The organism is Helicobacter kayseriensis (genome assembly GCF_021300655.1).
GTDB classification, from domain to species: domain Bacteria; phylum Campylobacterota; class Campylobacteria; order Campylobacterales; family Helicobacteraceae; genus Helicobacter_G; species Helicobacter_G kayseriensis.
Genome location: NZ_JAJTNB010000008.1, coordinates 1 through 54,513, shown reverse-complemented (window position 1 = coordinate 54,513; position 54,513 = coordinate 1). Strand labels below are relative to the sequence as shown.

Here is a 54,513-nt window from a genome sequence, read left to right as displayed (position 1 = left end):
GGATGAGCGTGAGGTGTTTGGTCCTCTTTATTTTGTGCCAAAAAATTGTTGAGATGCTTCTTGTGAGAGCCAATCAATCTTTGCAGTGATCAAAGCAAACAAGTCGTCTTCAAAACAAAATGAAAAATATCGCCAAACTTGATAGCAAAGTCTCTAAAATAATCTTGACAAAACAATTTTGTTTCTTTATAATCGCACCTTTAATTTTGCTGTCGGGGCGTAGCGCAGTCTGGTTAGCGCACTTGGTTTGGGACCAAGGGGTCGAAGGTTCGAATCCTTTCGCCCCGACCATTTTTATCTTTTCTATGGTGGGTGTAGCTCAGTTGGTTAGAGCATCAGATTGTGGTCCTGAGGGTCGTGGGTTCGATCCCCATCACCCACCCCATAGTTTTTTGTGCGTTCGTAGCTCAATTGGATAGAGCACCAGACTTCGGATCTGGGGGTTAGGGGTTCGACTCCCTTCGGGCGTACCATAGCCCTCTTTTATGCGTCCATAGCTCAGCTGGATAGAGCAACGGCCTTCTAAGCCGTAGGTCAGAGGTTCGAATCCTCTTGGGCGTACCACTTCTTATAATATCCTCTTTCTTTTTTTAAAAACCGCTGTAAAATACTTCCTTTTTACTTTTCAAACAAAGGGTTTTTATGCATTCATGGAATCAAGGATATATCACAGATATCAATTACACAAAAGGCTATTATGGGACACTCAACCCTCTTAGAATTCAGCTTTGTTTTCTTTCTCAAAAAATTCTCCCTCCCAAGATCAATACAGCTTGCGAGCTTGGATTTGGACAAGGAATCACCCTCAACTTCAATGCTGCTAGCGCAAATGCTCAATGGTATGGGACAGATTTCAATGCATCTCAAGCCCACTTTGCTCAAAATCTAGCCAATATCTCAAAAGCTCCCCTCAAGGTCTATAACGACTCATTTGAAGAGTTTCTCAAAAGAGATGACCTTCCACAATTTGATTTCATCGCATTGCACGGAATCTACTCTTGGGTTTCAGAAGAGATTCGATCACAAATCATAGAATTCCTCCACAAAAAACTCAATATAGGAGGAGTTTGCCTCATAAGCTACAATTGCCAAGCAGGATGGTCTTCGTTTGCTCCACTTAGGGATTTCTTACGCACATATTCCCACTATCTCACACCACTAGGAAAAATCAGCTCAGAACGAGCCAAAGAAGGGCTAAACTTCATCAATGCCTTGATTGACCTACCCTGCAGTGATACATTCAAAAATCCAAAACTCACTTCTGTCATCTCAACACTTTCTAAAATGGATAGTTCCTATCTTTCTCATGAGCTTCTCAATGAAAATCATACACCCTTTAATTTCCTAGAAATTTCAGAGATGATGGGATCAGCAAAGATGGAGTTTGCCTCATATGCCAATTTTGCCGATCATCTCACAAACATCCAACTTCTCCCAGAAGAAAAAGATCTTTTGATGCAAGTCGCTCACAATCGCGCAATCTATGAAATGCTTAAAGATCTCATGTTTAGCACAAGCTTTCGTAGTGATTATTGGGCCAAAGGAGTGATTAGGCTTAACCAAGAGCAAGCCTTAGAAGAACTTCTCAAGCTTCGCATTATCTCACCTATTCCATTTTCAAAAGTTGATTATGAAATCAAGACATATCGCGGAAATTTCAAACTCAATGAAGATTTTTATCGACCCATTTTAGAATCTCTCCACCAAAATGGAATCGTCACGATTGGTAAAATCAAACAAGACTTAGAACAATCCTTGCAAAGAGAAGTGACATTTGCCGAACTCACAGAATCTCTCATTGCCCTTAGTAACAAAGACTATATCAAATTGGTCCAAGAAGAAGAATATATTCAAAAATCGCAACAATATGCCACCAATCTCAACCAATATATCCTCAAGCAATCCACTCAATCTCAAGAAGTGATCCACTATCTTCTTAGTCCCGTGACTGGGGAGGCAATTTCTTTCAATCATTTTGAACTTTTATTTTTATTTGCCTCAACTCTCTCTTCAGATCCCAAAGAATGGATCGAGCTTGTCACTCAATTCCTCAAAAAAAGCAAAGAAAAAATGATCAAAGATGGCAAAGAACTCTCTCCCTCAGAAGCCACTCAAGAACTAGAAAAACAAGCACATTCACTTCAAGAATGGATCCCACTCTTTCAAAAATTAAAGATTCTCTAAAGTAGCCCTACTTTGGAATAAATTTTGCTTCTAGAATGAAAAATTCTAGAGAAGGCAAAATTATGAGCTTTATTGAAGTTTCTCCCATTTATAAATATGCTCACCAAGCGCTAGATTTTCGCTCAATGCGACAAGATCTGATCGCAGGGAACATCGCAAATGTCGATACACCCTTTTACAAACCTCGCGATATTGATTTTGAATCTTATCTTGCTCAAGAAATCCAAAAAGAGGCAAAAGGAGCCAATCCCTTAAAACTACAATTGGCTCATACAGATTCACAACACATCAATCCAAGTGATCAAGATCAATCCTTGGCGACATTATTTTTCAGAGATGGTCATATGGCTAGAAATGATGGAAATAGCGTTGATTTGGATGTAGAAACAAGTGAAATGGGAAAAAACAGCGTAATGTATCAAGCCCTTGTCAGTGCCCTCAAAAAGCATAAAGGGATCTTTACCTACGCTTTGGAATCTTCAAAGAATATCTAAGGAGTGAAAATGGCTTTTTTATCAAGTTTTGATATTAGTGGTTATGGATTATCAGCCCAAAGAGTTCGCGTCAATACCATCTCATCCAATATTGCCAATGCCAACACAACACGAACAGACGAAGGGGGCCCCTATCGCAGGAAGGAAGTGATCTTTAAAGCGATCAATTTTGACAAGCTTCTTAATGAAAAAATCGCCAAAGAAAATGATTTTTTGGGGTATGAAGATCCTCTTGATGAGGGTTTAAAAAACGAAAAAGCCAATCCAGCATTGACAAGTGTTGTAATCGATAAGATTGTAAGGGATGATTCTAATTTTAAGCTAAAATACGATCCAAGTCATCCTGATGCAGATGCCAATGGCTATGTTGCTTATCCCAATGTCAATCCTGTCGTAGAAATGGCTGATTTGATTGAGGCAACAAGAGCCTATCAAGCCAATGTCTCAGCATTTCAAAGTGCTAAAACAATGGCAAGCAATGCAATTACGATGTTTCAAGCCTAAGGAGAATGAGATATGACAAACAAATTTGGAATCATTAATAACGATATCAAACATGTATCTCAAACCATCGACTCCAAGCCTACTCCACAAGTTGATTCCAAAAAAGCTAAAGACTTTCAAGAACTTCTCAAAGGGAGTATCCAAGAGCTCAATCAAGAACAAAAAGCTGCAGAAAAAGCTTTGGGTGATATGGCAACAGGACAGATCAAAGATCTCCATCAAGCTGCAATTGCAATTGGACGCGCAGAAACAAGTATGAAAGTTATGCTTGAAGTAAGAAATAAGGCAATCAGTGCATACAAGGAAATTCTGAGAACGCAAGTTTAGTGGATGAATTCGCCAAGTCCATATAAGATTCGGATTCTCATTGTTTATTTTCTTAGTGCAATCCTACTTATAGTTATCTTGCTTTTTGCCTTTATTTTCAAAATCACATTGGGCGATAAAAAAGCACCCAATCTCACAATAACCAAAATCGATCATTCCATCCGTGGGAAAATTTATAGCAACGATGGCTATACCCTTGCAACAAGCGAAAAACTCTACAAAGTCAGCATTAATCCCAAAAGCATCGATCCAAACAAGAAAGAATTATTTATCAATCTGTTTTCTATCTATAGCGGAATCCCTAAGCAAATCATCGCACACAAATTAGATTCTAAACGCTATGTGACTCTTTCATACAATATTCCAACAATCACTGCAGCCAATCTAAAACTTCTAAATTCCAAGCTTGATCGCTATAAAGTTTTTCAAGAATATGAAGAAAATGGACGCGTGATTCAAAAGATGGGAATTGATGTGGAAATAAGCGGATATCGTCGCAAATATCCCTATGGAAATATTATGGAACCCATTCTTGGATACACGCAAAAAATCCACAATCAAAAAATCACAAAAGTTTCTGGTGTCAAAGGAAGTGAAAAATTCAACGATCACTATCTTAAAGCAAAACAAGATGGATTGCTTTATGGGGCAAGAGATATTGGATTTAATATCATTCAAAACAAAAATTCTAACTATATTGCCAAACAAAATGGTTTAGATATCACTCTGACCATCCCTCTCAATCTTCAAAAAAAAATTGAAACCATCCTAGATGATGCCAACAGCAAACTCCAAGCAAAAGAAATCTTGGTAGGGATCATGAACTCAAAAACAGGAGAAATTCTAACACTCGCAACCTCCAAACGCTTCAATCCTGCAGAGATCAAAAAGGAAGATTATTCTTCTTTGAATATTTCAGCAACAGAACTTTCCTTTGAGCCTGGAAGCATCATCAAACCCGTCATCTATGCGACATTGCTTGAAAAAAACCTCATTCCTAGCAATGAAAAGATCTTTCTCCACAATGGAATCTATAAAGTTGGACGACACATCATCCGCGATGATCACCCACTCAAAGAAGCAACACCTGAGGAAATTCTTCTTAAATCAAGCAATATTGGGATGATCAAACTCACCCAAAATCTCAACTCAAAAGATTTTTTGGAATCTATGCGACTTTATGGCTTTGGAGAGCAAACACAAATCAATCTTCCCCAAGAAGCAAAAGGCGTCCTTCCTACGATTCAAAAGCTCAAAGGCTCCTATAAAGCAAGTGTTTCTTATGGCTATGGCTTTAGGGCGACTTTTATCCAGCTTTTAAGAGCATATGCAAGCTTTAGCAATGGGGGCTATCTCATCACTCCCCAAATCATAGCCTATGTCAGCCAAGATCACGATCGCTACAAAATCAAAACCCCCTCCTCTACACAGGTCATCTCTGCTCAAAATGCCCAAAAAGTCCAAGAAATCCTTAGAGAAATTATCAAAAATGGGACAGGTAGAAGAGCAATGGTTGAGAATGTAGATATGGGTGGAAAAACAGGAACAGCAAGAATCTTTATTGATGGACAATACACCAAGCGCTACAACAGCTCTTTCTTTGGCTTTGCCAATGATTCCAAAAATTCATACACGATTGGCGTTGTGATTTTTGATCCCAATGTTGAGGAAGGATATTATGGAAGCAAAACAGCTGCCCCAATTTTTAAGGAAATCGTTGAACTTTTATTGCGTGAGAAATATCTTTTCTACACCCCAAATTTACGCATACAACCACAAGACTCAAAGGAATCCTAATGCAAGAAGATGCAATTAAATGGAACGAAAAACACACTCAAAACCCTATGCCCCAAACACCTAGCACCCTGCTTGAACTCTTTATGCCCAAGCTCTTAGAAAAACCCTCAAAAAAAGCTCTAGATATCGCCTGTGGCAATGGCAGAAATTCAAAGTTCCTAGCACAAAATGGATTTTTATGCGATAGTGTTGATATTTCCGAAGTTGCACTCAATATGAGCAAAGCAATCAAAGGGATCACAACCATTTGCGCTGATTTGGACTTTTTCCGCCCCAAACCCAATACTTATGATGTTGTATTGAACTTCTATTTCCTCAATCGTCAATTATTTGATTCTATTATCGCATCGCTCAAACCTCAGGGAATCTTTTTGTGTGAAACCTTTATTAAAGAGCCAAATGGAGAGAACTCTTCTTGCATCATTAATGAAAAAATCCTCAATCACGGTGAGCTAGAAGAGATCTTTGATGGCTTTCATATCTTACATCATCAAACCTCCTACATTACGCGACGCGAAGGACAACAAGCTAAAATCATCTCTTTTGTGGCACAAAAACCTTGAATCCCTTTTTTCAAACCACCACTCTTCTTGAGAATTTCCACGCAGAGCTTCTTGGGTGGTATTTTAAATATGGACGTCTTGATCTGCCTTGGAGAAATCTTACAGGTCAAGTCAGCACTCCTTTGGATCGCACTCGTCATATTGAGCGATCTTATGGGGTATATATCAGTGAGATGATGTTGCAACAAACTCAAGTTAGCGTAGTGCTTCAACGCTTTTATTTCCCTTTTTTGGAGAAATTCCCCTCTCTTCAATCATTGGCAGATTCAAAAGAGGAAGAAGTGCTCAAACTCTGGCAAGGACTTGGTTACTACTCACGCGCAAGAAATCTTAGGAAAAGTGCTATTGCCTGCCAAACCCTCCATCAAGGTCATCTCCCACGATCAAGAACAGAACTCAAAAAACTCTCAGGAATCGGAGAGTATAGTTCTGGAGCGATTTTGTGCTTTGGCTTTGGAGAAAGCGTGAGTTTTGTAGATGGAAATATTGCGCGCATCCTCTCACGACTCTTTGCCCTCCCCTCAGCACCAATGAAAACTCTTGAAAAACTTGCGCAAAATATCCTAAATCCCTCAGACCCCTTTAATCACAACCAAGCATTGCTAGATCTTGGAGCAACTCTATGCACGCCAAAAAATCCACAATGCCTTATTTGTCCCATTGCATTTTTATGCCAAGGCAAAAACACACCTCATCTCTACCCTACGCCCAAACAAACCAAACTCCAATCTCTTGAACTTCATCTTGGCTTCTATCAGCAAGGAGAGAAAATCTCGCTTTGCAAAAGCCATGGCAAGCTTTATCACGGGCTTTATAATCCAATCACCCTGCAAGAAATACCCGATTCTCAACCTATTGGTAGTTTTTCCCACCACTATACAAAATATGCCATCACAGCCAAGGTATATCTCTGCAAGGACACACCACCCAAAGAGACAGAGTTTTTTTCTCACTCAGAAATCTCTTCTCTTCCTATCTCCAATCTTTGTAAAAAAGCTTTAAAATGCCTCAATACAAAATAGTCCAAATCAAACAAATCCTCAAAATAGCCCTACCCTCAGGACTAGGCTCCCTCCTTGATATACTCAATATTTCTCTTGCACTTTTATTTATCGGAAAGCTTTCCACATCGCACATTGTTGCCTTTGGTGCAAGTATGAATTTCATTATGCTTTTTTATATGATTACAGCTATTTTCTTCACAGGAACAAATGGCATTGTCGCTCGATTGTATGGACAAAAAAACCCGCAACTCAATCAAGCCGTTTCATCCCTTATTTTTAGTGCATTCTTGTGTTCCATCCCTCTTTTTGCGATCGCTTATTTCACGCACCTCCCCTATCTTCAATGGATGGGTTTGACTTCAAAATCCCTCGAACTGGGAGAAATTTATCTCAAAATCCTTATCTTTTCCATCCCTCCTCTTTTGCTCAAAACAACACTTACCTCAGCCTTTAGTGCAATCTCTTGTGCCAAGATTCCTTTTTATATCAAGATTTTTTCTACACTTTTTAATATCATCGCCAACTACGTCTTGATCTTTGGATGGTATTTTATTCCCCCTATGGACATTCTAGGATCTGGCATCGCAAACACTTTGAGCGCATTTTTGGAAGCGATCCTTCTTTGTATCTTTGGATACAGGACTTTTAAATTCCCTCTTTGCTTAAAGCTTTCTTTTATAAAAAATGCCTTTAAAATCGGAATCCCCACAGGAATTGAAAGAGGTTTGACACTTTTTTCCTTGGTTTTAATTGCTAAATTTTTGTTGAGTTATGGTGATGAAATTTTGGCAGGATTTCAAATTGGTGGAAGGATTGAAGCATTTGTCTTTATGCCAGGCTTTGGTTTTATGGTCGCCTCTATGAGCCTAATGGGACAAAACATTCATCATCTCCAAAAGGCTAAAGAATACACAACTTTATGCCTTTGGATTTCATCAATTATGATGGGAAGCTTAGGGATTTTGATGTGTTTTTTAGGACAACAATTTGCTTGGATCTTCTCACAAAATCCTCAAGTGATCCAGTATGCATGGCACTATCTAATCGCTGTAGGTCTCTCACAGATTCCGCTGATTTTCATTTTCGTCCTTGATGGGGCACTCAAGGGGGCAGGCAAAAGCCATTTTTCACTCTATATTAATGCCTCAAGCATATGGATATTACGTATTCTTCCAATGTTTCTGTGCTCATATTGTGCCCTTCCTTATTTTCTGATCTTTTTTATTATTTTTGCTGAAACCTATATTCGCGCTCTTATCTTTTGGATAATTTTCTATAAAATAAACTGGAAAGTCACAAGCTAATGCTTTTTAAAGGATTTTGCATGAAAAAAATAATCTTTTTGTGTGTCATTTTCGCTCCATTTTACGCTCAAGATACACTTGATACCCTTCTTCCTCCTGAGAGCAAACAAGAGCTTCCCTCAACACTCTCAGATCTCCCTCAAAACACCCCAAATGCTTTTCCTCAAAAAGAAAGCCGACCAGACTTAGATCTTTCTAATACTTCAAAAAAGAATTCCTTACAAGAAGAAAACCAAGAAGATGATATTTTTCAAGATCTAAATCCATCAAAAGAAAATGATTCTCTACCATCACAAGATTTAGAAACACAAGATTCCCCACAGCCACAGCCACAGCCACAGCCACAGCCACAGCCACAGCCACAGCCACAAAGCATCCCTCAAGATACACCAGATTCTGCAGAAAATCCCTATCCGCATTCATCAGAGCAAAACACAAGCCAATATCCAAACTCCAATACCAACCCTATCAATCCTGAGTTTTTCAACTACAACAAACAGCACCCAAGAGAAAAGATTCGTGCGATTGGCCCAAAAGAACTCAAAGAAAAAATCGATCAATGCGAAGAGAGAGAAGATAAAAATGTTTGCTTTGAGATTGGAATGCTTTATTATCAAGGATGGACAATCTATGGGCAAAAACTACAAAACGCTCTTTATTTCTTTGATCGATCTTGTGATGAAAAAAATGGACTAGGATGCTATGAAGCAGGCATTATCTCTGCGCACTCCAAATCTTATCAACATTCCTTTATCTTCTTAGAAAAATCCTGCAAAAGTGGGGATTTGCGAGGATGCAGGAATCTTGGAATCCTCTATTACAACGGATGGGGAACCCCTAAAAATCTCTACAAAGCAGTAGATATTTTCAAAGAAGGATGCAATAAGGGGGACCAATTGGCTTGTCAAAAGTTTTATCTTGCGATTGGAAATGCCTATCAAGAATCTTTAAATTACTCCGGTGCAAAGAAAAACTATAAAAAAGCATGTGAGCTTGGTGAGGCACAAGCTTGCCAAAACCTTCAAATGATTGAGATGCTAGAAAAACAAATGCACTATCAAAATCTCATCCAAAACAATGTCTTGAAAAAATAGCCCTAAGAAGAGATTTTTCTAGCAATCCCCAAAACGAGCCCAAGAGCGATGCAGTTTGCCATCAGTGAGCTACCCCCATAACTCAAAAAGGGGACAGCAATCCCCTTAATGGGGATGATTCCAGTCACACCAAAAGCATTGATCAAAAATGAAAAGCAAAGCAAGCAAGCCACCCCAATACAAAACAAGGAATACACTTTATTTTCTACACGATTAGCAATCTTAAAAATAGGATGCAAAATCCCCCAAATAAACAAACAACACAAAAATAAAATCCCTATAAATCCTAGCTCTTCAGAGATTCCTGCCAAGATCATATCTGTATGCACTTCACTCAAAAACCCAAGCTTCACAATCCCATCGCCAACTCCGCTCCCAAAAAATCCTCCATTCCATATCGCATTCCCCGCGTGATAGATTTGATAGGGCTCAGGAAAATCTTCAACGCGAAAGAAATCAGCAAATTTACTTGGAAAAATAGAAAGAATAAAATCTTGTGCGACAGCCCACCAAGTTTTGATACGCAAGATTCGATGAGGACTTAAGGCAATAACTGCTAGAGTCGCAACAATAGCTAGGATAAACCAAAATGAGACAGCCTTGATACTTCCTCCAGAATAAATAAACATCAAACACATCGTCAATGCCAACAAAAAGGCTTGCCCAAAGTCATTTTGAAAAACCACAACAGCACCCATACAAGCCATAAACAAAACAATATAAGGCAGAAATTTTTTGATCTCTTCGACGGTTGAAAGACTATGATCATGGGAAAATTTACGCGCAAAACTCCATGCCAAGAAAAACACAAATCCAATTTTAAAAAACTCAAGCGGAGCAAATGAGAATCCTGCCAATCTGATCCAGCGTTTCGCTCCTCCAGCGCTTGAAGCCAAACTCTCAGGCAACAAAGGCATCACCAAAATACACAAAAAAGATCCAATCAACAAAAACCAACCAAACCAACTCAAAAAATTATCAATATTAAAATGAGAAATTGCCCAAATCAAAAGAATCGAAATAATCGCTGCAATGATCTGTCTTTGCACAAAATGAGTGGGTGCATATCCATAAGACATTGCCACATAAATTGAGAGAGAATAAACCATAACGATACTAAGACTAATCAAAATAACAACAGAATAAAAAATGCGTTTTGACATACTTTCTAACCACTTCCTAAAAATAAAAACAAAATTTTAACCTATTTTCATAGATCACAACTTGGTGCGATAAAAGCACTATAATTATAAAAATATTCCCAAAAGGAGGAAACAATGAAGCTTCTTTTCACTGGCGGAAGTGGGTATATTGGCTCTCATACAGCATATGAATTTTTAAGACAAACTGATGCGCAAATCATAATTATCGATGATCTCAGCACGGGATTTATACAAAACTTTGACTATCTCAATCAGAAATTTCCCTCAAGAGTACAACTCATCCAAGCAAATCTCAATGATCTTGAGAAACTTGATCAAATCATGCAAGCCCATCACTTTGATGCTGTTATTCATTTTGCAGCCTCTATTATCGTAAGTGAATCAGTCTCAAACCCCCTCAAGTATTATCTCAACAACGCGCTCAATACGACAAACTTCATTCATCTATGTGTGCAAAATCATATTCCAAAATTTCTCTTTAGTTCTACAGCTGCAGTCTATGGCGAACCCTCTATCAATCCCGTCACAGAAGAATGTCTCCTCAACCCAATCAACCCCTATGGAAGCTCCAAACTGATGAGTGAGCAGGTTTTGAAAGATGTGAGCAAGGTGCATGACTTCACCTATATCGCTCTAAGATATTTCAATGTCGCTGGGGCCAACATCCACAATACAGAAGAGGAACTAAAGCATTCTAGCGGTTTGGGACAAAGAAGTCTTAATGCCACACACCTGATCAAGGTCGCTAGCGAATGCGCGATTGGCAAGCGTGCAAAAATGTCAATTTATGGAGATTGCTATCCAACACAAGATGGGACTTGCATCAGAGATTATATTCATATCAATGACTTAGCAACTGCTCATCTTAGTGCTTTTAAATATCTCCAAACTCACAAGCAATCTGACATCTTCAATGTCGGATACAATCGTGGCTATAGCGTCAAAGAAGTAATTGAGACGATGAAAGAAGTCAGTGGAGTTGATTTTTGTGCAGAGATTGATCACCCTAGAGATGGAGATCCTGCGATTCTTATTGCAAGTAACGAACGCCTCATCTCTCATACAGATTGGAAGCCTCAATATGATGATCTAAAGCTCATTTGCAAAAGCGCATATGAATGGGAAAAATCTTTATGGATGAAATGATTCTAAAGCTCTTCATTAGCTCTTTTCTTTTTTCTGTAATACTTCACTTGAGCGTGATTTTTCTTGCCAAAAAATATAGATTATTTATTGATTCTGAAATGGATAAAAAACCGCAGAAAATGCATACCCTCCCTACTCCAAGAGCAGGAGGGATTGGTATTTTTGCTCCTTTCTTTTGGGGACTTGTTTTGTTTTATCTCTATCATCCTCAACCTCTTTTTCTTGGGCTTTTTGTAGGTGGAAGTATTATTTTTATGAGTGGAATCATCGAAGATTTCAACGCCTCTCTTAACCCCAAAACAAGATTGATTTTGCAATGTCTTGGTGCTGGTTTTTTTGTCTTTTTGAGTGAAAGTTACTTATCAAATCTTGGTTTTGGTATAGAACTACCTGCCTATATTGGCATTCCTTTTAGTATCTTTGCCATTGTCGGAATGGTCAATGCCCTCAATATTATTGATGGATTTAATGGATTGGCAAGCGGAATCACTCTTTTGGCTCTTGTGTGTCTTTATTTTCTCCTACCCCACTCTTTGATTGAATCTTGTCTTATTGTCATCCTTATAGCTTCTGTGTTGGGATTTTTTATCTTTAATTTTCCTTGGGGGAAGATTTTTTTGGGTGATGGGGGGGCTTATTTCTTGGGATTTGTTCTTGCAGGATTACTGATCCACATCACACAAACCCCTCTAAATGGAGAGACAACCCCCAATATCTCTCCTTGGTTTGGCATCGCTCTTTTGATTTACCCTTTTTGGGAAGTGATTTTTTCTATCTATCGCAGAAAATTTATCAGACATCTCTCTCCAGTGCAACCCGACAAACTTCACTTGCACACCATCTTATACAAGCGATTCTTAAAACACAATGCCAAAACAAGCCTTTTTATCGTGCTTAGTGTCTCTCCTTTTATGATTCTCTCAACTTTTGTTTCTTCAAATGACTTATTTTTGCTTCTCATCTCTCTTGCTTTTATTTTAATATATGGAGTGATTTACTCTAGAAGCACTCTTTTTGCACGCAAAAAACGATAATTTTTCTATCTTTTTGCGTATAATTGCGTTTTGCTTTGGGGAATTAGCTCAGTTGGGAGAGCACAACGCTGGCAGCGTTGGGGTCAGCGGTTCGAACCCGCTATTCTCCACCATCTTTATTTTGTCTTTGGTCGCGTAGCTCAGTTGGTAGAGCACTACCTTGACATGGTAGTGGTCGTTGGTTCGAGTCCAATCGTGGCCACCATTGTTTAAAATCCCACAAACTACTCCAACATTCTTTCAGATATATAAGAAAAGCAATTTCTCTAAATGATTTTTGAGCATTTTGCAAGTATCTTGTGCTCACCTTCTCTCTCTGATAGCAAATTTGCTATACTACATATCAACATCTTGTGCGCAATACGCTCTTTAAATTTTTTATTGCCATTGAATTACTAAAAAGCAAATATACATCAGATGATTCACATACTCTCAGCCAATACATTTCTAAACTCAATTTGAGCATTTTATCCATTAAGGTTTTATGCGGTTTTGAAAAATCCCCCATTGCCCTCTACTAGCTCTTGGACATAAATAAGTCATTTGATCAATCCATCCTCCTCACCCTATCCCTTTCAATTCTCTAAAAATCCTAAGTTCCCCTAGAAAAATACCCCCTTATTCCCTCCCATCAAAAATTCGATATAGAAGGAATACTCCCAAATTGCATATTGTGATTTTAAGAGATTGGCTCTTGCATTTTTGAGCATCAATTCCGCATCAAGAAGCTCATTGGATGTCTCAAGCTTTTGTTTATAGCGATTTGAGACGATGCGATAATTCTCTTGAGCATTTTGGATCGCTTTTTGGGATAAGACATATTGATCTTTTGCCAAATTAAAATCCCCAATCGCCTTTTTAAGCTCAATGAGAGCATCTCGTTTATAAGCAGAGATTTTAGATTCTAATGCGAGGAGCTCTTGTTGCTTTGCTTCTACTCTCTTTGCATCTTTCAAACCATTGAAGAGATTAATGGAAACTCCAAGACCTACAAATACCTGAGAATCTCCATAATACCTCCCTCCAAAGCTATAATCTCCAGAAATCCCTAGATCAATCTTTGGATAGTAATTCCCCTTCAAAGAAGAAATTTCATAGATCAAGGCTTCTTTCTGTCTCTGCATGGCTTGATATTCTGGCTTATACTCAAACATCAATAAGCTCAAGCGATCATAATCCATCTCTTCAGTATTTAGAGGCAAATCTTTCATCAAAGCAAGATCGATTGGCTCTTCAATCATTGCCTCCAAAGCAGAAAGAAGATAGTTTAAATGAGTTGTATTAGAGTTGATATCTAATTGTGCACTTGCTAAACTCACCTCAACGCTTAAGACATTGTTTTTTGCCCAAATCCCTTGTTTATAAAATTGCTGAGCTTGCTTGAGCTGGAGTTCCAAGAGTTTGGCAGATTCTTTAGAAATCTCCAAAACACCCTTTGCAAGAAGAATTTGGACATAGAGTTTTTTTGTCATATATTTAACTTCTTCTTGCACTTTTTTCATCTCTTCTTCTTGAGATTGAATGTATTTTTTTTGCATCTCTAGGGAATTTTTATCCTTCATTCCATTGAAGAGATTAAGCTCTAGCCCCAAGCTTGCTTTATTTCCAAATTGGTTTGAAAGTGCTCCATATCCACTCTTATAAGAGAAATCAATCTTTGGATAGTAATTCCCTTCATAAACGCCCAAATCAGCTTGAAATTTCTTCAAAATCGCTTCTTGCTCTTTGAGCTTATGGCTCTTTTGCAAAACAAGCTCAACACTCTCATAAAGATCCAAAGCTCCCAAAAACACACTACAACAGATTAAACACACTATTTTTTTCAATGCCATTTTCCTTTGGAATGGTACTTTTCTTCACCTTTGATAAAAAAGAGCAAAATCGCAGGAATAACAAAAATCGTCACAAAAGTCGAAAAAACCAATCCTCCCACGATCACTGCACCCAATCCACGATAAATCTCACTCCCACTTCCACTAAAAATCACCAATGGCAATAATCCAAAAACACTTGTCAGCATACTCATATAAATAGGACGAATCCTGCTCAATGTCGCATCAAAGACACCTTGTAAAGCTTGCATGCCATACTCACGCATATTGATCAAACTCTGATACACAATCAAAATTGCATTATTCACAACACTTCCCACCAAAATGATCATTCCAAGCATCGCTAAGATATCCATCGGCTGTGGTGCGACAAAGAGATTTGTAAGTTTTAGTCCGATAAACCCACCCACTACAGCAAAAGGCAAAGTCATAATAATCACAAAAGGATAGAAAAAGTTTCCATACAACGCACACAAAAGCAAATAAGTGATCACAACAGCCAAAACAAAGCCTCCCAACAACTCATCTTTGGTTTGCTCAAGCTTATCTGCACTCCCTTTTAACAAAACTTTGGTTTGAGGATCAAGCCCAACAGAGGGCAGGACTTCATTTTTGATCACATTGAGCGCTTCTTCTAAAGCCATATTTTGAGGAGGGATAACAATCAAAAGCATACTGCGATCACGCTCATAGTGGCGGATTTGCGTGATTCCATATTCTTCTTTGATTTGTGCTAAAGAATACAATGACACAACATTGCCTTGTGGAGTATAAATCTGTGCATAATTCAAATCTTCTGGTGCAAAAGAAGAGCGTTGCTTAGATTTCAAAACAAGATCAATATTTTTTCCACTAGAGGTTTGATACTCTCCAATCGTCCTTCCATTTAGCAATGTGCTCAAAATCTCGCCAAATCCCTTAGGGTCCATTCCATTGAGAGCCAAAGCTTGTGTATCAGGATAAAAAGTGATTTCTTTATTGTTGATTTCAAGCGTTGGGATTGCCCTCACGCTTGCTTTTGGCATTTTTTCCTTGATCGCTTCAATCATCTTATACGCATCATCTCTCAATGTTTCCAAATTCAAGCCATTAAGGTAAAGATCGATACTCAACCCCCCATTTCCTGCATCAAAGATTCCTTGCTGAAAGACGCTTCCTCTCACTGAGGGAATATCATTGATATTTTGTTGCAATTTTTTAGCCAAATCTCCGATACGCTTAGGATCTTGAGCAATCGCACCAATCATCATAAAAGATTCATTCCCAATAAAAAACAAATCCTTGATTTCTGGCACATCTTGGGGAGACTTTGCTGTGTATCCATTGATACTAAGATATTGTTTGTTTTGCTCATAAAATGCTTGAGCGATTTCTTTTCGCTCTTCATAAGATAATCCTGGAGGAGCACTCAAATAAGAAATTGCAAAATTTTGATCTCCGCTAGGGAGATAAGAGATTTTGGGGAAAAGGATTCCATAAAGCCAAAAACTTAATGCAACAAACCCACCAATACAAACAATCCTTCCCCAAATAGAAGTCAAAATCACCTTCAGCACAACGCTCATCAAACGATAAAAGAGTTTTCCGCAATAATCAAATGGATAAAACACAAATGATGCACCTTTTTGAATCCATCGTTTTATACATCCAAAAAACTCACTTTTACTTTGCATTTGATAAGTCATCATTGGCACGACAAACAAAGACACAAAAAGAGAAATCAAAAGAGCAGAAGTTGCACTCAAGGCAATATCATAAAAGAGCTGACCGCTCTCACTTTGCAATCCCAAAATGGGGACAAAGATCGCTACAGTCGTCAAAACAGAGGCAAAAAGAGCCCCAACCACTTCCCTCACTCCATCAATACAGGATTTGTATAGGGTCTTTCCTTGGGCTTGATGCCTTTGAATATTTTCAAGGACCACAATCGCATTATCAACAAGCATACTGATTGCAAATGAAATTCCTGCCAAAGAGACCACATTGAGAGTGCGATCCAAAAACTCCAAAACAATAAAAGTCCCAAAAATACTCACAGGAATCACAAACGCCACAACAAAAACAGAGCTGAAACTTCTTAGGAAAACAAACAACACAATCGCGGCAAACAAAATCCCATAAAGAATATTTTCTTTGACCAATGCAATGGATTCTAAGATATATCCTCGCTGATCCCTACTCCACGCAAGCTCTAGATGATGATCTTTTAGGATACCCTCATTGAGCTTTTTGACTTCTTTTTCGACTGCATCTGTGAGCTCTAAGACACTTGCAAATACACTTGGATGAATCCGCACAGAAATCGCATCTTTATTGTTATAAAAACTATAAACTTGAGTTTTGGCAAATCCCTCTTTGACCTCTGCTACATCACGCAATAAAAGATTTCTTCCCCCCTCACTTTTAATCACCGTGTTATAAATATCCTCAATGGAGGCAAATTTAGAATCAACACGGATACGATAACTCCTAGAGCTATAGTCTAATACTCCTGCAGAAGTGTTACTATTGGCCCTCTTGATAGCAGAGATCACTTCAGAAATTGTAATATTGTTATATGCAAGCAAACGCGTATCAAGGAGAATATGCATCTGCTCATCTCTTCCACCCCACACACTTACTTCCCCTACCCCAGGAATCCTTTCCAAAAATGGAACAACATTCTCCACAAAAAAGACTCTTTGATCTTCCACAGAAAGATCGGCTTGTGTTGATTGCAAAAAAAGATAAATGCTTGGAGGGATATTCTCTCCACTTGCTTTGATGATGGGTTTGCTCACATCATTGGGATATCCTCTAACTTCTTCTAACTTTTGAGAAACCTGCAATAAGAGCGTATTGATATTGCTCCCTTGCTTAAATTCCAACGTGATGCTCCCCCTCCCTTCCCTTGAGATAGAAGTCATACTTTGTAAAGATTCTAAGCTTTTGAGTGCCTTTTCTTGGGGGGCAATAATCTCTGCTTCAATTTCATAAGGACTTGCATTCTTCCAGCTTGTATAAATACTAATCACAGGATAAACAACTTTTGGAGTTAGCTGATAGGGAAGATGAGAAAACGCAATCCCTCCAAATAAAAAAACAAAAATAATCCCTACCAAAACGACAACAGGGTATTTGATCGCACCTTTAACTAAATTCATGCTAGTTCTGCTTTTTGCTTCATCATTCCAATACTCTCTCTCACTTCTACACCATCTTGAAGACGATATTGACCTCTATAGATGACACGATCTTTTTCATTAAGATTCCCTCTTACCACAGCAATCCCTCCAGAAATCGCCAAAACCTCTACACTCACCGCCAAAGCCCTTCCATCTTTTATGACAAAAACACTAGGACGATTGCGATACTCAAGCACACTATCACGAGGCACGATATATCCCTCACTTTCTCCCCCACTTTTAAGCATCGCACTTGCAGCCATCCCATCAAACAAGCGCTCTCCATTTGGAAGAGCAATCACTACAGGAAAAGTGCGAGAGCGACTATCTGCTTTGGGGATAATGGCTCTAATCTTACCCGTGTAGTTTTGCTTGTTGATATTCACACTTACAGAATCCCCAAGTTTATTGAAAGGCAAAATTGCATTGGGAACATCAATAATGGCTTCCACTCTAGAATTATTCAAAATCTCACAAATACCCTCTCCAGTCTTAATCCACTCTCCAATATTGACATTCTTTTTGACAATCACGCCATCAAAAGGAGCTTTAATGATCTTTTTGGACAACTCAACCCTTGCTTGCTCAAGTTCGGCTTCCAAAGAAAGGATCGTCAAATCTTGAACTTGAAACTCATAATTGAGTTTTTCGTATTGTTGCAATGCAATCGAATCGCTTTCTAAAAGATTTCTATAGCGCTCCAATTCTTTGAATTGATATTCTTTAAGAAGCTTGGCCTGCTTAAGCTTGGCTTCTTTAGATTCAATATCTTTTTGCAATAAATCCGAATTGAGGATGACTAAATTCTCCCCCTTTTTGACACTTTCGCCCAATTCAAACAAAATCTTCTCCACAACCCCACTACTTTGTGAAGCAATCTGAGAGTTTTCCTTAAATTTCACAACTCCCAAAAACATATTTTGCGAATCTAACTTTCCCTTTTTAATGGGCTGAGAACTTACAATTGAGGGTTTGGCCACCAAACCAACCACCATTAATGCCAATATAAACCAAAGCTTTTTCATTCTGTGATCCTGCTTGCCATCTAGATAACTTTGCTAAATATTTTAGCTAAAATTATGTTTCTCAAAAATTAGGTGTAGCAGGTGGTTGCTTTGAATTTCAAAGAGGAAAGTCCGAGCTACACAAAGACAGGATTCCATTTAACAAATGGCTAGAGCAATCTAAGGGAAAGTGCAACAGAAAATAACCGCCACTTTGAGTGGTAAGGGTGAAAAGGTGGGGTAAGAGCCTACCGACTTTGGAGAAATTCAAAGTGTCCATGTAAACCCAATCCGTAGCAAGAGAAGCATGGTTTTTGTCTTTGATTTTATACTTCTCGCTTGAAGGGCATTGCGAAATGTTCCTCTAGATAAATACCCACCCAATACAGAACTCGGCTTATAGCTACACCTACTTTGAGATTCATTCTTGTTTTTATTGTCTTTGTCTGATATGATGAAATACGCTAAATACTTCAAATAAAGGAACTTTTCAAATGTCAGAAATCATTCAAAAATCTCTTGCCTATCATCAAGGCGGCAAAATCGCAGTCACTCCAAAAACTTCCCTTGAAAGCTTTGAAGATTTATCTCTTGCTTATTCCCCTGGTGTTGCTTATCCTTGTTTGGAAATTCAAGCAAATCCACTCAAATCCTATGACCTTACAAGCAAAAGTAATCTTGTTGCTGTGATTAGCAATGGAACTGCTGTTTTGGGACTTGGGGATATTGGAGCAGAAGCAAGTAAACCCGTTATGGAAGGAAAAAGCGTTTTATTTAAGAAATTTGCAAAAATCGATTCTTTTGACATCGAAATCAATGAAAAAGATCCACAAAAACTCATCTCCATCATCAAAGCCATCGCTCCAACTTTTGGTGGGATCAACCTTGAAGATATCAAAGCACCAGAATGTTTTGAAATTGAACGCGCACTGATTGAGGAGCTTGATATCCCTGTGATGCACGATGATCAGCACGGGACAGCCATTGTAAGCACGGCCGCTCTACTCAATGCTTCAAAGATTGTCAATAAAGAACTTCAAGATCTCAAAGTCGTCATTATTGGCGCTGGAGCAAGTGCAATTTCTTGTGCAAAAATGTATAAAAGCTTTGGAGTTCAGCATATCCACATGTTTGATTCTCAAGGACTTATCAATCACCTCAGATCAGATCTCACACCACAAAAGCAAGAATTCATCTCACAAAAAACATTTGCTTCATATCAAGAAGCTCTCAAAGGAGCTGATGTCCTACTAGGTCTCTCAAGAGCCAATATTCTCACACAAGAGGACATTAAAGAAATGGCACCAAATCCTCTGCTCTTTGTCTTAAGCAATCCCAATCCTGAAATCGCTCCAGAACTTATCAAGGAAGTTAGACCTGATGCTATTGTCGCAACTGGACGCAGTGATTATCCCAATCAAATCAATAATGTTTTGGCTTTCCCTTATTTATTTAGAGGAGCTTTAGATGTCCGTGCTTCAAAAATTACAGAAAATATGAAAAAAGCCTGCTCAATCGCATTGGCTCAACTTGCTCAAGAAGAGGTCCCTCAAGAGCTATGCAAGCTTTATCAAAGAGATTTGTCTTTTGGAAAAGATTATATTATCCCTATGCCTTTTGATTTAAGATTGTTACCCAAGCTTTCAGAAGCTGTGGCCCAAAGTGCAAAATCTGATGGCGTTGCAAGAATCTAAATGAATCCACATATTCCCGTCTTAAAAGAAGAAGTTTTAGAGCTCTTTTCTTCAATTCCTGAAAATGGAATTTTGATTGATTGCACGCTTGGTTTTGGCGGGCACACTTCTGCACTTTTGCAAGCTCATCCCACTCTTCAAATCATTGGAATCGATCAAGATAGAGATGCTCAAGAATATTGCAAACAACACATCCGCTCAGAAAGATTGAGAATTTTGGAGGGAAATTTTTCAGACAAAATTGATGAGGCTCTGCAATCCTCTCCAATTGTAGGAATCTTGGCAGATATTGGTGTGAGCTCATTCCAGCTTGATACTCTTGAGAGGGGATTTTCTTTTGATTCTCCTGTGCTTGATATGCGCATGAATCAAGAATGCCCCATAAGTGCAGAACAAGTGATCAATACTTATTCAAAACTTGAGCTAGAAAAAATCTTTAGAGACTATGGAGAAATCAGGGAATACAAAAAAATGGCTGCACTTATTCTTCAAGAACGCCAAAAACAACCCTTTAGAAGTGCTGCTCAACTCAGCGCGTTTTTACAAAAGCATTTCAAAAGACATCACATTCACCCCGCCACCCTTGCATTCCAAGCTCTAAGGATTGAAGTCAATCAAGAGCTAAATGTCTTGCAAACTCTATTGCAAAAGATTTGCAATGCTTCATCTAAATTACAAAATACGATCTTGAGCATCATCTCCTTTCATTCTCTTGAAGATCGCATCATTAAAAATACCTTTAAGGACTGGGAAAAATCATGCATCTGCCCACAAAGTGTCATGCGATGCGAATGCGGAAATCATCACAGCCATGGTAAAATTCTGACTAAAAAACCCATAAGTGCAACACAAGCAGAACTATCCTCCAATATACGATCGCGTAGTGCTAAACTTAGGGCATTTCAATTTGGACGACAAAAATGAATACACAACAAACTCTCTCTCAAAATGAAAAAGATGCACTCACTTCTATAAGCTCTGATTCAGGAAAAATCAATGGCAAGGATTTAGTTTGGGCATTGATCATCTTTTTGTTGATTTTTTGTGTCTTTGCACCCAAAATTTATGTTTCAGGACAGATTTACTACATTAGCCGAGATATTGCAAAAATTGATAGCCATCTAGAGCTATTGCAAGAAGAAAATAAAAATCTCAGACAAGAATTGGAAGATTTTAAATTCCAACAAATCTTACGTATGGATCCATTGCAATAATGCTAGCCCTCATTACTGGAGCATCAAGCGGAATAGGCGAAGCGATTGCAAAGCGTTTTATTCAAGAAAAGCATCAAGTGATTTTACTCGCACGACGCAAAGATAGGCTAGAAAAACTTCAAAGCCTACTAGGTTCAAATTGTCTTGAAATCATTGACTGTGATCTAAGAAATATCCAAGAAGTTCAAGCAAGGCTTCAATCTTTTCTATCTAAAATTGATGTTTTGATCAACAATGCAGGATTAGCACTGGGACTTGAGCCATTTTATAAAAGCCCCAAACAAAACTATCAAGAAATGATTGAAACCAATATTCTTGCCCTTGTAGAGCTCACGCATTTCATTCTTCCTTCAATGATTGCAAATCAAAAAGGGCACATTATCAATATCGGATCAATTGCAGGCAATTATCCCTACCCTGGGAGTAATATTTATGGAGCGACAAAAGCCTTTATCAAACAATTTAGCCTCAATCTACGCGCAGATCTTATCGATCAAAATATTCGCATCACCAATATTGAGCCTAGTTTGGTTGGTGGAAGCGAATTCTCTCTTGTTAGGTTTAATGGAGATGAGCAAAAAGCCAAGGAGGTCTATGCTAACACCACTCCATTGATGCCAGAAGATATCGCCGAATCTGTATTTTGGTGTGCTTCTCTCCCATCTCATATCAACATCAATCGCTTAGAGCTTATGCCAACAACACAAGCTTTCTCACCCCTTAGGGTGATCAAAAACCCCACCTAATTCTCCCTATCCAGTGATCTCTTTAATATCCCCAATCTCCAAAAACATCCAATAGATCGCATAAATCAAATTTTTGCGATTTTCTCTTATTTTCTCATCCTCAGCATTTACCATCACAGAATCAAAAAAATCATTCAAAGGTGCTTTCAGGGAGAATAAAGCCTTAATATAACCCTTAAGATCACTTTGGGGTTGTGCTTTGATTCTTTGCAATGCTTGATAAAGCTCCATCTCTTGGGTTTCTTGAAACAAAGAAAGATCGATCTCTTTTGGATCACCACCAATCTCTTTGGTGATATTTGCCACTCTTTTAAATGTGCTCAGCATAGATTCTTTTTCTTCCTCTTCAAACACCTCAAAGAGTGCAAGAGCTTTTTGCATCATCTTTTTCAAATCTGTCTCTCGCCCATTGATCACGCTACGCAAAATAGAAGCATTGATTCTGAGCACACCCTCCATACGCTCAGTCAAAAACATCCATAATTTTTCCACATCAAAAGATTGATAATTTTTCGCAAGCTGATATATGTCATCTTTACTCAAAGCAATGCAATGAGCTTGCAAGATCTTCAACACAGCATTACCACTTCGACGCAAACCATAAGGATCTTTTGATCCACTAGGAATTTTTCCAACACTAAATAACGCCAACAAAGAATCAAGCCGATAACTCAATGCCAAAAACGCCCCAATTTCACTTGTGGGAAGACTATCCTCTTCTCCATTTGGCATATATTGTTCCCTTAAAGCAAGTGCAATTGCTTGGTTGCGATTTTCTACACCTGCATTTGCCTCAGCCTGCGCATAATACTCTCCCATCACCCCTTGAAGCTCAGGAAATTCGCCCACCATCTCGCTTAATAAATCTGATTTTGAGATTGTGACAGCCTCAAGCACTTCTGCATTGTTTTTGGATAAAAATGCTGCAATAGCCTTTTCACGCTCAATCTTATCTGCCATACTCCCAAGCCCCTCAACAAAAGTAACTTTGCTCAAATCATAACTAGCAAGAGGCCTTTTCAAATCATTGTGATAGAAAAACATCGCATCACTCAATCGCGCACGCAAAACTTTTTGATTCCCCTCAATTATTAACCCGGTATCATCGCTCATTGAATTAATCACAACAATAAAGCCATGATGGAGTTTTCCATTTTGATAGAGAGCAAAATAACGCTGATTTTCCTTCATCGAAGTAATAATCACCTCTTGAGGAAGTTCCAAAAACTCCCGATCAAATTCTCCATAAACAGCCCTTGGGGATTCTGTAATCGCCACAACTTCACAAAGTAGCTCTTCATCAAGTTCAATTTCTACATCCCTTTGAATCTCAATTTCTCTCATTTCTTGAAGAATCTTTTCTCTTCTCTTCTGTGGATCTAAAATCACTCCCCCCTCTTGAAGAATCTTAAAATACTCATCAAGACTTTCAAAACTCCTTGGATCAAAACCATAATCACGATGAATAAATGTATGGCTTCCACTCTTCACTCCAAAAAGTTCAAACTCGATTGGTTTTTGACCAAACAAAGCAACAACACTACGAATTGGGCGAATAAAAGAAGATTCTAAATTCCCCCATCTCATACTTTTTCCAAATTGCAAGCTCTCAAGCCATTTAAGAATCATTTCTCCAAGCAAATCTTGCACACTCTTTCCCTGAAGAGTTTGTGCAAAATACAAAACTTTCTTCCCATCCTTTTGGATTTCTTCCACACTTTGAGCATGGCATTTTTTCAAAAAACTTTCCCCTGCTTTGCTTAAACCCTTTGTTTTATCACCATCAATATAAGCAATCGCAACAGGAGGACCAAAAAACTCCACCTCTTGATCTTCTTGCCTCTCTGGAAAATCCTCACTCACAAGCACCAATCGACGAGGAGTATAAAAAAAATCAAATTTTGCACTCAAATGATACTCATCAAGAATCATTTCCCACTTTTTTAGGATATGCTTTTCTTCTTTAAGAAAGGGAATTGCAGGCAGTTCTTCACATAAAATTTCTATTAATAGATTCTGTTTCAACTTTCCATCCTTTAGTCGATCTTTGTCTTTCTTAATTTTAACAAAAGCCCACCTAAAAAGGAAAATTTAAGCGTGAAGTGTCTTAGAATCTTGATCTTTTTATCTTTTTTTCTTTATGCCGATTCATGCAAAGACATCACGCTTTTTGATCAATCTCAAATCAACACTATCCACTATGCTTACCATTATGGCAAAAAACACGATCTAGGCTATACAATGGCAGCGATTGCTTGGAAAGAATCATGTGCTGGGCTTTATCGCATCAACTTTGATGATCCAAGTGCTGGGATTTACCATGCCCATCTTCCAGGCGTCATCAAAAGGCATTACAAAACCAAAAACACCTCCTTTAAACGCAATGTTGTTGCCGAAAGATTGATTAGAGATATGGAGTTTGCATCACAAATTGCCCTAGAGGAATTACTGTATTGGAAAAAAATCAGAAACAATGATTGGAAAGCAATCATTAAGTCCTACAACAAAGGCTTTAGCTGGGAGAAAAGCAAAGGAAGAAATCAACTTGCAGAAGCATACTATCAAGATATTTCTCAAAAGGTCAAAATCCTTAAGGAATATTTTTCAAAAAATTCCTATCTTCAATTTCCACCCAAACATTTTCCAAAGCAAAATCCCACACAAAAAACAAAAAAATTTCAATTACTGAATGAATGAAGTTTTATCCCACCCCAACTTTTTTAATTAAAATTTATATTTAAAACCAATATTCCAGTTTGTCAAAACATCCTTGTTTTCAACATCCATCTTAACCCCCAACCCTCCAGTGATCGAGACATTATTCCCCACACTTCCTTGTCCTCCAGCATATAGCCCAACAGATGTATCGACTTGATAGACTTGCGCATAAGGAATCTTTGGTGCTCCTGTAAAACCAAGATTTAAAACATTCCCATCATTAAACAATCCCTTTTCTAAAACAGGCAAGAGATAAATATAAGAGCCTTCATTGAAATATTTCTTCATCTCAAGCCCAAGAGAAAGATTGAGTTGAAAGTGAGTAGCTTTCTCAATCTGAATCGAGGCTACACCATCACCCCGCGCCTCACCATTAAAAGTAAATCCAAAATCCACTCCCCCAAAAGGCTTGAAATAAAACGGACTTTCTTCCTCACCCACAGCGATCAAATATCCATAGCGCACTTGCGCATCGGTGATATAAAAATTATATTTGAGGTTTTGATTCAAATATTGCACAGTAAGAGCTTGAGAAGCTCCAAGATTGAGGCGACTTTGATTGAGTCCGACACTTTGAGAAAGCACAACATCTACTTCATTGCTTCCAAACGTCATCCTTGAATAAAACCCTAATCCAAAATTATGAGAAGCATTCTGAATAAAGTTTGATCCATAAGTCCCATATCCATAATGAGCATAAAATCCGATCAAATACTCTTTCAAATCCCCTACAAGCGTATCATATCCCGCACTTAGACCATTTACACTTGCATTTTCAAGAGTTCCAAAACTTATCGCTCCCTCATAACTCGCCCACAAAGCACCATAATCTGGACCACTATACCCCTCATCAAGCAAGATTCCATCATCCTCATTGGCATATCTCACTCCACTCAAAGATTGAAGCAAGTGAGCAATCTCTGTCTTTGAAACATAAGGATTCCCACTGCGCACCATACGATTTTCAAGATTTGAGTTGCGGATCATTTTGAGCTCTTGGGCGATCTTATCACTTGCATAAATCCCTTGTGTCGCTCCCTGAAATGCCTCCCGCATATAGCGCAAACTTGTATCAACCACTTCAACATTGCCCGAAGAAATATACTCAGCAATCCCCACCTTAAAGACATTGTCACTGCTTTGCAAAATACTCTCAACAATCAAACTATTAATAGAATCTGAAAAGATTTTTTCCATCACTTGCTTATTGTTAGAATCCTTAATGCTTTCCATCAATTCTGTAATCGTTGTTTGACTAACAGAAATCCCCAAATTGAGCTTTTTGGCGATCTCCTCGCCCAATTGGGTTTTTGCCATCTGAATCTCTGGAGTTAGAGTGATTGAAGTATATCCACCCTTATCCACACTCACATCTTCTAAAGTCAGATTTTCATATTTAGCATTTCCTGTTTTCTTTTTGATCCCACTCTCTGTGTCAACCAGCGTAACTTTCCCCTCTCGAAGCAAAAAGAGTGAATCATCTTTAAGAGCAGAAGCATTGCTTGCCTCGGAGCTAATAGAAACATTGATGAGTTTCTTTTCATCACTGCTTTGCCCCTCAAAAAGCAATGAGCCGACATTGACACGACCAAAAGCTCCTCCCCCCAATGGATCACTAGGAGAAATATAGGGCGCTACTGCGCTCAAACTTACACTGCTTCCTTCTTGAACCCTTAATGCCACAAAAGAGCCTCCACTATTTTTAGCCTCCAAGATTCCTGCATTTCCTACAGTTACATTTCCCACAAGAGTATTGGTTTTGATTCCCTGAAGGCTTAAAGTTCCTGCACTAGCACTCACAGTCGCTCCACCCAAATCAATCTCTTGAGCCTTGATATGCGAATCCCCTGTTGCAGTGATTGTTGCATTTTTAAAGGTAATCTTGCTCATAGCCTGTGAGTTTGCATCATAAAAACTCAATCCCCCATTACTTAGCACAAAATCATTCTCAAGCGTTTGTGCTTGTGAGCTCATCAAATCAAATCTCAATTCTCCATTTTTGCTCGAAATTGTGTAGTTGCTCTCTTCACTGCCTGAAGTGTTTTTCGCTCCAATGATAGAGTTGGCTTTGATAGAAGAATCTCCCGTGCTTGCAAGATTGGCTTGCAATTTGAGATCGTGATATTGCTCTCCTTGCCTTGCTGCTTGATCTGTACTAGAGCTTTTTTGAAAGATAAAATTTCCATTCTCTAAAGCAATCTCACCAATTTTGTTTTGTGTCGCCTCTTCAATCAGTTTAAAGCTTCCATTACTTACCTTAAGAGAGAACAAATCTGTATCATTTTCACCCACATAGATTGTTTTGACCTTGAACTGAGAATCTCCACTTGAAGAGATGAAGCCTTTGGCGTTGAGCTTGATACTTGCTGTTGCTGCAGTATTTTTTGGATCGGCTTTAGTAGATAGAGTTCGCTTAAACTCAAGATTTCCTCCATCAAGCGTGATAGAAGAAATCGTTCCACTCATGAGATTTGTCACTCCCCTTGCCTGCGGTGTGCCCACAGGATCTGTCTCGACAAGGGCAATCGTCGTATCTGTCAAGACTAGATCTTTAGCACCATTAGCCCCAGTGACTTTGATATTAGAATCCACAAAAGTCAGTCCAGCATTGCTAATACTTCCCTTTCCTGTTGATTGGATATCATGTAATTTAAGTCTGACATTTGCATCGTTTGATGCGTTAGCTACCCCGCTTGCCCCATTTGCTTTAACAGCTTCAATTTTTGCCTCAGCCGTGCTTGTGCCCTGCAAGATCGTCGTGCCTTTGATTTCAATCTCACTGTCCTCTTTTGTATTGAGCTTCAGTGTTCCATTGATTGAAGTGAGATTGGAAGTCTCTCCAAATGTGAAATTTTTAGCCTTGATTTCTGTAGTGGTTGTAGTTGTTTGAGCTCCACTAACTGTAACAGAAGAGCTTCCGCTATCTTTTCCGATAGCTGTGATCCCTCCGCTGATATTGAGCCCCAAAGTTTGATCTTCAAGTTTTGCTATACCTGTTTCTCTAGCATCACTACCGCTACTTCCTAGCTCAATTTTCAGTGTGCTTTGAGCACCATTTCTCCCATTTGCTCCATTAGCAGTTGAGTTGTCAATCACCAAATTCCCTCCGATGACAAACTCTTCACTTTTGAGATTACTTTTGATGAGAAGATTTCCCATTTTTGAGCTATCCCCTACATGGATATCCATTCCAATCCCTTGCACTTTTTCTGTAGTCTCTTTTCCATTTTCTATCTTTGTGCGTGTTGTATAGATTCCATTGGCTGCTATTGTGACATTAGAGAGAGCTGTAAGCTTCCCAGTGCTTGCAGATAAATCAAGAGCATTTAAAACAGGTGTTTCTGGTTCTGAGGGTTGCGTCACCGATGCACTATACGAAGACAAATTCACTCCATCCAAAACCAAGCCATTAGCCATTAAAACCGCTTCTTGATTGGCATAGAGTGCAACTTCATTGGATCCACTCTTTGCTGCTCTATTAGCACCTTTAAAAGCTGTATTGACAAAGTTAAAAGCACCATTCTCAGCTTTGCCATCTCCTCCAAGTGCAAAAAGCTTCAATGTCGCTGTAGTTCCATTTCTCACTGATGCAGCAGTAGCAGTTCCAAGTTCTACTTGTTGATTTTGAAAAGTGATATTGGATGCCTTAAGCATCGTATCCCCTTCAAATTTCAAAGTAGATGTTTGATTGGTTTTTGCAGATTCAAATTGAGTGCTAAAAATCATTTCTCCATATTGAATCTGATCTTTTTCTCCTCGTCCTGCTGTGATTGTCGTGCCATTTTTAAAACTCACACTCCCCCCTTGCGTGCCATAAAAAGTGATTTTCTCATTATTTCCCGCGATCACATTGAGTTTATTTAGCTCGACATTTTTTCCAAGATAGACTTGAGAAGTGGATAGATCAAGGATATTGTGATCAATGGTTGTATTTTTGCCTTCAATCTTGATTGTATCACTTCCATTGCCAAGTACTATCTTCCCCTCTAGTGCTTGAAGAATCAGTGTCGTTGTTTTATCTGCAGAGTTTTCAAAAGAAATAGAGCTATCCACAATCGAAATGTTCTTTCCTTTGAGTGTTGCACTGCCTCCATTGGTGATTTTTATCTGCGATTCTCCATTGCTTTTAACAATTTCTAGATCGACAAGCTGATTATTTTGATTGACAGCTTCTAGGATCGTCCCTCCACCCAATTCCATCGTCGTGTTTTGCAATGATGCTTTAGAATCATTGAGAACTTGAAGGTGAAGTCCCTCTACCTTGAGGTTTTGCACTTTGATTGCTTCTTGTGCTTTGAGCGCCAAAGTTGAACTGTCTTTGCCTTGAAGAGTAAGGAGTTGATTTTGTCTTTGATCCGTGCTATTTTCCCCCAAAATGATATTTTTCCCCCATAGATCAAGAGATCCTCCCCCTTGGAAACTATGCGTGCCCTCAAGCTTTAGATCTTGATTGCCTGCAGTAATGAGATTATTAGTCCCTATGAGATGAAAGGTAGAAGTTGTGCCATCTTTTCCTTGCCCTATTACAGAGCTTAGTTTGATGGAAACAGCATCCGTCTTTTGATTCTCTGTGTTTCCTAAGAAAATATAGGCATTGTTCAATGAAAGATGTGTATTTTTAAGCTCATTAAGCGAATCTCCCTTAAGGATGACATTACTAAGAGAGAGATTTTTGCTCTCAAGAGCAGTAAAACCTGAAATCTGCACTTCATTCTTAGATTGTCCCACAAAAGATGTTTGCTTATCTCCCCCCAAAGATAAAGTTGTCAAAGTTTTAGCCCCATTTTGAACCCCAAGTGTCAGCGTCTTGCCACTCCAAAGATTGAAAGTTTGTCCTTCAATACTTGCAGTTGTATTATTCCTAAGACTCTCACTAGAAGAAAATTGAATCTGACCATTGCCTTGAATATCAAATTTTCCACTCTCTCCTTTGATACTTTGAATCTCAAGCTTGCTTTCATCACCCATCACAAGAGTGCCTTGATTGTCTAGCTCTCCTGCTTTGAGGGTAGATTGTTTTTGCAAGACAATTCCGCCTACATTGCTCACCTTTCCTGCCTTACTATCTGAAGAAAGTGCAGACAAACTAGAACCCTCTCCTATCCATAGATTCCCTTGCACCTTGACTTCGCTAAAGCCCTTTAGGGTAAGATCAATATTTTTCCCAACCAATACTCTCCTATCCCTCCCCCCCTGCTCTCCAAAAATGAGAGTTGAGGGATTTGCTTTTGGCTGTTTAGAATTGCTTTCAATCGTTACATTGGCTTTTGAGTCCCCTTGAAGATTGTTTTCAAACAAAAAGCCATCTTTAAATAGCAAAGAAGTCGCAGTTCCATTACCAAAAGTGAAAGTCAAGCCATCAGTCTTGAGACTTAAGCGTGTATCAGATCCATACCAATCTGTGTTAAAAACCGCTTCTGGTGTTCCTCCTCCCTTTGTCGCAGTATTATATGTCCCTTTATTTGACTCACTCCCACTGCTCTTATCACCAAAATTTGCAATGATTTGATCATCTGCACATAAACCTGCCAAAACTCCGCTCAATACCAATGAAATACAGCTCTTCCTCATCTTCTATCCTTAGAATTTGTACTTTAAGCCGACATTCCAGCTTGTAATCACATCTGTGTTTTTGACACCCATTTTGATCCCCATACCTCCAGAAATCGCAAGGTTCTGAGCCACACTCCCTTGACCCCCAGCATAGATCCCCACATTGATATCTTGCTTTTGATCAAAGTCATATGCAAGAGCTCTTGATCCCACAAAACCTACTTGAATCTGATTTCCCAAATTGATAATCCCTGCTTGCACCATTGGCAAAACAAACACATAACTCTCTGCATTGAAATATTTTCGCAGCTCAAGACCAGCTATTAGATCAAAACGTACATTTTCTCTTTTTGTGATTCCAATAGAGGCAGTTGCATTTGTTTGGGTTTGATCGTTAAGAATAAATGCTGTATCGATTCCAAAAACAGGTTTCAAATAATAAGGACTTTCCTCCTCACCCAAGGCAAATGCATATCCATAGCGTGCCTGAAAACTTGTCGCATACCAATTGAATCCAAACTCTCCATTAAACATAGCAGGAAAAGTTCCATATCCCACATTAAGTGTTGAGGAGTTGATCCCAATCATTTGAGACAAAACCAAATCAATCTCGTGTCCCCCAAAATACATTCTTGAATAAAGTCCCAAATGAATATTGTGTGAAGAGTTTTGAATATGCTCCCCATTATATCCCCCATACAGATAACTCACAAACCCACCAAGCAATACATGATCATCAATCACCCCATCATATCCTGCACTCAACCCATTGACACTTGAGCTTACACTTCTTCCACTTCGCATTGCCCCATCATAACTCGCCCAAATCCCTCCTTTATCTAACCTCTTTTCTTCTGCTACATCTAAAATGATTCCATCATCATCGCTTGCATAAGCATATTTTGAAGCCTCTCTTAAAAGAGTAGCAAGCTCTTCTTGTGGAGCATAAGGGTTTTTGATGCGTGCCATACGATTTTGCAATGATCCAAAAGAAAGCGAGCTCATTTGCTCATAGATATTATAGGTTGTCGATGCAAGATGAGCCAACGCATCAAAACCATCATCTGCATAATAAAGCACTTCAGAGACGATCTGCGTATTGCCCTGTGCAATATTCTCAGCAATCCCTACTTTCAAAGGATGGTTTGAACTTGTCAGAATCGAATCTGCAATTTCTTCCAATCTTCCCTGCGCCAATGTCGCTTCTAGCTCTTTTCGCTTGGTAGGATCTTGGACACTTTCTAAAAGCTCAGAGATATTATTCTGCACCACACTCACACCAAGCAGTAATGATAAAACCTTGCTTTTGCTCTCATCTTCTTCTAGCTTGGGTGTCAGTTGCAATGATTTATATCCGCCATAATCTAGTGAGATATCTGTAAGATCAATTTTTATCCCATTTTGAGAATTAGAGGCTTCTACTAAAGTTGTAGTTGTATTTTTTGTGATCCCCTCGCTTGTTTTGATCAAAACAAGATCTCCCTCTCGAAGAGAAAAGAGCTCCACTCCACTTGCAAGTTTTTCAGGTTTTATCACAAGGTTGATGAGCTTTTGAGATTCTGTGCTATTTCCCTCAAAAGAAACACTCTTAGCCTGAATCTGCCCAAATCCTCCTCCACCCAAAGGAGCGCTTGGAGAGACATAAGGAGAGCTAGAGATCATCGTGATTGTTTTACCCGATCCTAGCTTGATACTTTCTTGAGTATCCTTAGAATCTCCTCCTGCAAGAGCAATCAAACCTCCATTATTTAAAACAATATTGCCAAATGTAGATTCTCCTTTAAGTCCCACAAGTTGCAATGTTCCACCTGTAGAGGCAATCTCTGTATGATGAAGTTGTAACCCATTTTGACTTGTCTTAATAGTTGAGTTGCCAATCGAGGTAATTTTCGTCGCAGAATCTGAGGAGAGAGTGCCTTGTGCTTGAATATTTCCTAGAGTGATTTGCCCCAATGTAAGATCAGCTGTTTTTTCTTTACTAGTATAAAATCCCAAGCTTCCATTGACAAGTTTAATCTCACCTGAAGTGATTTTTAAGGGAGTGTTTTGTTCTCCTGCTATGGCACTCATTCCTACTTCTGCAGAAGTTCCCTTTGCGATCAGCTTAAGCTCTCCCCCAACACTAGAGATCACAGGATCTTGAGATGATACCTCTACACTAAAAGAGCTTGCAGTAATGCTTGAATCCCCATAAGAAGTCAGTGGAGCTTGGATTTTGAGAGCATTGTAAGCTTCTTGCTTTTGCTCTCCATTTTTCAAAAGGATCAGATTCCCACCCTCATAGGTATCAGAAGCATTTTTGTGTCCTAGGCTAATTGTTCCGATTTTATCCTTTGCTGTTGTTTCGGTGATTTTAAGCGTACCATCTAAAACCTCAAGGGCAATCAAACTGCTTTGAGTCCCTCCCTCTTGGAGAGCTTGAGAGGCGATTGATAGTCCTGCGGTTTTAAGCTCAGATTCTCCACTTGAAGTGATCTTTCCACCGCTATTGAGCTGCAACTCAGCACCATTACTAGAGTTTTTGACATCAATCACAGCACTTTGAAGTGTGAGTGTATCGACCCCATCGATTGTCTCACCTGTTTTTGTTCCATTACCTTTTTGGATCGTGAAAGTTTTATTGGTTCCATCTCCTTGGGCAAGGATATTGGAATTTTTGAATGCAAAATTATTTTTGAGCTCTGCACTTCCTCTAACTTCTACATCATGGAGTGCAAGCATCGGTGTGGTGGCATCAACTCCCATCGCTCCATTTTGTTTGTTAGCTTCAATACTAGCTTTAGCTGTCTCGGTTCCCTCTAGGATTGTTGTCCCCTTAATTTCAATCAACCCATTTTTTGAAGTTAGTTTTAAGATCCCATTCTTACTATGAACTTTTGAGCTTGCTTGAAAGTCAAATGTCTCTGCTTTGATCTCTGTGCTTTGGCCTGCAGTATTGGCATGCAAAGCACTAATCCCACCCTCAACAATTAGCCCGATCTTAAATTCACTAAGCTTTTTACTCCCAATCTCGATATCAAAAGTGCTTTGGCCGCCTGTTTTGCGACTTTTGTTATTCATATTGATCGAGGAGTGGTCTAAAGTCAGAGTCCCGCCAATGATAAATTTTTCACTTGCTTCATCACTCTGAGTTTGAGATTTTTGATCACTTTTTAAAACAAGATTCCCCACAGCAGTAGAATCTCCCACAAAAAGATCCATTCCCACACCTTGGACTATCTCTCCTCCCTGCTGATAGCGAAAGTCAGCTGCACTCAGCGTGACTTTCCCAAGTGCTGTAAGATTACTTGCACGATCTGACAAGTCAAGAGAAGCTTTTGTCTCACCATTTTTCTCGCCATTTTTTGCACCATTTTGTATTTTTAGACTCTCAAGATTCATATCCTTAAGCACCCATCCACTTGAGAGGATTTTTGCACCATTTTCTCCAGAATAGAGTTTCAGAGTTGTGCTTGAAGAAGCGTCTTCTCTACTTTCTGCACCTTGAGCACTACTGCTTGCAAATGTCGTATCATAAAAAGCAAATCTCCCGATGCTTTCAGGGATAGCTTGCTGACTATCTTTAGGCAAATCAACTGCACCATAGGCATAAAGATTTAAGGTTTTGTTTTGCGTGAGTTCAAGGTTTTGATTTTTAAACACAAATTCAGAAGCCTTCATACTTGTGTCTGTCGTAGCTTTAAGTATAGATCTCTGATCGCTCTCTTGAGAGGTAAAAAATAATCCTTGATATTTCCCCTCCCCCTTTGCATCAAGCATTCCTACAGATAAATCAATGCTTTCAAGATTCAAAATACTTTTGCTTGTCTTACCTTCAATGACAAGAAAATCATTTTTGCTTTGTGTTTGGATAGAAAGATTTTTGAGCATCACAGAGCCATCAAAAATCAGTTTATTTCCTCCCAATTTAAGAGTATGCTTTGCGCCATTTTTTAGGTTAGATCCATTTTTTCCCTCAATGCTCACCTCTCCATCTTTATTTCCCTCTTGCTGAACATCAATAGCATTTGCCTGATTCTGAGAATTCTCTTTGCCTAGAGCGATTTCTCCGGCATTATCATCTGTTGTAAGATTTAGTATATAGGGTGCTCCTGTCTTATTTTGACTAGATGTATCTTTTCCGATCTCAATCTTATGTCCATAAATCCCAATCCCTGCTCCACTGAGAGTGCTTTGATGCTCGGTAGCTCTTTCTGCATTTGTGCTAGAAGCCTGCACTTTAATCACCCCTTGATTAGTCTTTGTAGAATTCCCATTTTCAATCACAAGGACTTGGCTTTGACCCCGACTATCTCTCCCCTCCAAAATGGCATCTTTCAGTGTCGTGGAGACATTCCCCAAAACTGCCCCATCTCCATCCTTAATCACTTGCAAAGTCACATCTTCTGCACTGACTTGATGAAAAAGCACACCAGCCCCATCATTGGTCCCATAAAAACCAATTGAGGTTTTTTTGCCCTCTTCTTCTTGTGAGTTAGATCCAATAAAACTCGTCACGCTTTGTACAGATTGTGATAATACAGAAGTATCTGCCGTAGCTTTTCCAACCTCAACGCTCTCTCCTCCAAAAGTGACATTTCCCCCTCCTGATACCTTGTAATCTCCAGAGATTGTAAATTTCTTCCCCTTGATGTAGCTTTCTTTGGTAAGAGTTAGAGTTGCTTGTGAAGTTTGAGAGGCTGGGACTGTTGCACTATTTGCTTGCAAACTATTTAATGAAAGATCTTGTGTGGAAGTCAAAGAGACATTATCCAATGTGAGTTGGTTGGCAGTGAGAGTTGTAAGCTTATCACTTGTGATTTTTAGATTTTGAATCTTGGCATTTTTAAACTCAGTCGAACTCACAGACAAAATAAGCTCAGCACTTGATTGGCTAGAAAGTACTGTTTCTTTGCCTGTATCTCCAAGTGTGAGTGTATTAGCAATGATTGTCAGACCTTTTCCGCTTGAGAAGTTAATATCTTGATTGAGGATTGAGAGATTACTATTTTCTGCGTTAATTTTAGTGCTGTAACCATTGATCAAAATCTTCCCTCTTTGGCTTTCCCCCGTGATGGAATTAGAGCTTATCGACCCTCCAATGAGTGGCATTGCCTTAAAACTCAGTGAAGAGTAGTTTTCAAAAACAAGAGTTCCTTGATTATTAAGTTTGGCTCCAGAGATCTCTAATTTTTGATTTAAAGAAATTGTGCAAGTCTCGCCTTGTTTAATTTCAGTGGTCTCAGTCGTACAATCCACAGCCAAAGCCTGTGTTAATATGGTTGATAATGCAAGGGAAATATATTTTTTCATTCTTACTCCAAAGTTACAAACTTTAATTTTAACTCAAAGTAGATTAACCTCCACTACCCCACGCACAGAATTTATGCAAAAAATCCTCTTAGCCCTTTTTAAATCTTCCACTCTCAACACCCTCTCTTGGATCACTCCCTTTTCTAGCAAAATATCACGACATATTCCTCGCAAAATTTGATTTTCAAATTTAGGTGTAAAAAGCCCATCTTCAAGCTCTAAGACAAGGTTGCTCCGCATCCCTTCAAGCAAGATTCCATCACGATGATAAACCTCATCAAACAATCCATTTTCATTGAGATATTTCACATCTTTGCCAAGCGTTGTTTTGAAAATATCTAAATCACTTCTTTGATGCTTTTCTTGCAAAGTGATTACACGAGATTTCACCTCCTCATAAGGCAAGATCTCAATTTTTGATTCCCCACTTTGAGTAAGCAAAACACGAATGATTTTTTTCTCCTCAAAACTAAAGGATTGCAATTCCTGAGAGAGATGATCTGTATACTTGATCCCTAATCTTTTGGCACCCTCTTTTAGACGTTTTAAGTGAGATGAAAGAAATGTCATTCCTTGGGGGATTTCTAGAAATTCTTGAATCTCTTGATGTGGGGTATAAAGAATCGTCTCAAGAAGAGAGAACTTTACTTGTTGTTTTAAAAACTTCATCTTTGTCTGCAATTCTGCATACTCCTCATCAGGCAGACTATCCCACACGATCCCACTTCCCACCCCATAGCGACAATGCAGATCGTTTTTAATAATTGTGCGAATAGGGATTGAAAAAACAACAGAATCTTTTTGCAATACCCCAATTGCTCCGCAATATACACCTCTTTGGCTTTGCTCTAAAGATTCCAAAATCTCTATGGTGATCTTTTTGGGAGCGCCAGTGATTGACCCACAAGGAAAAAGAGCTTGAAAGATCTCAAATAACCCCTGATCTTCACGCACTTTTCCCTCAATCGTAGAAGTCATCTGAAAAAGCGTCGGATAAGTCTCTATCTCAAACAATTTTTTCACTTCAAGAGTGCCATTTTGGATGACTTTACTCAGATCATTTCTCAAAAGATCCACAATCATCACATTCTCACTACGATTTTTAATATCTTGAGACAAAAATCTTTTGTTGGCCTCATCCTCTTGAGGATCAGATCCCCTTGGCATTGTTCCCTTCATTGGGCGTGTCAAAATTTTCCCCTCTTGAATACAAAAAAACAATTCTGGAGAAAAACTCAAAATCTCTCCAAAAGGAGTAGGTAAATAAGCCTTATAAGCAGTATTTTGTTTTTGAATCAAAAGATAGAAAAGATGGAGTGATGGGATTGTGGTTTTAAATTCAAAAAAAGTCGTAAAGTTTCCTTGATAGGTATTGCCAAATGCGATTTGCTCTCTTAGGGCTTTGATTTTTTGGACATATGTTTCTTCATCTAAAAAGTTTGAATCAAAAGGAAAAAAAAGATCATTGATTGGGGGAATTTTAAGCCTTTCACGGCAAGAAAAGACACCAAAATACAACAACGGAGAGGAAGAGATAAAAAGCCTATCAGAGAGTGCTTTATGTGCTTCATAGCTCACATAACCCACACAAAAAAACTTTTTTTGATATTCCTCTAGCCTTTTAAATGCCTCCTGAAGCTCTTCAAAAGAGTGTGCAACCAATTCTTCTTCTAAACAAGAATAAGCCCAATCTCCAAAAATACTAAATTTCATACTTCTCTAGCAGATGTGTAGGTTGATAGCTTAACTTTGCCTTGCGCAATCCCTCAATCCCCAAATCCTCCTCACGATTAGCCCACATAAATGCTCCCCATAAATGTTCCAAAAACTGCTGATTGATGGCTTGAAATACTCCATTATAAGCCGTATTGGCTTTTTCAATATGCACAACAATACTCTCTTGAGAAATCGCCTCCCCAAAAGAAAAAGCTACAATCTCTCCATCAACCCGCAATAATCCACCCTTCAAACCAAATAATCCATCCCCTGTAGTCTGAGAGAGAATCTCAAAATCTTGTAAAATTGATTCAATCCCCCTTTTCTCAGCCTCCAAAGCCTCATCCTTTCGAGGATTAGCCTCATACCATTGATGATACACTGCGCGCAACTCATCAATGTGTCTAGATTCCATAATCTCAAAAACAAAAGCAGGATAGGAGGTCAAAAATTTATTGAGGTGATTTTTTTTCTTATGATATTTTCTTCCACTAAGAGCAATAAGCTCAGGAATGCTATAGACATAATCAAAACGATCGCGATTAGCCTGAGATTCAAGTCCGAATCGCTCTTTTAAATACAGTGATTGTGCTAAAGTCAAGGATTTAAATTTTGCATTAGGACATGATTCTAAAAATACCTCAAGGGCTTTAGGATAATTTTCTCCCAAAGGAAAAAAATAATAAGGCTCACTTTGAGGATATGTTGTGCGAATGATCAAACACCCCTCCACCTCAACTATAGCAATCTCTCTAGCAAATCTCCAAATCCACAAATTAGTAAAATTAAAATCCGATAAAGGCATTTCACTCCGATCTTGGAGCGCAAGGATATGATCTCTATCATCTAGCTTAATTGGACGAAACTGCATGACTTTCCTCTTGAATCTGCTGCGTGAGCAGAAAAATATTTTGATAAATGAGCTGAATTTGTTTTTTGGATAGAAGTCCTTTTGATTCTAGACGCTGAATGATCGCTTCTTCCCTTTGAAAATCCTTGATTTCTTGTTGAATTTGACCTTTAATCTTCCCAATTTGAGAGGCCAATGCCAAGCGATGATGCAAGAGTCTTATAATTTCATCATCAATCTGATCTATCTCCAAACGCAGATTCTCTATCATTTGAGACATTCCACCTCCTTTTGTATTAAATCTTCAAATTTTTCTCTTGATTTGACCAAAAAAACCTCTCCTTGAGAGATCGCCACCTCTGCAGCTCTTAGACGCGAATTATACTGACTAGACATACTCATCCCATATGCTCCAGCATTGGCAAAAGCGATGATATCTCCAGCTTGAGTTGAGGGAAGCAAAATATCTTTTGCAAGATAATCTCCGCTCTCACAAATTGGTCCCACAATATCACATCGTGACTGTTCCCCTTGTTGATCTTTGAGTAAAGTGGGTTGGTGAATCGCTCCATAAAGTGAAGGACGCATCAAATCATTCATCGCCCCATCCACAATCACAAAGCGCTTATCTCCATTTTTTTTCTCCCCAATCACTTGAGTAAGAAATACACCACAATCCCCTACAATTCTCCTCCCAGCCTCACAAATAATAGTCGGCTCATTTTCTCCAAGACTTGCAAGAATCCCTTGTGCATAATCATAAAGAGAAATAATCTGCTCTTCTTGATAGGAGATTCCAATCCCTCCCCCCACATCAAAAAATTTGATCTCTAGCCCTAGTGCCAAAAGAGAACGATAAAGTTGAGCAATTTTTTGGGATGCTTGCAGGATGGGATCAAGGTCGCAAATCTGTGATCCAATATGAAAATGTATCCCCACAGCCTCCAAAAATGGAGAGTTTTTGATATAAAGATACATTTCTTTGGCTTGCTCGATTTCTACTCCAAATTTATTTTCATGAAGTCCTGTAGAAATATAAGGATGGGTTTTGGCATCGATATTGGGATTCACTCTTACAGAAACCCTTGCTATCAGTTTGAGATCTTGGGCGATCTTTTCAACGCGTTGCATTTCTTGAAAAGATTCAAGATTGATAAACAAAACCCCCTCTCTTAGTGCCTCCTCAATCTCATCATCCCTTTTCCCTACGCCACTAAAAATAATCTTATAGCGCTCAATACCTGCCAAAAGCGCACGACGCACTTCTCCAATACTCACACAATCTGCACCAGCACCCAAAGAAGCCAAAAACTTCAAAATAGAAAGATTGGAGTTGGCCTTAAGGGCATAACAAATCAATGATTTTCTTCCACTAAAAGCCTGTCTGAAGTTTAAAAAATTTTCCCTCAGTCGATCAAAATCATATACATACAAAGGAGTGCCATACGCGCGCGCAAGAGATGCAAAATCCATTATTTTCCTTCATAACATTTTTTCAATCAAAGAATCAAATTGCGTCTCAAAATCAAAATGACGCATAAAAGGGAGATTAATTTTCTCAAAATTTTGTTGATCTCTTATATTGATAAAAAATATAAAGCGCAATTTTAAAGAATCTAAAATAAATTTAGCACTCAAAAAGCGATTAATCATTCCTAATTTATCATCACACACAATCAAACTCATTGATTCAAAGCGCTCTTGAAGCTCCATTGCCAAAGAAACCATAAAAAAATCTTTATAAATTGGAACAAATAGCCCACCAGCCCCTTCTATTATCAAAACATCTACCTTTCCCCTAAAACCCTCAATCTGCTTATAAAGGTTGTCCAAACAAATCATGCCTTGAAGATCAGCCACATAAGGAGCGCAAGGAGACTCAAAAGAGTAGAGATTAATATCCTCAAGCCTTAGATTTGGAAGGATTTTTTGAGCACTTTTTAAATGAATGAGTCGATCAGAAGCATTGAAAGCTATTCCGGTTTCTATGGGCTTAATCGCAATGGCTTTGATTGATCGGCTTTGTAGTTTCTCAACAAGATGATGTGCAACAAAAGTTTTGCCCACATCTGTATCAACCCCACTAACAAAAAAAACTTTCATCAATCTTGTAAGAATTTTTGAGCAGTGCGGATTTGTTGCATTGCGATGCGGGTTTTTTCCTTTTCCTGCTTCAAAAGCTCCATGGTTTGCAAAATCAATTCTCTTGCATCAAGCATTTCTTCCAAGTTTTTAAATCCTTCTTGAGGAAGATTTGTGCTGATTTGAAAAGCTTTTTGAGCATCACCTTCAATCAAGGCAATCTTAAGATTATCTAGCCAACTCATGATGATTAATCTCTCTCCAAGCTTCAAGCAGTCCCCTTGCTACACGCATCACTGTATCAATTTTTGTTTCATCATTTCTAATATTTGCTTGAGCCAAAAGTTTAATTTGATGCGTATAAAGTCCAGATAAGTAGTGTGCAACCTCTCCTCCACGATCATAATCAAGAATATTGAGAAGTTCACTAAAGATATCTGTCGTTTTGTTAATGTAATAGATTTTTTTTTCAATATCGTCCAATTCAATATAACGCTTTGCTTGGGCAGAGAATCTCAAAATCCCTTCATAAAGCATTTCAATCAACTTTGCAGGAGATTCAATTGAAACTGCATTTTGTTGATATAGATGATAAGCATTTCCTCGCATTTTTACTTCCTTGTGGCCTGATCAATCATCATTTGTACACTATTAAAAGATCCGTTTGTTTTAGCAATTTGACTATCATAAGCTGCAAAGCGCTCCGCCATTGAGTTGTATCGCGCATCAAGTCTTTCCATCGTTTTTTTACGATCTTCCCTATAGCGCTTATCATCACGCGTCAATGTTTGCTCATAAAGCTTTAATGAAGAATTAGATCCCTTAATCATCGAATCAATTCTCTCATTTAACTCTCTAAACACACCACCTACACGCGTATCTTTACCCAATACTGCCTTATCTATACCCACAAAGAAGTCTTTTACTCCATCAGGATCAGCTCTAAGTGCATCTGCAAGCTTTGCTTCATCAAAGCTAATTTTATTATCGTCCAAACTCAAACCATATTTAACCAAACTTTTGATATCGCTTCCACTTCCAGAAATCGCAGAAAATATTTGATTGATAGAAGAGCGAATCATGCGCACAAAACTTACACCATTGAAAATCCCTGCTATTCCTGTTTCAGGATCATATCTTGTAACCTCAGCAAGCTTTGGCATCAACTCATTGTATTTTTCAACAAAACTCTTAACTACCTCAATAATGTTTTCATTATCTGCAGTGATGCTCACAATAGCAGGTTTTCCCTCTGGAGTAGGACTCACAAGCTCAAGCTTCACCCCACTCACAACATCATCAATCTCATTTTTGGGACGTATGACCTTCACTCCGTTATACATCAACTCTGCATCTTGTCCTGCTTGGATGTTTTTGAGCTTAAAAATCCCTTCTTGGGTTTTGCTATATTCAGCAAAACTCCCTTCTCTTAGCCCTATTTGCCCCAAAGCTTTTTTACCCGCTTCATCATCTGCTTTAATAAATACATCCCCCTCATTGGTATTGACAACCAATCTCCCCTGATCATCTACATGCACAAAAAGTCCACCGATATTATTAAATGCATCAGCAATCGCTTGAGCATTTTGCGCTCCTGTATTACCTCGCTTGGTCAATTCAGACAAATCTAGAGGAACTGATCCTAAGCTGATTTTTCCCTCTAGTTTTCCCCCCTCAACTGGCTTGCTTCCCAAAACAATCGGATCAATTTCTGTCTCTGTCTGCTTGAAGCCTATTTCTTTTGCCAAGCTCCCAAAAACCTGAACTTGATAACCCCTTCGATCATTGATTACCAAAGAAGTTCCACCTACCCCGATTCCAATATTAATATCTTTTCCCAATAAGTCTGCCAAATCAGGATTTTGGGCGATAGCTTCTTTGATAGCTTCTTTGATAGCTTGTGCATTATCGCTTGATTTGCTTGATTCTGGAGTTTGTGGAAGCTGAATAAGCACTGATTGATCAAGGCCATTCACATCTTTTAAGACAATTTCTAAATCCCCCTCGCCCAAAGTTAGAGCTCCGCCCTTGATTGCTTCAGACTGCAAAGTTGATCCAAAATAGATTCGATTTTCTTCTCCAGTTTCTTTTGAATTAATCATCAATTGATAGGGATTGGCTCCCCCTGTTTTCATCACCATCCCTATAGCATTCCCCCCTGATTTATCTGTCACAAGTTGAGCAACTTCTTGTAGAGTTGTACCTGCAGGAATTTTGATTTTATAACGATGACCTCTTGCGCTAAAGGCAAGCACAGTATCTTCTTCAGTAAAAACAGATTCTCTTGATTCAAACTTTGTGCCCACCTCATTGATATCATTCTTTGCAACTTGCTTGATTTCCACGCTAATATCTTGGATTGGGACACCAGGACTTGCGCTTGCTCTCAAGCCTTCTCCAATAACCTCAGTTTTCCTTTTGATAAATGAAGAATAATCAGAAAGGATCTTTGCTTCAGAATTAACTCCCCCTAGCATAGAGATGATTGATGCGAGTTCTGCTTGTTTTTCGACATTTTCTTTCATTTTTTTGTCGATAGGATCGACCATCGCCTTTTCATCAGCTTTTCTAAGCTTTTCAATGACATCATAATTTAAAACATTACTCCCCACCCCTAAAGAGCTAAGCTTCCCTACAGCCATAAACTCTCTCCCATCTTATTGCTCTCTGTGCTTGTTGTTTTCAATTTTTACCCTTGCTTATTGAAAATTGCACCGACTAAATCATGCATTTTCTTCATTAGCTCAATCGCTTCCTTTGATGGAATTTCTCGAATCACCTTTTGACTCTCCACATCCTTAACCACAACCAACAAACCCTCAATTGTATCATCATAATTAAAACTAATATCTGTCCCCAGCTTCCTCATTTCCTGATTAAACTTTTGAGTAAGAGATTGTAGTTCTTCTCTGAGTTTTTTATCTTCCTCAGTATCGTGCCTTTTTTCCAACACCTGCCTAGATCCAATCTCTGTCCCTCCATACTGCTTGGCCAAATCCAAAATCTTCTCTTGTGCCAAAGAAATATTTTGTCTCAATTCAAGCATTCTCTTCCTCCTTGAAAATTTAAAACTCCACCCTAAATCGTCAAAAAGAATTTTTTCTGAAATCTTTTTAAATTTTATTGAATCAACTCTAAAGGATCGATATGCTTATCTTTTTGTGTTACTTCAAAACCTAAACGCTCATTGACTTTTCCAATAATATACCCTCTTTTGATTCGCAAACCTGGGCGTATTGTAGGAGCAATCTTGTCTAAATAGGCATAAATTGTATGCATCTGATTGGCATGTTCAATAATCACAACTTTCTTAAGCACTGGCGTTTCTTTTGCAAAGACAACTTTACCATCCATCACATTTTTAACATTTGAGTTTGCTTTTTTGGGAGACAAAATCACAGATTCATTAAAGACTTTGATTTTATACACAGGGTCAAAATATGTTCCAAACCTTTGCTCTATCGCATAAGTATCAAGAGGGGCAATCGTCTTTCTTCCACGATAATGCATTGTTGAAACCTGACGATATGAACTTCCCATTCTTCTAACATCCAATGGGGCGACACGATCTTTTTTTGCAATCTGTGTTTTTGCTTCATCTTTTTTTTGTATATCTTTTCTCTTCTCGTTTTGTTTTCTAATATTGAGTTGCTCCAAAATTTCATCTAAATTGCGTCTTTCTTGAGCGATTTTACTCATTCTCTCATCATATGCTTTCAAATCTTTTTCAAGCTTTGCAATCAAAACGTTACTTCTCTTCACACCTTCTTGCAGTTTTGTCCTTCTCTGGTTTTGTTGTTTGATCACCCCCTGAAGAGCTTGCATCTTCTTAGAGATTTCTTGTATCTCAACTCCGATCTTTTTTTTCTCATCTGTCAGCGAAGCAATGCTTGTTTTGGCATTTTTACTTAATGCACCAAAAAGCTCACTTAAGACAATATCTTCAGAACTCGTAGGTTGTTTATCACTCACGATCACGCGAAAAGCAAGCTCTTGGGCAATCAGCTTTGTGATTTGGGACTGGATATCCATATTACGCTTGTGTAGTTCATCACTCCTATTTTTTGCAAGCTTAAATTCTTTTTCCTCTTCTAAAAACTTCCCTTGATTGTCCTCAATTTCTTTTTCCAAAATCTGAATCTCATCTACCAAAGATTTCAACTCATTGTTTTGAAAAGAAATTTGCTTTCCCAGCTCCTTAATTTTGGCACTGATCCGATCTTGTTCTTTGATATTTTTTTGAATCTTGGCTTGATTTTTTTTTATCGCATTATCAACATTTTGGGCATTTAACCCTATTATAATTGCAAGAATACCCACTACCAAACGCACGATTTAATAATCCTTTTGACGAATAATAACAACCAAAGCTGAGAGTATGGAAATACAAACTGAAATCACCAAAAGCGAAATAAAATCACCAACAGGAGAAAATACAACATTGCTAATCTCTAAAGATTCCAAGACTGATGCAAACTCATCTCGATTGAGAATATAAAAAACTCCACCAATAACAAGCAAAGAAGAAACCGCAGAATCAATCAAAGCAAGCTTAAATAAAATCTTATTTTTCATCCAGCTAGGTGCTCCAAGATAACTCATAATCTCCATTCTTTTTGAATGTTGCAAATGCCAGATTTCAACCTGCTTTACCATCAGCAAAATACTTAAAATCCCAAGAAGCGTCCCAAAGAAAACAATGCTCTTTTTCAAAAGAAGGAGCAAGCGATAAACTTTTGAATGAGTTTTTGCAAAAAGCTCCACTTTTTCGACACCTTGGATAGAAAGCAGAGTATTGCTGATATTTTTTAGCTGAGATTGATTAGGAAAAATATCAAGCGTCATCGAATAAAACAAGGGAAGCTCAGATTTCAAAAAAGCCAAATTTTCTGCCGAAATTGTGTGCTCCAAACTTTTTAAAACAATCTGAGGATCAATCGGTTTAATCTCTTTAAAATATCGAATCTTAGAAGACAAGAGTTGAGCATTTAACTCTTGCTTAGAAGCAATCACAATAGAGTAATCTTGAGAAAGTTTTTTTTCATGCTCCTCTACAGCTCTTTGGACCAATACTGCACTCTCAAAGCTAAACAAAAGCATCACAAGCGGATAAATTAACGATAAATGCCTTTTAATGAAATTCATAAACCATCCCATCCTCTATTTGAAGTCTTTTGCTTGCGATATCAAGCATTGCAGGAATCTGATGCGTAACAACAACCACAGTAATCCCTAACTGTTCATTGGCACCCTTCAATAAATTCCAAACCAAACTTGAAGAATACTCATCCAGATTTCCTGTCGGCTCATCTGCCAAAATCAAAAATGGATTATGCGCCAAAGCCCTTGCCATCGCAACTCTTTGCTGTTCTCCACCACTTAGCTCAAGTGGATATTTAGAGGCTTTGTGACTCATTTTAGTATGAGCTAGAAGTTTTTGTGTTTTTTGCACACAAAGTTCTTTAGCATAGCCATTGATTTGCATAGGAAGCATCACATTCTTCTCCACACTCCACTCTTCAATCAATTTGTAATCTTGAAACACAATCCCGATGTTTTTTCGCAGCTTCAAAATATCGCTTTTAGAAGGTTTTTTCATATTGATCCCCCCTACACTTAGATTACCTCCTCTTACACTCAATGCCCCATAAAGGGACTTAAGCAATGTGCTCTTACCACTTCCACTTTCACCAACAACAAAGACAAAATCTTTTTTATAGATTCTAAAATCTGCCTCTTTGATCACGGGTTCATTTTTTTTATAAAACAATTCAAGCTTTTTTGCCTCAATCACTACACTCAATTTCTTCTCCTTTTTGAATCATCCTCAATAGCTCTTGATGTGCCTTATGCGTCGCTTCTGTTGGCAAAGGATTTCCACCCAAATATCTTGGCTCTCCTTGATTGGGGATGAGCAAAAATTTACTTTGAGGCTGATTAAAGTCTCCAAAACTTACCATTAAAACAGAAAAATCACTGGAAGTATAAAAACTATCAATATGCAAAAACCAATCAGTCTTGATGACCTTTTTTGGGATTTTATCAAAACTTCTAAGAAAAACTTTTGCAGGGAAAATAAAAGCCTTATTGTGTTTCTTTTCTGTCTTTTTCTCCATAGCAATGACCTGTAGATCATAAATATCTTTATGCTGTCTCAACCAACGATCTTCATATTTACTCACTACTTCTTTTTGAAGATTCTTATTGATTTTGCATTGCAAATGCTTTTGTCTTAAAACAATCTCCAAAGCATAGAGAAAATACCCTTCATCATCGCTTCTTAGCTCAAGCTTTCCATCTTGATCTAAGATTCGCATCGCCTCATGTAAAAATCTCTCACTCCACACACGTCTATGAGGTTTTTTCTCCCATGGCACAGGAAAATGTATATAAATCGCTTGACACAACGAAGAAGGCAATAACTCCAAAAACACCCTTGCATCAAAATTGATAATCCACACATTTTCGATCCCCTGAATCTCAATCTGACGCAAAACTTGCTCAATTGAAGGTGTATGAATTTCAATACCGATAAAAAACATCGATGGATTCTGCCTAGCTTTATTCAAAAGATGTCTTCCAGAACCAAATCCAATTTCAAGCTCAAAAGGACGATGAAAGTCTGAAAAATGATGAATTTGCTTCAAAAATGGAGAGAGAAGAGTTTGCTTAAGTGAATCATTATTGAGATTGTGTGTAATAAGCATATCTTCATTATATGAGGCAATAACTCTTAGCGCTCCCTTAATGATGCCCGTAGGAAGATTTTTTGACCCCTTTTCACATTTCAAAATATAGTCATTTTGTTTTTGGCGATAACGCTTACGCAGAAAAAACTCATGCTCTTCAAAACGTACCAAAATCAAACTTTGCGTTTCATCGCCCTCTTTTTGTGCCTCAAATACAAACTCATATTTTCCACTCACAAAAGGCAGTGGAGGAAGTCTCAATTCTTTTGCTAAACAATGCGGCATCATTCTCTCTTTAATTTAAATTCTTGACTTGGAGAACTTGGAATTTGATTGACATCAACAAATTCCACCCAATACACATAATCCACCCCGACTTTCATTTCCTTATCTACAAATCTTGTTGCACTTGCAGGAAGCTTAAATTTCAAAGGAGTACCAAAAGCTCCTTCTTTGCGATAAACATTGACCTCCATCACCCTTTCACTTGGTTTTTCCCATCCAATGATAGCCTCACCTTCATGCACACTTGCACCTTTTATCATTGGGGGATTTGGAGGAATGAGAGATGTCCCACATACTGGGATCTGATTAAGAGATCCTTGAATCCCATCCTTATCTACAGCTACAACCTTAAAAAACCACTTCATTCCATTCTTGTCGGTGCGAAATTCATAGTAGGGCTTAAGTGTTTCTGCAATCTTTTCAAATCTCCCCTCCTCTTTTTGTGAAGCATAGATCACATATCCAGCCAAATCATTGATTTTTGAATCATCCCATTTAAGGATGATCAACTTTGGAATATTTTGAGAGGCTGTAATGTTTTCAAGCAATGGAGGAGGAAACTTTGTCGTCGCCTTTGCCACTTCAGAATAACGCGATTTATCACCCTCAAAGCTCACTCCAGCGATACGATACTCATAAGTTGTGCCATCTAAAAGATTTCGATCATAGTATTCGACATTAAGACGATCCTTCACTTCAGCGATTTCACTCCATTGATTTTTGATCTTTTTTTCAATGACATATTTTTTGATGCTTGGATTTGCATGAACACTCCAAACAAGTTTTACAAGTCTTGGCTCATCACTACTTGCAAAAAGCGTATCCACAGGCTGAATAAAAGAAGTTTTGACTTTGAGAATTTTGCTTCTTTGAGAGATTCGATTGTTTTTACCCAAAATTGCAAAACTATATTGATAAACACTTTCGGGTTTCAAACCTCGATCATAAAAGTGTGTTGCCAAAGGATTGCGAATAATAGCAATACGCTCAAACTCCCCCTTGCCTTCTTTGCGATATACCACAAAGCCATCGATATTAGAATCGTTCACCCTCTTCCACTCAAACGCTACAGAACTCACATCAGGCAACACTTGAACAGAAGGAAGTGTTGAAAGGGATAAATCTAAATTGGGATTAAAAAATAAATTTGCACATCCACTAAAAACTATCCCCAAAACACTGAAGTATATGCCCTTGATCCACAACTTCATTGACGCTCTCCATGCCAAATTTTTCTTCTAAGAATCCTAACATATCTTTAAAAAGTGGAGCACAAATGCAATGCGTTTTTTGCGTGCGAGGATGAATAAAATACAAAAGATAAGCGTGCAACATCAAACGCACTCCGCAAGAATCCTTTTTTCCGTATATTAAATCACCAATTATGTGTCTTGAAAGCGTTTCTAAATGCAATCGAATCTGATGAGTTCTTCCTGTATGAAGTTTAGCTGCAATAAGCCCCATTTCTCCTTGTAAAAGAGAAACAAAAGATGTCTTTGAATAGCGTCCATCAGAAAGTTTTGCCATTTTAAGACGATTATTTGGATTGCGTCCCATATAACACTCTACTTCAATATCTTGCTTTAGTGGAAGATCTGTGATGGCTAGATAATATCTCCCCATTTGACGCGTTTTAAGTTGATTTGAAAGCGCAATATGTGCTTGATTATTTTTTGCAATCGCAATAGCTCCACTTGTAGGCTTATCAAGACGATGGATGATCCCATAGCGCTCTTCTCCGCTCAGTGTCGAAAGTACATAGCCTTTATTTTTAAGATAATCTACAAGTGTCGCTTCTTTGACACTTGGAGCATCATGAATGACAAGATGAGGAGGCTTATTAAGCACCAAAACATCCTCATCTTCAAACAAAACTTCTACTTCAAAATCAATCTGTGTTTTCTTACATTTTTCTTGTTCAAGTTTTTCTAAAGAAATACAATCATTTTCTTTGAGTAAAACTCCACCTTTGGTGCATATTTTGTCATTACAAAAAATCAATCCGTGTTTGATGGCTTGGGTGATTTGGTTTTTACTCACCCCAAGCTTATGTGCCAAAACAGAATCAAGTCTTGAGCTATTTTCAATATCTGAAGCGGTTATGATAAACTTCATTTTTCATCTTTAATCTAAATATAAAAGTCGAGGTTTGAGTTGTTTTCCAATCGCAGGATTCTAGCACATTTTGATTTTCTCATCCCATTGCTTATCCTGCCTATCATTGGGATCTCAATGTTTCTAATCTATGAACTTGGAAGCAATTTGATTTATAAGCAACTCATCTATGTCGGAGCTTCTCTTATCATCGCTTATATTATATTTTTCATTCCTTTTCGCAAACTTTCAAAAACAATTTATGGCTTTTATTGGCTTTCGATGTTTCTTCTCATTTTAGTCGAATTTGTTGGAACAAAAAAGCTAGGAGCACAACGCTGGATAGAAATCCCCTTTACCCCATTCTCAATCCAGCCAAGCGAGATTTTAAAAATCTCACTCATGCTTATGCTTGCTCTTGTCATTCGCCAAAATCCTCCACCCAAAGAAGGATATGATTGGCATGAATTTGGACGCATTAGCCTCCTAATCCTTGGTCCATTTCTCATCATCCTCCAACAGCCCGATCTTGGGACAGCTTTAACGATCTTATTTATGGGCTATGGGATGCTCTTCCTGATTGGAGTCAATAAAAAAATTTGGATCACTCTTTTTTGTATTTTTGCATTCTCTTCTCCGCTTATCTATGAGTATGGAATCCGTGACTATCAGAAAAAACGCATCCACGACTTTCTTTCTGAAAAACCTTCTCATCAAGTCACACAATCCATCATCGCTATCGGTGCAGGAGGTCTTAGAGGAAAGGTAAAAGATGAAGCGACACAATCTCAACTCAAATTTCTGCCTATCGCAACAAGCGATTTTATCTTTGCCTACTATATGGAGAGGTTTGGGTTTGTAGGAGGAATTTTGCTTATTGTGCTTTATTTATTTTTGATTTTTCATATTCTTTTTTATTCTCTTAGTGATAGCAGAGATTATTTTCTGCGCGTCATTTCTTCTTGTGTAGCAATTTTATTTTTTGTATACATGAGTGTCAATATCGCTATGACGATTGGGTTTGCCCCTGTTGTTGGGCTACCTCTTCCTCTCTTTAGCTATGGGGGGACAAGCTTTCTGACCTTTATTATTATGCTGGCGATCCTAGAAAATCTCCTTGCTTTTAGGTTTGATCTAAAGTATAATTCACCTTCTGCAAAGGGACCCTTAGCTCAGCTGGTCAGAGCACTCGGCTCATAACCGATTGGTCGCAGGTTCGAATCCTGCAGGGTCCACCACTTAAAATACCAAACCATACAAAAAAGTCCAAATACAAAACTCCAGTCTCTAGCGTAATCATCACTCAAAACCAATAAAACCTAGTGAACAAATTAAAACTATTAATTATTTTTAATTTTGTTTTCAAAGAATCTTCTACAAAAAAGACAAAGAAATTTCAAATCATCACTAAAAAATTATTTCCAATGGTACCTATAGATATGCGATAAATTCGGGGTTTTCTCCTTCTCCTATCACGACTCAAACAAACAATCTAATGCATATAAAGCTATCAAAAACAAAAAAATAATCTTTCATAAAGCATCTGTGATAAGATTATTAAACTTCTTAAATAAGAATTTTTATTTTTAGGATTAAGAGGTAGACACTAAACACTAAACACACATGTCAAACATCAGAATAGACACACTAATCTAAATGAGAAAAAGGAAAACAAATGAAAAACACAAAGACACGCTATTCTTATCGTTATTGTTCTTTAGTAGCAACTTCTCTTGCTTTGATACTTGGGGGAGGAACCTCACTTAGTGCCGGTAACATCGACACCGATGGGATGAGCAATACAATCTTTGAAAAAAATAACAATCGATATGGACTTTATGTCAAAGATTCTGCTTTGCCTAGACAGATAAATTTAACATCAGATTTAATTTTTTCTAGTCCAATTGCTTCTAATTCTAATATAGTTGGTCCTTATGCATTTTTTGGAATATTGATAAGAACAACATACCTCACACTTCAGCCTTCTAACACAACTCATGCGATTCTATTTGGCAATGGAACAGGACTTTTTGGGAATTCCAGAGCATTTGGAATCCATATCTCTAGAGCAACACTTAATCTGAACTCTGTTGCCTTAGTTTATGGGACAACCAAAAACCCCTCTAGTAGCACTTTTGATACTGGTCTATATGTTTATAACCCCGATAATCCCAATAATCATATTCACCTTTACTTTGGCAACAACTCCACAACAAACTTTGGAAATATTGGAGGAGATAGCTTTCAATTTGCTGAAGGCTTTAGCTTCAAATCCAAAACATTGTTTGAAGGAAAAGATGATGCATCGATTAATGTTGAACAAGTGCAAGCCAATAAGGCTACGGGGATTCTTATCAATGCTGATAGCCTAGATATGAAACTTGCCAACAGCCAAATAAGATTTGGTTCTATTCAATCTTCTTATGAAGATGGAGGTTTTGTCATCAACGGATCAGAAGACAAAACAAAAAAATCGAAGATTAATTTGGATAATTCTCAAGTTATCTTTAACAATATTACATCTAATGGGGATATCGCATATGGGTTTTATACCGCTGGGATGGCTCCAATAATTTTAGGGGACAACTCATCAAAAATTATTTTTGAAAATATTGAAAACACAGGTAATGGCAACCCCGATGAATTTGGCACAGTTAATGTAGGAGGTGCTACAGGTATCGTTGCTCAAAATTCAGCAACCTATTTCTTTGGAGATAAAAATCAAAATAAAGGTGGTGGAACGATAGAGTTTCGCAAGATCAAGGGTGCTCAATTTGCTCAAGGGATGAGCGACACTAGCTCTGATGGCAATCTTAATCTCAACGCTTATAAAACAAACTTCATCTTTGGTAATATTGAGGCCAAAAAATCTGCAGGGATCAAAGGATCGGCTATCAATAAAATCAATGCAGAGCAATCAAGCTTTGTTTTCAAAAAGATCCGATCTACCGCTGACTATGCTGTAGGACTAAGAAAAGCATCTATTGATGCTAAAGCTTCCTCATTTAGTTTTGAATCAATTTCATCTGACAACAAATCAGCCTATGGAATGGATGAGATAACTCTTCGCTTAAATGATCGCTCATCAGTCACATTTAACTCTATCGGTTCTGGAGACAAAGCTGCTGGTATGGTGAATAGCTCTATTTCTGGCGGAAATGTCACCTTCAATAAAATCTCTGGATCAAATCAGGCAATAGGGATTGATTTGAGCCAAGATGCAAAAGTTTCCAATGGCGCTCAAATCATCTTCAATAACATCGGACCCTCCAAAGTGACTTCCGGAATTTATTATGACGGGAGTAACAAAAAACAGCTTACGAGCGATAAAGGATGGGGAAGTATCGTTTTCAAAAAGATTCAGCCTAGCAGCGAAAAGAATACCGATCAAAATATCGATGTTTTAAAATTATCCAACAATAGTGCTTCACTAACAATCAAAAATGTCTCTATCGCTCATGGAAATCCTGCAAGCTTTGATAACATGCTTTATGGAATCTACAATGATGTCAATCGCTCACATTTCACGTTTGCAAACACGACTGCTACTTATGAAGGAGTAGAAGGGAAAGACATCGCAGGGAACATCATCAAAAGCACCACAAACTATTGGAATAATCTCAATCAAACGATCAAAGTCGCTCAAAACACTACAGGATATGGGATTTATAGCCTTGGAGGGACTTTGGATGGAACCATGAAACTAACCATCAATCTTGATGCAAAAGAAACTAGAAACAGAAAAGCAAGCAATACAAAAATGGTAGGGATCTACCTCAAAGAGGGGGATTTGACATTGGTCAGTCAATACAATCTTTCGCTCAAAAATGCAACCAATGCTATTGGGATTCTTATCACTCAAGGCAATCACACTGCAAATCTCAACTCATCATCTAGCACAATCAGCCTTGCTGGTGAGAATGTTTATGGCATCGTTTTAGAAGATGGGGCTAAGGCCAACATCAACAATGCAGGAACTACTATCGCAAGTTTTGTTGGCACTTCAAAAACTGTAGGAGTTTTGTTTAAAGGTAAGAGTGCTCTGAGTGGGACACTAGCATTTGCAAATTGGCAAAAGGGGAATTTCATAGAGGCAGAGAAAGATGGAGCACTCAATGGAAGTATTAAGATTTCAGCATATTCTAGCACCAATGAAAAACTCATCTCAACTGCAAAAGATGGTCTACTCACTCTAGAAGCTCAAGGTAGGATCGTGCTTGGTAGCGATTCGGGAGATAACAATACCTATGGTCTATATAGCAATCTAAATAATAATCCAGTCTATGGACTTGATAATGTCACATTTAATACACGCAAAGATTTTACAGGCAGCGATTCAAATCAAGTCTATGGAATTTATTCCAAACAATCTAGCACATTCCAACTCTCAGAAGGAAGCACTCTTACTTTCAATGTCCAAAAATATAAAACAGATTCTGGAGAATTATTTGAAGGAACTGCATTTGGAGGGGACAGCAACAAAGAAGCTAAGCTGATTTTGGGTAATAACTCATCTATAATCTTTAATGCCAATGGCGGGAAATTAGCTGAAATTACAAGCAATGAAAGTTCACATGTCCATCTTAATCTTGCAGGAAATAATCCAGAAAGATTCCAAAAAACAGCAAGTCTTGAACTTAGAAGCTTAGAGGTTTCCAAATTTGATCTCAAAGATAGCACAATCACCCTCTATGCCTCAAAAGATGCAATCATTGCAAGCACAGGATATACAGATGGAAAGGCATATACAAGTGAGGAGTATAGGTCAATACAAGGAGGAAGCGATCGTTTGATCATTAAGGGAAGCGATGGCGACAAACTTAACAACACTCTTGAGCTTCAAGTCGATCATATTGACAATGATCAAAGTCCAGCCTATGTTGTCTTAGCTCAAGTTACATCAGCCTCCAAAGATAAAGTTATCTTCAATAATCTTACAAGTGAGGGAAGCACAGACATCACTGTC

General features: G+C 38.3%; 40 protein-coding genes, 7 tRNA genes and 1 other RNA gene. 26 read left to right on the top strand and 22 right to left on the bottom strand.

The genetic code is table 11. The annotated features are described in order from the left end of the window. The first annotated feature begins 213 nt into the window (after window positions 1–213). The 13 genes from LW137_RS05920 (at window position 214) to LW137_RS05860 (ending at window position 9,271) form a co-directional block, all read left to right on the top strand. A tRNA-Pro gene (locus LW137_RS05920) sits at window positions 214–291 on the top strand. 17 nt (window positions 292–308) lie between these two features. Next, window positions 309–385: transfer RNA gene (locus tag LW137_RS05915), tRNA-His, on the top strand. 11 nt (window positions 386–396) lie between these two features. Further along, window positions 397–473, top strand: a tRNA-Arg gene (locus LW137_RS05910). Window positions 474–487: 14 nt separating this feature from the next. Next, window positions 488–564 (top strand) — tRNA-Arg (locus LW137_RS05905). Window positions 565–642: 78 nt separating this feature from the next. After that, window positions 643–2,184 carry a class I SAM-dependent methyltransferase gene (locus LW137_RS05900; RefSeq protein ID WP_233034203.1) on the top strand — a complete coding sequence of 514 codons (1,542 nt, stop codon included), beginning with the start codon at window positions 643–645 and terminating at the stop codon, window positions 2,182–2,184. A 62-nt stretch (window positions 2,185–2,246) separates the two neighbouring features. Next, window positions 2,247–2,678: a flagellar basal body rod protein FlgB gene (gene flgB, locus LW137_RS05895; protein WP_233034214.1), complete on the top strand. Its 432-nt coding sequence runs from the start codon at window positions 2,247–2,249 to the stop codon at window positions 2,676–2,678. Window positions 2,679–2,687: 9 nt separating this feature from the next. Further along, window positions 2,688–3,182 carry a flagellar basal body rod protein FlgC gene (flgC, locus tag LW137_RS05890; RefSeq protein ID WP_233034201.1) on the top strand — a complete coding sequence of 165 codons (495 nt, stop codon included), beginning with the start codon at window positions 2,688–2,690 and terminating at the stop codon, window positions 3,180–3,182. A 12-nt stretch (window positions 3,183–3,194) separates the two neighbouring features. Then, complete coding sequence (gene fliE / locus LW137_RS05885; RefSeq protein ID WP_233034199.1) at window positions 3,195–3,509, top strand: flagellar hook-basal body complex protein FliE; 315 nt, start codon at window positions 3,195–3,197, stop codon at window positions 3,507–3,509. A gap of 3 nt (window positions 3,510–3,512) precedes the next feature. After that, entirely contained in the window at window positions 3,513–5,306 is a 1,794-nt protein-coding gene (locus LW137_RS05880; RefSeq protein WP_233034196.1) for a peptidoglycan D,D-transpeptidase FtsI family protein, read from the top strand. Beyond that, the gene (locus LW137_RS05875) at window positions 5,306–5,869 is read left to right on the top strand and encodes a class I SAM-dependent methyltransferase (protein ID WP_233034194.1); all 564 of its coding nucleotides are present in this window, start codon (window positions 5,306–5,308) and stop codon (window positions 5,867–5,869) included. The genes LW137_RS05880 and LW137_RS05875 overlap by 1 nt, the downstream gene beginning before the upstream one ends. Further along, window positions 5,866–6,891 carry an A/G-specific adenine glycosylase gene (locus LW137_RS05870; RefSeq protein WP_233034193.1) on the top strand — a complete coding sequence of 342 codons (1,026 nt, stop codon included), beginning with the start codon at window positions 5,866–5,868 and terminating at the stop codon, window positions 6,889–6,891. Before LW137_RS05875 ends, LW137_RS05870 begins: the two co-directional genes overlap by 4 nt. Continuing rightward, window positions 6,873–8,177 carry an MATE family efflux transporter gene (locus LW137_RS05865; protein WP_233034192.1) on the top strand — a complete coding sequence of 435 codons (1,305 nt, stop codon included), beginning with the start codon at window positions 6,873–6,875 and terminating at the stop codon, window positions 8,175–8,177. The genes LW137_RS05870 and LW137_RS05865 overlap by 19 nt, the downstream gene beginning before the upstream one ends. Window positions 8,178–8,197: 20 nt before the next feature. Further along, complete coding sequence (locus LW137_RS05860) at window positions 8,198–9,271, top strand: tetratricopeptide repeat protein (RefSeq protein WP_233034191.1); 1,074 nt, start codon at window positions 8,198–8,200, stop codon at window positions 9,269–9,271. 2 nt (window positions 9,272–9,273) lie between these two features. Here the strand turns inward: LW137_RS05860 and LW137_RS05855 are convergent, their stop codons facing one another. Beyond that, window positions 9,274–10,434 (bottom strand): FtsW/RodA/SpoVE family cell cycle protein, encoded by a 1,161-nt coding sequence (locus LW137_RS05855; RefSeq protein ID WP_233034190.1) that lies wholly within the window; start codon window positions 10,432–10,434, stop codon window positions 9,274–9,276. Window positions 10,435–10,548: 114 nt separating this feature from the next. On the opposite strand from LW137_RS05855, the gene galE reads away from it, so the two are divergent. The 4 genes from galE to LW137_RS05835 all read left to right on the top strand — a co-directional run bounded on the left by galE (window position 10,549) and on the right by LW137_RS05835 (window position 12,819). Continuing rightward, window positions 10,549–11,580, top strand: a complete 1,032-nt coding sequence (galE, locus tag LW137_RS05850) for a UDP-glucose 4-epimerase GalE (RefSeq protein ID WP_233034189.1) — start codon at window positions 10,549–10,551, stop codon at window positions 11,578–11,580. Further along, window positions 11,553–12,614, top strand: coding sequence for an MraY family glycosyltransferase (locus LW137_RS05845; RefSeq protein WP_233034188.1), 1,062 nt, complete (start codon window positions 11,553–11,555; stop codon window positions 12,612–12,614). Before galE ends, LW137_RS05845 begins: the two co-directional genes overlap by 28 nt. A gap of 37 nt (window positions 12,615–12,651) precedes the next feature. Beyond that, window positions 12,652–12,727: transfer RNA gene (locus LW137_RS05840), tRNA-Ala, on the top strand. 16 nt (window positions 12,728–12,743) lie between these two features. After that, window positions 12,744–12,819 (top strand) — tRNA-Val (locus LW137_RS05835). Between the two features lie 397 nt (window positions 12,820–13,216). Here LW137_RS05835 and LW137_RS05830 read toward each other — a convergent pair. The 3 genes from LW137_RS05830 to LW137_RS05820 are packed head-to-tail and all read right to left on the bottom strand — an operon-like array spanning window position 13,217 to window position 18,635. Continuing rightward, on the bottom strand, window positions 13,217–14,440 hold the full coding sequence (locus LW137_RS05830) for a TolC family protein (RefSeq protein ID WP_233034187.1): 1,224 nt from the start codon (window positions 14,438–14,440) through the stop codon (window positions 13,217–13,219). Then, window positions 14,437–17,589 carry an efflux RND transporter permease subunit gene (locus LW137_RS05825; RefSeq protein WP_233034185.1) on the bottom strand — a complete coding sequence of 1,051 codons (3,153 nt, stop codon included), beginning with the start codon at window positions 17,587–17,589 and terminating at the stop codon, window positions 14,437–14,439. The genes LW137_RS05830 and LW137_RS05825 overlap by 4 nt, the downstream gene beginning before the upstream one ends. Further along, window positions 17,586–18,635: an efflux RND transporter periplasmic adaptor subunit gene (locus LW137_RS05820; protein ID WP_233034183.1), complete on the bottom strand. Its 1,050-nt coding sequence runs from the start codon at window positions 18,633–18,635 to the stop codon at window positions 17,586–17,588. The genes LW137_RS05825 and LW137_RS05820 overlap by 4 nt, the downstream gene beginning before the upstream one ends. A gap of 69 nt (window positions 18,636–18,704) precedes the next feature. Here LW137_RS05820 and rnpB point away from each other — a divergent pair. From rnpB to LW137_RS05795, 5 genes are all read left to right on the top strand, one after another. After that, window positions 18,705–19,030, top strand: an RNA gene (gene rnpB, locus LW137_RS05815) — RNase P RNA component class A. Window positions 19,031–19,108: 78 nt separating this feature from the next. Continuing rightward, a complete protein-coding gene (locus LW137_RS05810; protein ID WP_233034181.1) occupies window positions 19,109–20,308 on the top strand; it encodes a malic enzyme-like NAD(P)-binding protein in 1,200 nt (399 codons plus the stop codon). Beyond that, the gene (gene rsmH, locus LW137_RS05805) at window positions 20,309–21,232 is read left to right on the top strand and encodes a 16S rRNA (cytosine(1402)-N(4))-methyltransferase RsmH (RefSeq protein ID WP_233034178.1); all 924 of its coding nucleotides are present in this window, start codon (window positions 20,309–20,311) and stop codon (window positions 21,230–21,232) included. It abuts the gene before it with no gap. Further along, window positions 21,229–21,522, top strand: coding sequence for a hypothetical protein (locus LW137_RS05800; protein ID WP_233034176.1), 294 nt, complete (start codon window positions 21,229–21,231; stop codon window positions 21,520–21,522). The genes rsmH and LW137_RS05800 overlap by 4 nt, the downstream gene beginning before the upstream one ends. Next, the gene (locus tag LW137_RS05795; protein WP_233034174.1) at window positions 21,522–22,268 is read left to right on the top strand and encodes an SDR family NAD(P)-dependent oxidoreductase; all 747 of its coding nucleotides are present in this window, start codon (window positions 21,522–21,524) and stop codon (window positions 22,266–22,268) included. Before LW137_RS05800 ends, LW137_RS05795 begins: the two co-directional genes overlap by 1 nt. 6 nt (window positions 22,269–22,274) lie before the next feature. Here LW137_RS05795 and glyS read toward each other — a convergent pair whose 3' ends face one another. Beyond that, window positions 22,275–24,293 carry a glycine--tRNA ligase subunit beta gene (gene glyS / locus LW137_RS05790; protein WP_233034172.1) on the bottom strand — a complete coding sequence of 673 codons (2,019 nt, stop codon included), beginning with the start codon at window positions 24,291–24,293 and terminating at the stop codon, window positions 22,275–22,277. A gap of 72 nt (window positions 24,294–24,365) precedes the next feature. Here glyS and LW137_RS05785 point away from each other — a divergent pair, with 72 nt between their 5' ends. Beyond that, the gene (locus tag LW137_RS05785) at window positions 24,366–24,965 is read left to right on the top strand and encodes a hypothetical protein (protein WP_233034169.1); all 600 of its coding nucleotides are present in this window, start codon (window positions 24,366–24,368) and stop codon (window positions 24,963–24,965) included. Between the two features lie 27 nt (window positions 24,966–24,992). On the opposite strand, the gene LW137_RS05780 is transcribed toward LW137_RS05785, so the two are convergent. The 17 genes from LW137_RS05780 to LW137_RS05700 all read right to left on the bottom strand — a co-directional run bounded on the left by LW137_RS05780 (window position 24,993) and on the right by LW137_RS05700 (window position 49,568). Then, complete coding sequence (locus LW137_RS05780) at window positions 24,993–30,557, bottom strand: autotransporter outer membrane beta-barrel domain-containing protein (RefSeq protein WP_233034167.1); 5,565 nt, start codon at window positions 30,555–30,557, stop codon at window positions 24,993–24,995. Window positions 30,558–30,566: 9 nt separating this feature from the next. After that, window positions 30,567–35,831, bottom strand: a complete 5,265-nt coding sequence (locus LW137_RS05775) for an autotransporter outer membrane beta-barrel domain-containing protein (protein WP_233034165.1) — start codon at window positions 35,829–35,831, stop codon at window positions 30,567–30,569. Window positions 35,832–35,864: 33 nt separating this feature from the next. Then, a complete protein-coding gene (locus tag LW137_RS05770; RefSeq protein ID WP_233034163.1) occupies window positions 35,865–37,544 on the bottom strand; it encodes a chorismate-binding protein in 1,680 nt (559 codons plus the stop codon). Continuing rightward, a complete protein-coding gene (locus LW137_RS05765; RefSeq protein WP_233034161.1) occupies window positions 37,534–38,418 on the bottom strand; it encodes a DUF2156 domain-containing protein in 885 nt (294 codons plus the stop codon). Before LW137_RS05765 ends, LW137_RS05770 begins: the two co-directional genes overlap by 11 nt. Continuing rightward, window positions 38,399–38,677 (bottom strand): chorismate mutase, encoded by a 279-nt coding sequence (locus LW137_RS05760; RefSeq protein WP_233034159.1) that lies wholly within the window; start codon window positions 38,675–38,677, stop codon window positions 38,399–38,401. The genes LW137_RS05765 and LW137_RS05760 overlap by 20 nt, the downstream gene beginning before the upstream one ends. Beyond that, a complete protein-coding gene (gene lysA, locus LW137_RS05755) occupies window positions 38,665–39,870 on the bottom strand; it encodes a diaminopimelate decarboxylase (protein ID WP_233034155.1) in 1,206 nt (401 codons plus the stop codon). The genes LW137_RS05760 and lysA overlap by 13 nt, the downstream gene beginning before the upstream one ends. Window positions 39,871–39,879: 9 nt before the next feature. Continuing rightward, window positions 39,880–40,500, bottom strand: a complete 621-nt coding sequence (gene bioD / locus LW137_RS05750) for a dethiobiotin synthase (RefSeq protein WP_233034149.1) — start codon at window positions 40,498–40,500, stop codon at window positions 39,880–39,882. Further along, entirely contained in the window at window positions 40,500–40,724 is a 225-nt protein-coding gene (locus LW137_RS05745; RefSeq protein WP_233034142.1) for a hypothetical protein, read from the bottom strand. The genes bioD and LW137_RS05745 overlap by 1 nt, the downstream gene beginning before the upstream one ends. Then, window positions 40,708–41,088 (bottom strand): flagellar export chaperone FliS, encoded by a 381-nt coding sequence (gene fliS / locus LW137_RS05740; RefSeq protein WP_233034136.1) that lies wholly within the window; start codon window positions 41,086–41,088, stop codon window positions 40,708–40,710. The genes LW137_RS05745 and fliS overlap by 17 nt, the downstream gene beginning before the upstream one ends. A 2-nt stretch (window positions 41,089–41,090) precedes the next feature. Then, entirely contained in the window at window positions 41,091–43,121 is a 2,031-nt protein-coding gene (gene fliD / locus LW137_RS05735) for a flagellar filament capping protein FliD (protein ID WP_233034130.1), read from the bottom strand. Between the two features lie 47 nt (window positions 43,122–43,168). After that, window positions 43,169–43,525 carry a flagellar protein FlaG gene (locus LW137_RS05730; RefSeq protein WP_233034122.1) on the bottom strand — a complete coding sequence of 119 codons (357 nt, stop codon included), beginning with the start codon at window positions 43,523–43,525 and terminating at the stop codon, window positions 43,169–43,171. A 74-nt stretch (window positions 43,526–43,599) separates the two neighbouring features. Beyond that, the gene (locus tag LW137_RS05725) at window positions 43,600–44,811 is read right to left on the bottom strand and encodes a murein hydrolase activator EnvC family protein (protein WP_233034116.1); all 1,212 of its coding nucleotides are present in this window, start codon (window positions 44,809–44,811) and stop codon (window positions 43,600–43,602) included. Between the two features lie 3 nt (window positions 44,812–44,814). Beyond that, the gene (locus LW137_RS05720) at window positions 44,815–45,624 is read right to left on the bottom strand and encodes an FtsX-like permease family protein (protein WP_233034109.1); all 810 of its coding nucleotides are present in this window, start codon (window positions 45,622–45,624) and stop codon (window positions 44,815–44,817) included. Further along, window positions 45,611–46,282 (bottom strand): cell division ATP-binding protein FtsE, encoded by a 672-nt coding sequence (locus LW137_RS05715; RefSeq protein ID WP_233034102.1) that lies wholly within the window; start codon window positions 46,280–46,282, stop codon window positions 45,611–45,613. The genes LW137_RS05720 and LW137_RS05715 overlap by 14 nt, the downstream gene beginning before the upstream one ends. Continuing rightward, window positions 46,266–47,453, bottom strand: coding sequence for a tRNA (guanosine(46)-N7)-methyltransferase TrmB (gene trmB, locus LW137_RS05710; protein WP_233034098.1), 1,188 nt, complete (start codon window positions 47,451–47,453; stop codon window positions 46,266–46,268). Before trmB ends, LW137_RS05715 begins: the two co-directional genes overlap by 17 nt. Continuing rightward, complete coding sequence (locus tag LW137_RS05705; protein ID WP_233034095.1) at window positions 47,453–48,664, bottom strand: fibronectin type III domain-containing protein; 1,212 nt, start codon at window positions 48,662–48,664, stop codon at window positions 47,453–47,455. Before LW137_RS05705 ends, trmB begins: the two co-directional genes overlap by 1 nt. Further along, window positions 48,612–49,568, bottom strand: coding sequence for an RluA family pseudouridine synthase (locus tag LW137_RS05700; RefSeq protein WP_233034094.1), 957 nt, complete (start codon window positions 49,566–49,568; stop codon window positions 48,612–48,614). The genes LW137_RS05705 and LW137_RS05700 overlap by 53 nt, the downstream gene beginning before the upstream one ends. Window positions 49,569–49,685: 117 nt before the next feature. Here LW137_RS05700 and LW137_RS05695 point away from each other — a divergent pair, with 117 nt between their 5' ends. The 3 genes from LW137_RS05695 to LW137_RS05685 all read left to right on the top strand — a co-directional run. Further along, window positions 49,686–50,747: an FtsW/RodA/SpoVE family cell cycle protein gene (locus LW137_RS05695; RefSeq protein ID WP_346344796.1), complete on the top strand. Its 1,062-nt coding sequence runs from the start codon at window positions 49,686–49,688 to the stop codon at window positions 50,745–50,747. Further along, window positions 50,709–50,785: transfer RNA gene (locus tag LW137_RS05690), tRNA-Ile, on the top strand. The genes LW137_RS05695 and LW137_RS05690 overlap by 39 nt, the downstream gene beginning before the upstream one ends. Before the next feature lie 437 nt (window positions 50,786–51,222). Then, a partial coding sequence (locus LW137_RS05685) for an autotransporter outer membrane beta-barrel domain-containing protein (RefSeq protein ID WP_233034093.1) occupies window positions 51,223–54,513 on the top strand: 3,291 nt, incomplete at its 3' end.

Excerpts from the sequence above, each read along its gene's own strand:
- LW137_RS05900 (WP_233034203.1), top strand. The coding sequence starts at position 643 with ATGCATTCATGGAATCAAGGATATATCACAGATATCAATTACACAAAA.
- flgB (WP_233034214.1), top strand. The coding sequence starts at position 2,247 with ATGAGCTTTATTGAAGTTTCTCCCATTTATAAATATGCTCACCAAGCG.
- flgC (WP_233034201.1), top strand. The coding sequence starts at position 2,688 with ATGGCTTTTTTATCAAGTTTTGATATTAGTGGTTATGGATTATCAGCC.
- fliE (WP_233034199.1), top strand. The coding sequence starts at position 3,195 with ATGACAAACAAATTTGGAATCATTAATAACGATATCAAACATGTATCT.
- LW137_RS05880 (WP_233034196.1), top strand. The coding sequence starts at position 3,513 with ATGAATTCGCCAAGTCCATATAAGATTCGGATTCTCATTGTTTATTTT.
- LW137_RS05875 (WP_233034194.1), top strand. The coding sequence starts at position 5,306 with ATGCAAGAAGATGCAATTAAATGGAACGAAAAACACACTCAAAACCCT.
- LW137_RS05865 (WP_233034192.1), top strand. The coding sequence starts at position 6,873 with ATGCCTCAATACAAAATAGTCCAAATCAAACAAATCCTCAAAATAGCC.
- LW137_RS05860 (WP_233034191.1), top strand. The coding sequence starts at position 8,198 with ATGAAAAAAATAATCTTTTTGTGTGTCATTTTCGCTCCATTTTACGCT.
- LW137_RS05855 (WP_233034190.1), bottom strand. The coding sequence starts at position 10,434 with ATGTCAAAACGCATTTTTTATTCTGTTGTTATTTTGATTAGTCTTAGT.
- galE (WP_233034189.1), top strand. The coding sequence starts at position 10,549 with ATGAAGCTTCTTTTCACTGGCGGAAGTGGGTATATTGGCTCTCATACA.
- LW137_RS05845 (WP_233034188.1), top strand. The coding sequence starts at position 11,553 with ATGGGAAAAATCTTTATGGATGAAATGATTCTAAAGCTCTTCATTAGC.
- LW137_RS05825 (WP_233034185.1), bottom strand. The coding sequence starts at position 17,589 with ATGAATTTAGTTAAAGGTGCGATCAAATACCCTGTTGTCGTTTTGGTA.
- LW137_RS05820 (WP_233034183.1), bottom strand. The coding sequence starts at position 18,635 with ATGAAAAAGCTTTGGTTTATATTGGCATTAATGGTGGTTGGTTTGGTG.
- LW137_RS05810 (WP_233034181.1), top strand. The coding sequence starts at position 19,109 with ATGTCAGAAATCATTCAAAAATCTCTTGCCTATCATCAAGGCGGCAAA.
- rsmH (WP_233034178.1), top strand. The coding sequence starts at position 20,309 with ATGAATCCACATATTCCCGTCTTAAAAGAAGAAGTTTTAGAGCTCTTT.
- LW137_RS05800 (WP_233034176.1), top strand. The coding sequence starts at position 21,229 with ATGAATACACAACAAACTCTCTCTCAAAATGAAAAAGATGCACTCACT.
- LW137_RS05795 (WP_233034174.1), top strand. The coding sequence starts at position 21,522 with ATGCTAGCCCTCATTACTGGAGCATCAAGCGGAATAGGCGAAGCGATT.
- LW137_RS05780 (WP_233034167.1), bottom strand. The coding sequence starts at position 30,557 with ATGAGGAAGAGCTGTATTTCATTGGTATTGAGCGGAGTTTTGGCAGGT.
- LW137_RS05775 (WP_233034165.1), bottom strand. The coding sequence starts at position 35,831 with ATGAAAAAATATATTTCCCTTGCATTATCAACCATATTAACACAGGCT.
- LW137_RS05770 (WP_233034163.1), bottom strand. The coding sequence starts at position 37,544 with ATGAAATTTAGTATTTTTGGAGATTGGGCTTATTCTTGTTTAGAAGAA.
- LW137_RS05765 (WP_233034161.1), bottom strand. The coding sequence starts at position 38,418 with ATGCAGTTTCGTCCAATTAAGCTAGATGATAGAGATCATATCCTTGCG.
- LW137_RS05760 (WP_233034159.1), bottom strand. The coding sequence starts at position 38,677 with ATGTCTCAAATGATAGAGAATCTGCGTTTGGAGATAGATCAGATTGAT.
- lysA (WP_233034155.1), bottom strand. The coding sequence starts at position 39,870 with ATGGATTTTGCATCTCTTGCGCGCGCGTATGGCACTCCTTTGTATGTA.
- bioD (WP_233034149.1), bottom strand. The coding sequence starts at position 40,500 with ATGAAAGTTTTTTTTGTTAGTGGGGTTGATACAGATGTGGGCAAAACT.
- LW137_RS05745 (WP_233034142.1), bottom strand. The coding sequence starts at position 40,724 with ATGAGTTGGCTAGATAATCTTAAGATTGCCTTGATTGAAGGTGATGCT.
- fliS (WP_233034136.1), bottom strand. The coding sequence starts at position 41,088 with ATGCGAGGAAATGCTTATCATCTATATCAACAAAATGCAGTTTCAATT.
- fliD (WP_233034130.1), bottom strand. The coding sequence starts at position 43,121 with ATGGCTGTAGGGAAGCTTAGCTCTTTAGGGGTGGGGAGTAATGTTTTA.
- LW137_RS05730 (WP_233034122.1), bottom strand. The coding sequence starts at position 43,525 with ATGCTTGAATTGAGACAAAATATTTCTTTGGCACAAGAGAAGATTTTG.
- LW137_RS05720 (WP_233034109.1), bottom strand. The coding sequence starts at position 45,624 with ATGAATTTCATTAAAAGGCATTTATCGTTAATTTATCCGCTTGTGATG.
- trmB (WP_233034098.1), bottom strand. The coding sequence starts at position 47,453 with ATGCCGCATTGTTTAGCAAAAGAATTGAGACTTCCTCCACTGCCTTTT.
- LW137_RS05705 (WP_233034095.1), bottom strand. The coding sequence starts at position 48,664 with ATGAAGTTGTGGATCAAGGGCATATACTTCAGTGTTTTGGGGATAGTT.
- LW137_RS05700 (WP_233034094.1), bottom strand. The coding sequence starts at position 49,568 with ATGAAGTTTATCATAACCGCTTCAGATATTGAAAATAGCTCAAGACTT.
- LW137_RS05695 (WP_346344796.1), top strand. The coding sequence starts at position 49,686 with ATGTTTCTAATCTATGAACTTGGAAGCAATTTGATTTATAAGCAACTC.